Here is a 57,671-nt window from a genome sequence, read left to right on the forward strand (position 1 = left end):
GGTGCGCCTCCATAGGGCTCGATGCCGTAGGTGATGCCGAGCAGCAGGATGGTGGCTCCAAAGGCGAAGGTGATGTTTCCAGCCCAGTCGATCGTTTGATGCTGGCGGATCGTGGCGACTTCGCGCAGCATCATGTAGGCCCAGATGGTTCCCGCGATGCCGACGGGGACGCTGACCAGGAAGACCAGTCGCCAGTCAAAGTAGGCCAGGATGCCTCCCAGAATGAGTCCGATGATCGAGCCGAGAATGGCGGCAATCTGATTGATGCCTAAGGCCAGTCCTCGCTGGTTGGCCGGAAAGGCGTCGGTGATGATCGCCGAACTGTTCGAGAGCAAGAAGCCTGCTCCAATGCCCTGTACCAGCCGGAAGATGATCAGTTCGAGTGCGCCTGTGTTGCCGGTGCCAGGCGTGAGCCAGAGCAGAATGCTTCCTACGGTGAAGATGGCAAAGCCGAGATTGTAGAAGCGCACACGTCCAAACATATCGGAGATGCGTCCGAAAGTCACCAGAAGCGTCGCCGTAACGACCATGTAGCCCATGAGCATCCAGAGGAAATAGTTGGTTTCTCCGGGCGCCAGCGGGTTGATGTGGATGCCGTTGAAGATGGCTGGTAACGAAATAAGTACGATACTGGCATCGATACTGGCCATCAGCACACCCAGCGTCGTATTGGTCAGAGCCACCCACTTGTAGTGCGGACCGATCGGCCTGTCTTTGCGCGAGAGACGTGCCTCTGACTGTCCTTCAACTTTTGGTGATGAGGTTTCCATGCGTCATTTTCCCTTTGTCTTGTCAGTCTTCCTGACAAACTTTCTGCGATTGATAGAGAGATTGAATGGTTTCTATTAGAATGATATTCTAGAATTGTATTCTAGTCAAGGGTATGCTAAAATAAATTTAAAGATAAGCTTGAGCGATTGCACAATCTGGATGGTCGTTGCACTCTCTGGCGCGTGGTTGCTGCCGATGATAAATGAGAAAAAAAGATGAAGCGAGAAATTTATGAATAGTGCTTCGATACGCAATACGGCGACAGAGGTACGTCGGCGTGCGATCTTACAGGCGGCTCTTGATGCCTATTCGAGCAAGGGCCTTGCCGCGATGACGATGGAAGATATTCGGGTGATCTCGGGGGCCAGTACGGGAAGTATCTATCATCATTTCGAGAACAAAGAAAAGCTGGCGCTGGCCCTCTATCTTGAAGGGCGGAAAGATCTCTATCATCATCTCCATGCAGCTGTGCAGATAAATCATCCGCAAGAAGGCATAAGTGCCCTCATTTATGCCTACATCAGTTGGTATGAGCGTAATCCAGAACTGGGACAATATCTCTTACAGGCAGGAAACGCAGAATATCTGGCCGATCAAGTCAAATCGCTGCGACAGAGCCCCGACTCCTTTGCGATCCAGCTCCAGCAATGGCTGTCCCCTTTTATCGATGCGGGCTTGATCAAGCACCTCCCCGAGCAGGTTTATTTTCCTCTGATCGTGGGACCCAGCAAAGAATTTGTACGTCGCTGGCTGCTGACCGATAGGAATCCGGAAGAGCTACAGGCAGCTTGCGAGATATTCGCAAAGATGGCCTGGATGGCGATCGCAGCGTCCTGACGGCGATTTGTTATTAGTCGTGCTGTATGATGGGAATCTGGATTTCTGTAACGTAACGATCCGGTGTCATAGACTCCGCATGTTGCAGGCGTAACAGGCGTGGTGGCCCGCTGATCTGATGGTCGTTATCTTGTATCCAGCGATGTAAGGCGGCATGCGCTTGACCGATCTTGAGGTCGTTTCCCAGATGGATTGTGCTGGCTATGAGTGAGGCTGGCAATGTGCGGATGCTGATCTGCTCGTTGGCTGCTAACGCGGCGTCCACAGGAATAGCTGTTTCTACATCGATTGCCATCGCATCGCCGTGCCATTCATAGCGTGAGTGTAAGAGGAGTATTGTGGGGTGAGCAGATTCGACATGTTGCTGTTCAAGATATCCTCGGATTGTTTCATAGGGTTTTCCCAGGTCACAACCCATGGGAATAAGTTCGCGGATTGAGGCAATGATCAGGGGTTCAACGTGTTTTAAGCGTATGTCGTATAAAGGCATAGATCCCTCCTGTTCTATGTGATGTAGTCGGACTGCAATACGGATGAGACGAGCTTGTTCTGTCGCGATCATGTGCTGTGTCTGCGCCTGTTTGAGGAGAAGCATTCCACGTAGCTGATCTGTTGAGATATTGTTTTCAATAAGTTGATTGATCTGTTCCAATGGGAACCCCAGGTCCTTGAGCACTATGATTTTGTTCAGCCGTGCAAGCTGATCAAGCGAATAGAAGCGATATCCTGTTTCCTGGTCCAATTTGTTTGGTTTGAGCAGATTACAGTGGTCGTAGTAACGCAACGTGGCAATAGAGACTTGCCCCACGCGAGCAAACTCACCTATTTTGAGTAGCATGGCTCCTCTCATGTGAAATTCTCCTTCTCTGCAAGCATACACTCTCAGCTAAGAAGAGAGTCAAGCTCCAGATATGCCTTATAAAAGAACGTGGTATGATATTATAGTTCTATAGGTAACCGATAAATAATGCGACATCTAGCATGGAGGTTCTATGAATAGAATACGGGATTTTCTTTGGAAATATCTGGGTATGACTCTGGATCGGGAGACGCTTGTGGTGATAGGCATTGTTGTGCTTAGCTGTATTGCAACAGCCGTCTTTGGCATTTTATCGGAGATCATGAATAACTCCGCCTTTCGTATTCTGGCCTTTGTGGCTGCGATCCCCGCTATCATTATCACTATTGGTAGCACTAATAGTGTGATGCAGTGGTCCTTGTCGGATAAAGAGGGACGTCGAGAGGCTGAGGAAAAGATGGCTCTCAAGCAGCTTCAAAGGAGGGTACGTAGCAAGCACTTCCAACGCTACAATCGAGATATTGAACATGAATGAAATTCGTGCTGTTTATGATGATAAATCGATAACTGTCTATCAAGCCTATCAAAAAGCGATTGCTCTGCCGGCGCTGGAAAATAATCGCTTTGTGCCTCCTTTTTCGTTGCAGAGGATGAGTTGGATCAAGCCCTCTTTCCTGTGGCTGATGGAGAGAAGCAATTGGGGCTTGAAATCTGGCCAGGAGATGATCCTGGCTATTCGCATGACACGTCAGGGATGGGAGGAGGCACTTTCGCAGGCTGTCCTGACGTCTTATAGTCCTCAGGTATATCGCCATCATGATGCCTGGGCCGCTGCGTTTGAGAAGGCTGTTGTGCATGTTCAGTGGGACCCTGAACGGACGCTGCGTGGCAAGAGCCTGCCAATGAACAGTATCCAGGTGGGTCTGAGTCGCCACATCATTGAGAAGTATGTCAACGAGTGGACGCTGGAGATTCAGGATGTCACTCCTCTGGTACGGAAGATGTATGGGCTGTTGCAGCAAGGTCAGGAGGCCAAAGCGAGATCGTTCCTTCCCAGGGAACGCGTCTATCCACTCGATCAAGCTCTGGCCAGGAATCTTGGTATGAAGTAGTCATGTGGTTCGGGATTGCGGTTAGTTAAATGTCCGGAGGGGTGAGCCATTCGCGGGGCCTGATGCGGGTCCCGTTTTTGCGCCAGCGCAGGATCAATTTGGGCGCATCATCGAGGTAACGATCGGAGATCCAGGGGGTGTAGGGGATGACGGTGAGTTCGGCGAGCGCGAGCAGGACACGATCATAGTTGACACGCCAGCCCGCGAAATCTCTCCACGCCTGATCTTGATCTGCTTTCATGGGGACTCCGGCTTGCGCTAGCTCAGCCCAGGCGCCATCAAATTCGGCTCGCGTGATGCTGATCGGGTCGTCGGGGGCGGGCATGGGATTAAAGTTGATGTCAAAGATGTTGGCGATTGAGCGTAGAGCGAGATATCCAGCATGGATGCAGAGAGCAGCCTGGGAGTCGCGGGGAATATCCAGGCATGCAAGCGTTAATGCGGCTCCGTCGAGTACGGTACCGGCCGCTCCAACCCAGGAGCGATGGGGCTGTGGCGAGCGTAAGAAGATTAATGGGGTCAATGAGGTATGACTCTCTTCGATATCGATAAACCAGATCTCCCAACGGCTCCAGATCTCTCCCAGGCTTTCGAGGCGTTGGAGCGCGGAGTAGCGCTTGATCATCTTGATCGGTGAGGGGGGCGAGCCCGCACGCGTCTCAAGCATGGTGACGATCGCCTCACGACGCGAAAAGCTGGAGTAGATGGCTGGCAGATAGGAGATTAACATGGCAATGAGAATCAGTCCAATGCTGGCTTCTGAGCAGATTAAGAATGTGCTGGGCCAGTTGTCGGGGATGTCAAAGCCGAGCGTTAGTAGCGCGGAGCCGCTACTGACAAAGGCACTGTACCAGCTCTCCAGGTTGATAGACCATAACATGAAAATATAGCCGATCTGAATGCAGATAAGCCACATGACAAGCAGTCCGATGAGTACGATTGGTCCATATAACTCCAGGACGCGATCACGCTTTTCGTAGGAGGTGGTGCTTCTAAGGCGGAGGTCGAAAATTCCACGCACCAGGATAAAGACTGAGCGGTTGATCATGTCAGGCGCACGGCGTGGGAGTACCAGGGTACGGATGGCCGAGAGTAAGTTAATGATCACTATCGCTGCTCCTAACAAGAAGAGCAGGATACGCATGACGACGAATAGAACAGATAGCATCAAAACAACTCCAGGAAATAGCTATGAGGTAGCATAATCATTTAGGAGAATTATACATCGTTAGCCAATCCTCTCTGAACTCATCCTCTGATTTTCCCTCTTGACCTCGAGTGCACTCTAGGATGTATGCTTTTGTCAGTCCCTAATAGTCAGGAGAGAAGAAATGGATGATGGTTTAACTATCCAGCAAGTTGCGCAAAGAACGGGTCTCAGTATCCATACATTGCGCTATTACGAGCAGTCAGGGCTTCTCCTCTCTGTTCAGCGTTTGCCCAATGGGCATAGGCGCTACGATGAGAGCGATCTGCGATGGATTGATCTCCTGAAATGTTTACGCGCCAGCGCGATGCCGATTAGCGAAATACAACGCTTCACGGAGATGACACAGGAAGGAGCATCGACGGCACATGAGAGGGTTGCGCTTCTGGAGGCTCACCGTGTGAGGGTCGTGGCACAATTAGAGGAGATCCAGCACGCTCTGGTGCGTCTGGATACCAAAATCGATTACTTGCACTCTATTGAAAATGAGGAGGAGCACGATACAGAAAAGGTGAGCGTAAAAATTAAGGCTCTCCTGAACGAGTTGGATATAAGTGGTTTACAGATAGAAAGAGGATAAAATAGTATGACATTGCAATCTAATGCGAAAACCCTTCCCGGCGGAACGTTTACCATGGCCGAAGATCTGACAGTCACACGTATGGGGTATGGGGCGATGCAGTTGGCTGGCCCGCATGTGTTCGGCCCACCGGCCGACCGGGCTGCTGCCGTGGCTGTGCTGCGAGAGGTGGTAGCGATGGGCATCAATCATATCGATACCAGCGACTTTTACGGTCCATATATCACAAATCAGATTATTAAGGAAGCTCTGCATCCCTATCCGCATGAGCTACACATCGTGACCAAAGTTGGATCGATGCGAGATGATAAGGGTGGCTGGCCCCCTGCGCGGGCTCCCCATCAACTACGCCAGGCCGTGCTTGATAATCTGGAGCACCTCGGCCTTGAGGCACTTGACGTCGTCAATCTACGCGTTGGAAGCCCCGAAAGGCCGGTGCCAGGCTCGATCGCTGAATCGTTCACTGTGCTCGCGCAGTTGCAGCAGGAGGGATTGATCAAACATCTCGGTATCAGCACAGTCACCGCCGAGCAGGTGGCCGAAGCACAGTCTATTGCGCCGATCGTGTGCGTGCAGAACCTCTACAATCTCGCTCACCGGGACGACGATGATCTGATCGACTCTCTCGCTGCGCAGAGGATTGCCTTCGTGCCTTACTTTCCGCTCGGTGGCTTCTCTCCATTGCAGTCCGAGACTCTGACGGCCGTTGCGACGCGTCTCGATGCTACCCCCATGGCTGTGGCGCTGGCGTGGTTGTTACAGCGTTCCCCAAATATCCTGCTGATCCCAGGCACCTCATCTGTTGCGCATCTGCGCGACAACGTTAAGGGGGCGGCGCTGACTCTTTCCGAGGATGATCTGAACGAGCTGAATAGCATTGCCTCGTGAGCATCGCTATCGCACATTTTCCCCAGAAGGCAAGCAGAAAGAGGTCGAGCGCAGCGAAGACCTTGTAGCGTCGCACGCTCGCGTGCGATGTCCCACTTGACGTACGATCAGGCAGGCCTACGTGGTGCGCCTAACTCTCGCTTTCTCGTACGAGTCACTGGGACATCGCACGCGAGCGTGCGACGCTACGGTACTTATAGCAATAGATCGAGACTATCATGGTCGCGGGCAGCGCTCATCAGGCATTGAAGCTTGGGCCACCAGTAGCTCCGCGCTGCGCCGTTGGTCTGATCCCAGATAGCTACTTGCAGGAAAAAGAGGATCATCCAGCGGTAGTCCTCGATCAGCTGATCCCAGGTGTAGCTCTCGACTCCGTGCGCGTGGAGCGTGGCCAGATAACGTCGTAAGAGCGTTTCTTCGCGGTTGTGCTCCTGGCGCGGCGCCGAGGGCCAGAAGGAGGCGCACATCATGACGAGATCATACGCGCCAATACCGGTGTAGGGCGATTGCCAATCCATCATGTAGACGATGCCCTGGCCCTCTCTGCGCGGCACCAGAAAATTGGTCAGATAGGCGTCGGTGTGCGTGACGGTTAAGTTCAGATGCGCGGGGAAGCGTTTGCAGAGATAACGCTCCCAGGCTCTGGGCAGCAGGCGGAGTATCTCATTGATGTCGTCCACGATCTGCTGCGGGAGCCAGTTGCCCTCCGCTTTCAGGCAGGATTGCCAGTTCTGTTTGCTCTCCTGGTAATATCTGTGAAAGTGCTCTTCATCTTGAAAATTGGGATCGTGCTCGATGGGGTATGTCCCCAACTGGGGATGATCCCACCAGGCGGCCTGAAAGGCTGCCAGTGTTTCGACGATGTGCTGCAATGTGCTGTCAGAAGGCATTCCTTCTAGCTGGATTTGCTGCTGACGCGTGACCGGGAGGTGATGCGTCGTGCTGAGGTCTTGAAGAAGTAGTAATGAGTTCCCTGTGGATGCATCATACTCGGCCGCAAAATGGGGGATGAGCATGGGCAGCTGTTCGGTGTAGCGGGCGGCGAGTTGATAGAATGCTACCTCCCGGCGACCATCTCCTTTGCCCCAGGGGGTCGGCATGTTTTGCTTGAGGACGAGTTCCGCTGGCAACGCAGGTCTCGCGTCCTCCGAATAGCGCACCAGCAAATGCTGGACATACGAGTTGAAGGCTTCATTTTCGGTTGTCTGTAATCCGATAATGCTCCCCTTCTGGAGGGCACCAGAAGCCTGGAGTATTAGCGTAAGTTCGTGAGGGGTCATCAAAATTATCCTTATCGTCTGCATGATCCCGGCTGGCTGGAGGCAATTTACCGGTATCTTATGCATCATTCTCTTTTGCATGGAGATTGCTCGCTGTTACCAAAGATGGTTTTCGTATGAACATCTCTTCTTTAAAGTATAGCAAAGACTATCTGTACATGCGAATCCCATACCCCCACCCCCTTGAGCGCAGTCATTGGCGCGTCCAGGTGCCGCAGTTGATGGATTGAAAGCCTTTATCGGTGGGCGCGATAGTGATCATCATGGGTATGGTCGTGTTCGCATTTTCGATGATATCCTGTAACGTCCCGCTAAAGCCTCTGGTCCTGGCGAAGTAGCAGCCACTGCGAGTGCTATTTGTGTATGTTCCCGGCTGGATGTCTGTGCCGACGATGTATATGCCGTCACCAAAAGAGGTCTGGCTGGTGGTGATGGCTGAGATGTCGGTGGTCCAGGTGCCGCAGTTGACGGATTGAAAGCCTTTGTCGGTGGGCGCGATGGTGATGATGGCCGGGACGTTGGTGTCGCTGTTGGCGATGATTTCGTCGGGCGTTCCGTTAACACCGCTGAGTCGGGCGTAGTAGCAGTTGGCGGCAGCCTTACGGGTGCGGTACGTTCCCGGCTGGATGTCTTTTCCTACCGTGTGCATTCCATCTCCGAAGGTGATGATTTTGATTGGCGCTTTGGAGGGCGATGCGGTGGGCGATGTCGCTTTGCCGGCTGTGATCGTCGGGGTGACCGTGGCAGTCGCTTTTATCCGTGCGTTGGCGATAATACCAAAGGTGGCTGCTGATACAATAATCAGTATCGCGGCGACGAGCAGGCAGCCAAGGCCGAGCTTGGCGATGTTCTTCTGACGCTTGTACCATGACCAGACTCCTCGACGTGGTTGGGGCGTTTGCCAGGGTGGCTGGTTGTCTGGTCGTGGGGTCGTTGGCGGTATGGGTTGCGTGGGCTGATTGGGGATGGCTGTCTGCTGGGAGAACTGCTGTGGACGCGGGGATAACAGCGAGGGGAAGCTTTGCTGCCCTGGCTGGTCGGGTCGATGCGCTGGCAATGAGGGTAATGATGGGAAGCCGTGCTGGCTCGGATATTTAGGACGAGCTGGTTGTGAGGGTAATGATGGGAAGCTGTGTCGGCTCGGCTGATAATCGGGCTGGTTCGGCTGCTGATTGGGTGGGCCTGGAGGAACATTAGGTTGACCCGGTTGCTGATTGGGCTGGCTTGGCGGCTGGACGTTTTTCCGATAGGGATTATTTTGATCGTTATACATAAATAGGTTCCTCCAGGCATATGCATACATAGAAGCATAGAAATTATTAGTAGTCAGGGTTTGACGAAAAGCAGATGTGGGCCTGCGTAGGGGATGTCGAAGATTGGTCCGTGTGCCACAAATCCATGGCGCTCGTAAAAGTTTTTGGCCTTGATGCGGCCATTGCACCAGATCTCTCCAGGGTGCGTGGCGGCGTGAGCAATCAACGCGCTCAGAATCTGACTTCCGACACTCATGCCACGTGCCTCCTCCAGGACAGCCATACCACGTACTCTCCAACTATAGGGGGCCGTTGTGTTTTCACGCGCATCGGGCACGATCGATCCCACTCCCAGTAGCTGATCATCCTGGAAGTAGCCGATGTGCAGGCTTTCAGCTGCATGGTCAAATGGATATTTGCAAGCTTCAATGGTCAGGGTGGGTCTGAGAATGCGGCGTCTGAGCGGATATGCTTTTTCAATTGGAATGGCGTGCAGGTGATTTTCTGGTACTGACATGCGATAGATCGACTTTCTAGTTCTTATAATTTGAGTTTCTTTCTCTTATATTACTACATTGTGAGTCGTTTTCCTTGACTTTGTGCCAATTTTAACGCATAGTCAAATATATGACTGGTAGTCATCTTTTTAAGGTGCTGTTTCGCTCATGGCGTAAACGTTGGGGGAGCTTGATTGTGCGTCGAGTGGTTCGCTCATGGCGTAAACGCTGAGGAGCTTGATCGTGCGTCGAGTGGGACATCGTGCCCAAGGGCACGACGCTACTTTTGGGTTGTGAGAGGTGCGCGATGCTTTTGCGGCGTTCTGTGATGATGAATGGCTTGTCGATATGGTATGAGGAGGTGCTGGGCGATGGTGAGCCGCTGGTGATGATCCATGGGCTTGCAGAGTCGTCGCGGGTGTGGTATCGCAATGTTCCAGCCCTCGCTGAACATTATCATGTGTATCTGGTTGATCTGCCAGGGTTTGGCTTGCTGAGCCATTTGCGCAGAGATTTTGATCTTCACGCATGTTCGTCCTGGCTCGATGACTGGATGCAGGCGGTGGGACTGGATTCCGCTCATGTGGTGGGACATTCTATGGGAGGCTATGTGGCGATGGCTCTGGCGGCGTTGCGTCGGGAGAAGGTACGGCATCTGGTGCTGGTCGATTCAATTGGCGCTCCTTTCGAGACAAGTAATTTCAGGCGAAATCAGTATCTGGCCTTTAAGGCGATCGGGCGGACGATGCCGTCCTTCTGGCCCTATATCGCTTATGACAGTCTGCGGGCTGGTCCTGCCGTGGTGCTCAAGGCGGCACGACAAATTCTCACACTTGATGCGGCTGAGGTAATTGCATCTGTTCGAGTGCCGACGTTGCTGATCTGGGGCGCTGAAGATGATCTGCTTCCACTCTCCATGAGTCGTCCGCTGCATGAGGGTCTGGTAGGATCGCGGTTGCTGATCCTCGCGCAAGCGAATCATTTCTGTATGTTTGAACAACCTCGTGCGTTTAATGATGCTTTGCTGCGCTTCTTGCAGGGGCAGGAGGTCGGTATAGCGGCGGTTGCTGTGGGCAATGATGCGCCTGGCAAGGCTGATCCAGTGGAGGATTTGTCTATGTTTCATGATGCTGCACGTAAGCAGGTTGTGGCTCTCCCAACAGATGAGCCGCAACCTCTCTCTTCTGAGGTTACGTCGCCCAAAGGCGATGTTGCGGTTCGTCATACACATATCGCGGTGCTGGGTACGGGCTTCTCTGGTCTGGGGATGGCGATCCGCTTGAAACAATCTGGCTACGAGGACTTTCTGGTGCTTGAGCAGGCGAGCGATATAGGTGGTACGTGGCGCGATAATACGTATCCAGGCTGCGCTTGCGATATTCCATCGCAGCTCTATTCTTTTTCCTTTGCACCTAATCCTGAGTGGAGTCATATGTATCCCAGTCAGGCAGAGATCCATGACTATCTACGCCACTGCGCCGATCGCTTTGAGATCTTGCCCCATATCCTGTGGCAGCATGCGGTGCTTGATGCTTCCTGGCACGAAGATGATCAGCGCTGGCATTTGACGACGTCTCAAGGGGAGTTGACCGCCGACATTTTTGTCTGTGGCAATGGGCCGCTGACCGAGCCGTCTTTCCCCGCTATCCCAGGTATCGAGCGCTTTGAGGGGACGATGTTTCATTCGTCTCGCTGGCTTCACGATTACGATCTGCGCGGCCAGCGCGTCGCGGTCGTGGGAACCGGCGCGTCCGCGATCCAATTTGTTCCACGGATACAGCCACTGGTCGAGCATCTGTTCCTTTTTCAACGCACTCCTCCCTGGATCATGCCGCGCCTGGATTATCCGATCCCCGCCAGCGAGCGGACAAAGTTTCGCTACTTTCCTTTACTCCAGCGCCTCAAGCGGCTCAAGATCTATATCAGAAATGAGCGCACGGTGATAGGTTTTATCTATAAACCTGAGTTGATGAAGAATGCGATAAAAATTGCGCAGGCACATCTGGCGCGACAAGTGCCCGATCCCGTTCTGCGAGCCAAATTAACTCCCCACTATGCCATGGGATGCAAGCGGATCTTAATCTCGAACGATTTCTATCCAGCAGTAAGCCGTCCTAACGTCGACGTGATCACAGATCATCTGCGCGAGGTGCGTCCTCACAGCGTTGTGACGATGGATGGGCAGGAGTATGAGGTCGATGCGTTGATCTGCGGTACGGGCTTCCACGTGAACGATACTCAGTTGCCCCAGCATATCTCTGGACGCGATGGGCGGACGCTCACGGAGGCATGGCAGACACAACCCAATGCGTATCTGGGTATGACTGTGGCGGGCTTCCCGAATTTCTTTTTAATGACGGGTCCAAATACAGGCCTGGGACACAATTCGCTCGTCTATATGATCGAGTCTCAGATTGCTTATGTCCTGGATGCTCTGCGTGTGATGGAGCAGCGTCAGGTACGCACGGTCGAGGTACGTCCGGCGGCGCAGGCCGCTTTTAAGGCAGAGATGGAGCGCCGGATGCCGGGGACGATCTGGGCTGCGGGCTGCATGAGCTGGTATCTGGATGCCAGTGGACATAATGCGACGATCTGGCCGGGCTTTACTTTTGAGTATCGCTATCGGACGCGCCGTTTTGACGCTTCGGCTTATGTCTTGCATGAGCTGGCGTCCCATTAGGCGCTACTTTAAAGGTGGATGGCGCTTTGAAAGCACGCGGTGAGAACTGTTGTGCTTTCATGATACACTGGAGGGGGTGTTTTCTGGTACGTGTCTGAAATTAAAGGTATTGGGAAGATGTCATCAAGACAGGCAAAAACTCAGGTGCGCCGCGCTGAACTGCTCAAGGTGGCGCGTCAGGTTCTGGCTGAAAAAGGGTTTGAGGCGACAACCGTCTCCGAGATTGTTTCACGAGCCGGTGTGGCTCAGGGGACGTTTTATCTGTATTTCCCCTCGAAGATCTCTCTGGTGAAGACGCTGGCTGATGAGGTTCAAGGCAATATCGAGCGGGCTCTGCGTGCCTCCTATGCCGAGTCGAGCGCTCTTGACGATATGATCGATAAGAGTGTCGCGTCCGCCTTTCGCATCATGGGCGAGTATCGGGATGTCCTGGCCCTGACTCACTCAGGTATCCACTGGCTTGAAGCCGAAGAGGGCAACTCTCACGTCTTCGCTCCCTATCATGCCCTGATCGCCGAAGCTATCCATCGAGCTCAGCAGGCGGGCGTCGTACGCTCCAGTATTAATCCTGAAGTCACAGCCATCCTGATCGTTGGGGCCATCTACTATGCTGCCGATCAGTGCTATGTCTATCACTCACCGATCGCTCCTGAAGTCTATATCGAGGAGGCCGCCCGCTTTGTACGCCAGTCTCTGGCTGTTTGAAATCTACAGGCAAGAGGATTAATCATCCGTCAGGGCAGCATTACGCAATTTGCCCTGGTAGGTCTCCTTCTTTACATAGATTCTTTTGAATATAACTGTAATAACTGGGATGAGAAGCCAGGAGAAAAAAATAATGGGGGGATTGGGGTTAGGAATGAAAAGCAGCAGAAGTGAAATGAGCAAAAATGTCGGAGTAACTGCTACTGCGGACAATCTAAAGCGAATTGAGCGGATATCGAACTTTTCCTGGATCATGAAATGGTGATGTAAAGCATAATACCAGAGATATAATGAGGCGTATCCACAAATGGCGATGACAAGAGTATAAAGAATCACAGCCAATTGATAATGTCCATATACCTCGATAACATTCGATGCGGCTGGAAAAAAGGCGACAAGGGCTAAAAATAAAAGATTGGCGACGAGGAAATGTCTGTTGACGGATTGAACTAAGCGTAGGAGATGTCGATGGCTCAGCCAGTTACGTGCAATGATGATAAATGTGATCGCATAGAAAATTATCTTGATGAGAAAATCGCCCGTAAAAGTCTGTACGAAATTGTTGGGGGTTAGATTTTCAGGAAGTCGAATATCCAATACCAGCAATGTGATGGCGATCGCGAAGACCCCATCGCTGAGCATCGCGATACGGTCTTCGTTGGCGGATCTGCCATCAGGCAACGGCTCTGTAGGATCAATCCTATTATCAGGCAATCCATTTGATCGGGTTTGCTTTTCTGTTCTCTCCACAAATCTCTCCTGGTAATCTATTTCAATGACGCAATTTTAACATAGCGCCAGAGGATTACGCTAGTAGGTAGCTGTGTGAGGCTATGCCTTTTCTTGCTCGAATATTTGTGTGAGAGCTGATTGCTTAAGCCTTCCTTTTCAAGAGGAAAAGGGAAATGATCGTTGAGGATGCTAGCAGCATCCTCGATATCTTATGAGGGCTCTTTTTCCGTTTTGCGTTCCAGCAGCACGGCAGGGACCTGGCGTGTGATTTTCTCCATAAGATCTGCGAGACTTGGGATTTTTTGTACCTGGAGGCGACCGAGGCGATCCGCCTCTGCGCTGTCCATGACGATGGCTCTGGCCTCGAAGGTTTCTGTGCCCAGTTCAACTGTGACGTCAGGATGCGCGACCAGGTTGTGATACCAACCTGGGTTGGTTGGCGCGCCCCTATTCCCGGCGAAAATGTAGATACGGCCTCCTTCGGACAAGTATGCCAGTGGGAGGGTGCGCGGTTTGCCGCTTTTGGCTCCTTTTGTGGTCAGCAGGAGCAGGGGGGCACCAGCCAATGGACCTCCAACCTTACCTTCGTTCGCCCGGAATTCTTCGATAATCTGACGATCCCAGTCGTTCATGTCTTGTATCTCAGTCATGTATATCTTCCTTGTGATAAAATGTTCTACGCCTCTAGCGCCTTGCAGCAAAGAGAATCCAGGAAAAATCTCTTTTTCGTCCGTTGTAACGACACATTGTTGCAAAGGCATCAGTCCGTTACACTGATAGTGTAGCTCTGACTGGAAGATAAGGCAAGCATCAAATCTTCTCTTTTGTTACGTATGCAACAAAAAGGAAAAAATGTTGCATCAAGCATGTTTTTAGATGTGTCTAGCTGTATTCATATGGAGGTATGTCGATGGAATCATATATCTGGTGGGCTCCTCGCGAACTGATCGGTATCGGTTTAGAGCAACTTCATCTGGTTGAGAACGACCAGGGAGTCGTCGCGGATAGTCTGATGCTGGGTATTGAGGAGGGCGTTCCTTTTCGTCTCGGATATATGGTGCGTGTAGATAGTAATTGGAATGTGCGAGAATGTCGCTTGCAGGTTGGGGGCGAGGGTGGTAAGCAGGTGCACCTGTTCGCTGATGGCAAAGGCCATTGGACCGATGAGGCTGGTGTTGCCAATTCATTTCTGGATGGATGTCTGGAGATCGATATTTCGCGCACTCCCTTCACTAATACGTTGCCCATTCGTCGTCTGGGACTCACTGAGGGTGAGAGTGCGGAGATTCTGGTGGTCTACATTTCTGTGCCTGATCTCAGTATTCGACCGGTGCGACAGCGCTATACGTGTCTCTCGGACATGGCCTCGGAGGGGATGTATCGCTATGAGGGCCTGGAGGGTAATTCATCGTTTGACTTGCCGGTAGATGCTCAGGGATTGGTAGTGGATTATCCGGGTATCTGGCAACGGGTGAGATGATAGTCCCGGAGATGCATCTTCTCTTGACAGACGATCGAGTTATACTTATACTTCATATAAGATAAATGACTGACTGTCAGTCATTTTTGTGCGGTTTGCGGCGCGATCTGCGCGAATTTTGAGCTGTGTTCAGGCTTTCGTCTCTCTGACTGTGCTGTGAGAGAGCGAAGATGGAAAAAGGAGTTTCCTATGAATACTCAAGATAGGGCACGTCAGGACCCCTTTGAAGGCTGGCAGAACTGGTCGAAGTTTCGGCTCTGGCGCCATACCCGACCTTTCTGGGGCTCTCTTTTAATGATGCTGGGTGCGGCTATCATGCTTGGAGACGCAGTCTTCTTCTTATCGCTTGCCTTCCTCGCGCAATCGCTCTGGGCAGCTATTCTGGTTGGAGGTCTGCTACTGGTGATGGGGTTGATTCCGCTTTTTTTGCCCGCCCATGCCGTGATTACGGGCTCGATTGGAATTGTCCTCTCGCTTGTCTCGCTGTTGGTCGCGTCCTTCGGTGGCTGCGGCATCGGTCTGCTGCTCGGCGTGATTGGGAGCGCGCTCTGTATCGCCTGGCGTCCCGTGGAACGCTCCCGATTGGTTCCTGCTGCCCTCTTACCAACTCCATCGGCCCAATCAGACTCTCCGGGCTGATCCCTTTCTTCCTGCGCTTGATTTTTTGTGTGATTTTAGCTTGGATATCGATAGTGCGATCTATGACACGTATACAAAGGAGCATACTGGTATGTCACTGAGCCTCGATACGCCGATGATTGGACAGACCAATCGCAAGGTTTTTTGGACGATTTTCCTGGTCGCTCTGCTGATCCTGGTTGTGATGGTGACGATGGTGTCGCAAGGCGCTGTAGCTGCCGCCGCTGCTATCCCGGTGCCATTTGTGGTGAAGGGACGGACCTTACAGGGGAGCAACTTCCATCTTTATCCGGGAGTGTCCGGCGCAGATAACTCGACGCCCGTCGGCGTTGTCCAGATGGATACGACTATCACTGACTTGCAGATCATTAAGAGCTTTAGCGTCCCCATTTTTGGCAATGTTACGCTGACTTTGAGTGCCGGTGCCAGTACTCCTGTGAATATCAAGGGGCTGACGGTCGATTCTACCGGAATGACCCTTGAGCAGGCACAATTCCAGAATATGTCGATTAATGCCGCCGGTAAGGAAGGCTTCGAGATTAGCTCAGGGAGCGCGACGTTTACCAATGCGACGATCAATACGCCGTATCTGTTGATCAATAGTATCACGCTGCCTGGCCTCTCAATCGCCTTGAGCCACTAGCCAGTGGCTTTGATCACCATTCATTGATTGATGCATAGATGATAGGTTGCAATCTGGCGAAGAGTTTTCCCCTGGTTACATTGCTCTTCGCTCTCCCCCCTTGAGGAAAACAGGTCGCTATGGATAGAAATAAGGTAGCAAGCACTTACTATAGAAAAATCTGTCTGGTCCTGGTCACAGCTTTTCTGGTTAGCAATGTTCTTTTTATGCTGCCCGCGTTCGCCAGCACCTCCGTCGAGGCATCACAGCAGGCGCTGAGTGGCAGTACGTCTGCTGAAAAGCTGTGCCTCCCTGTGCCGATACCCGTTCCTACTGTAAAACTTATCCCTATCCCGATCTGTACACCTACGCCCAAAGCGACAGCAACTCCAGGCGTCACTCCCACAGCCACAGCGACGCCAACTCCGATACCGACTACCATCTCTCTACCAGGCATCACTCCCACGGCAACCGTGACATTACCTCCTCTGCCAATACCGTCCGCTACGCCGATACACAGAGGAACTGTGACCCCAACGCCGACTGCGACAGCATCTCCAACACCTCCATCAACCCTGACCCCAACAGCGACACCGCCTCCAGGCTCAACTGGTCCACTACCACAACTGTCGGCCAGCGGGACCTTTACGCTCACCGCTTCAAAGATCGTGGGAACCAACGCTCGCTTGAGTCGGGCTGATCCTCTGCATCCGATCTTGAGTTTCTCAACTGTCAGCATCCAGGATATGAAACTTACCTACCTCTCCATCGTCCTCAGTGCCGGTGGAAGCGTCTTTGGGAGCGGCGCTGCCATCAAAACATCGGTGTTTCAGGAGTTTATTACTGCTCTGGGGAGCTTTACCAATAAAGCTGATCTGCTGATCCTGCTGGCCGGCGGTACGGTCAAGACTCTGACCATGACACATGTGAGGTTGCAGGTCGATCGCTCTATCGATATGCAGTCGATCACGATCAATGGTCTGACAGTCAGTTGAGAGGAAAGAAACGCTCTTGAAACGCTGTCAAAACGCCCTCTAATGTTCTACCACCTTACTTTCCAATCCTCTATACTCTTCTATAGGTTTTGTAATAGCACCTTTTCATTACTTGGTGTGGTAAGAACTGTAAAGTGTAGTTATAACGATGCTTGCATGTCTAAAATCTTCAAGCTACTCGCCTCAGTCTCTGGGTGGGAAATGAGAAAGCCCCGATTGAATAGCATGATGGTTGACAGTGATTTGTGTGTATCGTATAGTTTTAATTGCATTATTTGCTAGTAAATAGGTGTAATACCGATGGCTTTGAGGTCTATGGCGCGACTGCTATTGTGCATTTTTGTTGGTCCAAAGATAAGATAAGGATATTTTTTATGGTAAATAATGATTTAACTTTTGAGCAAGGCAATAATAAGCAGGCATTGGTGATCGGAGCGGGTATGGCCGGCCTGCTTGCTGCTCGCACGCTTTCTGATTATTATGAGGATGTTCTGGTTGTCGAGCGCGATGCTTTTCCTGACAGCCTGGAGACACGTGCAGGTACGCCGCAGGCGTTTCATGTGCATCGGATTCTGCCACGCGGCAAGATGATCCTGGAGGGCTTTTTCCCTGGCTATGTTGACGATTTAATTGCGGCTGGAGCCTATCCGGTACTGGGAAAGCTGGCGCGGATGGTGAATCCTAATGGAATGTATAGAGCCTATCAGCCAGAAAAAGATGCCTCCTGTAGCCGGGCGCTGCTTGAGTGGGAGGTGCGTCAACGCGTGCAGGCTTTATCGAATGTGCGCTTTCTGGCGAATAAAGAGGTGATTGGATTGCAGGTTACTCTCGATAATACGCGCGTTTCAGGTGTCTATCTGCGCGAGCGTGGACAGCTTGATGAGCGTACGGCGGTCTCAGCCGATCTGGTGGTCGATGCCAGTGGACGCTCGTCCAAACTGTCGCAGTGGCTTCAGGAGCTGGATTATGTCCTACCAGCCGAGGCACATGTCAGGGCGGATATCGGCTATAGTACGTCTTATTATAAGACCTCTCCCGAGACGATGGATGCCGTTGGAACTATGGTGATCGATGAGATTCCGGCTGAGGGAAGAAGTGGTGTGGGTATCTCGCCGATCGAACATGATACGTTGTGGGTGACGCTCTTTTCTACCGGCGGCAAGTATCCAGCGCTTGATGTGGAGGGCTTTGAGCAGGAAATCGCGCAGCTTCCCCGTCTCGGTGAAGAGCTTGCCGCTGCCTTGAAAAAGTCTGAAGCTTTGACTCCCCCTCGCGGCTATCGCGTGCCCGTTTCGGTACGTCATCACTACGAGCAGGCGGAGCGCTGGCCCGCTGGTCTGCTGGCTGTCGGAGATGCGTTCTGCCACTTTGATCCGATCTATGGACAGGGTATGACAGTGGCGGCCATCGAAGCGGAGGCGCTCGCAGTTTCTCTGGAAGCTCAAAGGAGCGATCCTCAGCCAGATTTCGAACGCAGAACATTACAGCGCCTGCACAATGCGCTTTCTCCAGCCTGGTGGCTCAGTGCGATCTCTGATCTGCGCAATCCCCGTACAACGTATGAGGGACCCGATAAACCTCAGGATGTGGCACTAATCCATCGCTATCTCGATCTGTACTATATCTATGCTCAGGAGCATCCGGTCGAGGACGAACTTGTCCTGAAATCCCCTCAGCCCACGCTCGTCAAATTTATCCTGCTCAACGGGTTGACTATTCCTCCTGCGGCGGTTTTTAATGCTCCTACGCTCTCCCTGCTCCTCGAGGCCGAAGCCGCTTCCGCAGGATCTCAGGAACTGCATGAGCTCGTCGCAACATATCAGTTGTCGCCCGCCGAGATCATTGAGAAGGTCGTTCCTGCTTTTGCATTCTCGTTCCCTGGTCCCGCGGGGAGCGGCGCTGCGTAGTCTGGTTGTAGGTATAAAGGGATACACCTCTTCGCTACTGTCTTAATTCATGGTGAAGAGGTGTATCCTTTTTTTGCTGGTTGTCAAGATTGGGTGTGTGCTCTGTGAGAGGGATGTCCCAGTCGATTTTGTAGTCATAGATCCAGCGGACGGATTTTGAGGTGCCGAAGATGGTGAGGAAAACGGCTGTCATTTGATCGCGCCACCATGTCTGTAGTGTGCCCGATGCGTGCTTGCCGGCGTCTCCGTTGATGCCCTGCGTGAGCATTTTTTTTACCCGCTCTTGACGGAGTTGTGCGTAGGTCTCAAAGGCTTGCTCTGTCTCTGGGATGTCGCGCAGGCATTTGGCCAGGATGGCGGCGTCCTCGAGGGCCATCGACGCTCCTTGTCCTGAGCTGGATGAGATGGCGTGGGCGGCGTCTCCCGCCAGCACGACTGATCCTTTGTGCCAGGTCGGTGGCTCTGGGAGGATGTAGGTTGGAAATTCAGGAATGATGGTTTCGGCCGCTTGAATGATCTCTCTGATATATGGTTGATCATCGCGGAACAGTTCAAGCAAGTGTTGTTTCTGTTTGTCGGGAGTGCCTTCTGTTGGCGCGTTCTTTGTCTCGTGCGCTGTCGTCTCGGCGGCGTAGGGGTAGTTGACAAACCAGTCGATCTCCTTGGAGGCGAGGATGTGATAGCCGAAAAATGCTCGCTTGCCGAAGATGAAGTGGAAGGTGTTGTCGGTTGGTGCCAGGTCTAAGCTGTAGGTGTAGCCGCCGCGATTCATTAATCCCGTGGCGACTGCTCCAGGATAGGTCGGGGGGATGAGCTGACGTGTGCGCGAGTGGACACCATCACAGCCGATCAGGAGATCTCCGCTGGCCTGTGTGCCATCCTGGAAGGTGGCAATCACGCCTCCTTGTTCTGTCTGCTCGATGGCTTGTAGCTTCTTGCCATGCATTATTTTGATACCCTGGCGCTCGGCTTCGTCGGAGAGGATCTGTCCCAGAGGGACACGCTTGATGAAGATGCTTTTTTCTCCTGCTCCCGCTAATGGCATCGCGGCAAGCTGTCTCCCTTTCCCATTCCACATCACGGCTCTGGTGATTGGAGAACCTTCTGCAAAGGTTGGCGTGTCAAGTGAGAGCATTTTGAGCACCGCCACGCCGTTGCTGGCGAGCGATAAAGCGTAACCCTCGGCTGTTGTCCGCGCTTCATAGATCTCTGACTCAATTCCTGCTCGCTTGAGAAAGAGTGCTAAGGTTGGGCCGGTGAGTCCGCATCCAACGATCAACGCTTTTTTATGACTGTTTGGCATCGTGATTTCCTTTCTTGATGTCTTCTTGCTCTTTCTATTCTTCCTGCTTTGATGACATATCGGCCTGTTTCTGTTCCCTGGCCTCTTCACTGCCCAGCAACGCCAGCTCTGGATGCGTGACCTTCCAGACCTGTTGTCCATCGCGCTGTTCGGTCAGTGTGCCATCGCCGATCTCGCGGATGAGGTGTGCAATAAAGGAGGTCTTTGCTTCGAGTATCGCTAACGTGTAGAGATTCTCTATGAGGAAGAGACGATCTACTCTGAGTCTGTTCGCTTCCTTAATCCCCTCCTCCTCGTGGCTGATCTGCTCCTGAAGGAAACTCGTGTGCTCCTGGAGCAGCTTCACAACATCCTGCGGCGTGAGATGTCCGATGAATGCCAGTCCAGCCGCAAATTGTGTGTATTCTGTCGCTGGCTGACGGATCAGTGAGCGTAGCCAGTCAAAGAATTCAGTCTGTCCAGACTCGGTTGTCCCGTAGATGGTCCGCTCCGGATAACGTCCCTCACGCTGCGTCTCCACAGCAATTATCCATCCTTCGCGCTGCAACGCCTCGATCGTCGAGTAGAGCGAGCTCTGGTTCAACTTGATTACTCCTGCTAGCCCGCGTTCACGCATCACAGAGGACATCTCGTAGGTGTGCATGGGACGCTCCGTCAGTAGCGATAAGACGGCCAGTGCTAAGAGGTTTGAGACTTTGCGCTTCGCCATATATCTATTCCTTGCCAAACTATTTCTGACTCGACTAGTTGATATGGGAATAATATCTCATGAAGCAATATTTGTCAATGGGATGGACAATTTATGGAGAGGAGGAGGATCTATGCTGCTTTATTTACCTTTGGTGTGCGGCCTTAACCGTGAGCTGAGCTTGCCATCAGGCAGTACAGTTAGGATATGATTATATACAAGTCTTACGATACCCAGATAAACATAAATAATTATGCGATGCTCTTGATAGCCAGATTTGCTATTAAGACAAAATATCTTGCCACACACCAAAATTTTAGGTATGTTCATATTATATAGTAATAGATAAAAATTTACTGCTTTGCTCTTTATATGGATGTACTGTAAGGGGCCTCTCGTAGGAGAAAATGATGGGTCAGCCTGTTAAAATTTTTTGTTGCGTAGCGGAAGAAGATCGGATTTTTTTTGAGAAGTTGCGTAATCAGTTAGCAGTGCAAGAGCGGCAAGGTCGACTTGTATTCTGGGAAAAAGCTCAAATTCCTTTGGGAGCGTGTGTGGATGAAGAAATTCAAACGCATTTAGCTAGCGCGGATCTTTTTCTACTACTGATAAGTCCAGAATTTTTAGTTGATGATTACTGCTATGAGGTAGCAATGAGAACGGCACTGGTGAGGCATGTGAACCAGGAAGCTGTTACAATCCCGGTGATTATACGTCCTGCTGACTGGAAAAATGTTCCTATACTAAATTCTATGCAAGTGGTACCAAGAAATGGAGAGCCGATAAGTGGACAGCTTGATCAAGGTAAAGCTCTCCGAGATATTGCTAATGAGGTTGAGAGGGCTATCCAGAGATTAAGGACACCCCCAGTGAAGCTGAGTGTAGATGCTCAATCGAGGCAACCACCTGACGTGGGGCATCAACCTATGTTTTTACAGAGAAACTCGCGCAAAAAGATTGGTATCTTACTCGCTCTGGTTGCAGTTATCCTTTTTAGTGTAGGGGCTGCCTTGATGTATTATTCTAACATATCAAATAATGCCAATCATTTTAGTGATATTGATATGCCAACGACATTAGTATCTGTACAGAGTACTCCAAAAGGAGCACAAAACGATGCTCTTAAGAGTCCAAAAAGTTCTTTAGCAATCCCTTGTAGCAATTGTAACTTACTAATAGGATGTAACAATTGTAACTATCCATTAGATGTAACATTGAATAATATTGATGTTGATTCAGGTACTCAGTCAACCCATTGGGATTTTCTGCTTCATAATAGGGGTAAAACTTCTTGTAAGTTCTTTATTGAATCTTTTGAGCTTCAGGATAAAAGCGGCACAACTCTTCTAGCGAAGGGACAGATGAGTACTACCTCTCGTAATTTTACACTGGGTATTGATCAAACAATACAGGAGAATGCTGATTTCCCTCTCTTACCAGTTTCTGGAGCACCGTATAAATTGAATCTGGAGATCCTGACTGATATAGTTGGATGCAGTAGTGTCCCTTTTAGTGATAACTACTATGATAATATAAGCTTTACAGTTGCTGGGTGAGACATATTCTCTTTATTGTATTATACAGACTTAAGTATGAGTGAAGTGTGATGTGACAGTATAGGTAATATTGTCTGATTTACTGGAAATAGGGCATAGCGAGATCAAGCGAATTGCAAGACCCGCCTTTACAAGGGGCGGTCTTCGTCCTGGATCTGGGCTTTGGGGAGGACGATGGTGATGCTTTCGTTGCCGTCGTCGGTGGTGGCGACTTCCAAAGTGGCGTTGATCTCTTTGAGCAGGCTGGTGATCAGGGCCTGGGAGAAGGTCATGTGGGCGACGTGAGCGTCCCGGGCTTCGATGCATTCGATGATGAGGTCGACGTGGACGAAGGTGTGTCGGGCGCTGATTTTGAGGGTCTGATGGGTGTGGACGATGATCTGCTTTAAGATGGAGGAGCAGATCTGGTGGAAGAGCTCGGCGTCGGTGGAGACGATGGTCCCTTCGGGGATGTGGTAGATGATGGGTTGGTCGGGGATGTCGAGCTCGTTGATGATGTCGCGGATGAGGGGGATGAGTTCAAGGGCTTCGAAGTTGATGTCTTTATGGGGCGCGGAGACGCTGAAGATGGTGTTGAGCAGGATGGAGAGGTCTTCGCTGGCTTTGTAGGCGTGTTTGATGAGCTGACCGCGCTGATCTTCCGGGAGCGTTTCGTGTTGCTGCTCGATCTGTTCGATGTCTGCATGAAGCTGCGTCAATGGGATGCGGAGCTGGCGGGTGACTTCGTCGATAAAGCGATCCTGCATGTGATCCAGGTCTTGCTGCCGCCTGTAGGTCTCCTGTAATTCGTTGGTCATGCGCGCATTCTCTAGTGCGACCAGAAATGAGTTGGCGAAGAGTTGGAGGGCGCGTCGCTCGTAGGTTGAGAAGAAATGTGGGCGCGCATAGGTGAGTAGTAATATGCCGATCTGGTTGTTGTCGCTCTGAAGTGGGAGCCAGGCATATGAGTAGAGAGGCGGCGCCGCGAATGGCGATGGGAGGATCTGCTCCGGCACATAGGTTTCAAAGAAGCAGGCATTCCAATCTTCTGCGGCCGTTAATGTCAGCGATGGGTTCGATACTATGCTGGGGACATTGCCCTCTGAGACGATACAGGTGTAGCGCTGCTTGCGTCCAGGCGCGGGCTGCTGCCTGAGCCAGACGTCGGCTCGGCCGGAGATGGCAAGCGAGACTGAGATGGCGTAGCGGCGTGCCGTTTGCTCGACTGTGCTGACCATGAAGCCGGTGCTTGCCAGGGAACTGGCTGTGTAAAGATTGTTGAGGAGTTCGTTGTATCGTTGTCCCTGTTCGGCGATCCTCGCCGACTCAAGCATGGGCAGGAAGCGATTGAAGAGGAGCTCAAGAATCATGAAATCTTCGCTGGCGTAGGTGCGGTGCTGCTCGCGCTCTCCCAGAACAAGAATGCCGATGAGCCTTTTGCTGATGTTGATCGGTACCAGAAGGACGGTGTCTCCTGGTTGCGAGCCTTCAGGCGATAGATAGCGTCCCAGTTTGAGACGGCGAAGGCTGTCGTGGGGAGCCATCTCCTGGAGGAAGAGCGGGCGCGGCGCATCGGTGAGCTGCTCGATGGCTGGATGGTTGATGTCTATCTCATCTATGCTGGCGAGTGGTTCAAGCTGTCCAAGGCGTCGATAAAGCATCTGCCCGAGCGTCTGGCGGAAAAGTGTGCTGAAGAGCTCGTGCGATCCGCTGTGGATGGCTGGCGTCAGGCGATAGACGGCTTGTACTTCGTCGAGCAAGTAGAGGTTAACTTGCGGGACGCTGAAGGCTTCAATAGCGGTGCTGGTGATGAGTTGGGCGATGTCGTCGACGCTGAGGAGCGAGCTGTAGAGCGATTGGTTGAAGATGGTGCGATAACGACGGATGTTCTGAAAGAAGAGGCGGTCGACAAATGGCTCAGCGTACTTCCAGGAGAGAATACTGCCGATCAGGGCGATCAGAGTGATGAGGCTGTATTGGGTGTTCAGGTGCAGATTGTGTGGTTCCGAGAGATAGGATAGTTCATTGCTCAGGAGCAGGCTGATGGAGAGCACGATCATACAGGCAACCACGCGGACGAGTATCACCAGACTGCGACGAATATAGGTTGTGAAGCTCAGGAGTTGATAGCGCAGCAGAGCAGTGCAGAGGGCGAGCAGGAAGATGATCAATGGGAGCGTTGTGAGCTCTCCCGGAAGCGGTAAGATGGAGCGGAAGGATGGGCTCCATTGCGGTATCAAGGTGAAGATCCAAAATGGAGCCGAGCCAAGTAGAAATCCACCCACCACCCATTTGAGCTGCTGGAGCTGTTGACGCTGCTGGTAGTGAAGGCAGTACCACCAGGCGTAGATCATGCGCGTCAGGGCGCAGAGGGAGATGCCGAGAAAACAGATGATGGTGCTGATGTGGAGGATTTTTTCGGTCTCGTTTGTGAGCTCATAGAGGAGGATGCAGAGAGCAGCACAACCTCCCAGCACGATGTTGAGTATCACTGAAGTTCTTCGATGCAGGGGCCAGCGAAAGGTAATGTGAACCGCTGGCGCGAGTTCAGGAAAGTAGAAGAAGAAGAGCGACATTGAGGTCAGGGCGCTAGTACTGCTGGTCGAGGCGAGAATGGAAAAAAAAAGCGTATTGTTGGCGGCCGATGTCTCAGAGGCAAAGGCGAAGGCCAATGAAGTGGTGAACCAGAAGAAGCAGCGCGTCAATGGCTTGTTGTGATGGGAGGTGTACAGCCAGATGAATGATCCCAGAAAAAGATAGATGCCAACGGTACAGGCTGAAAATCCGAAGATCACTAACTGAAACGTGGTGGCACCATTGGCGAAATAGTCGAGACAGTTGATGACCAGGATCACAAGCAAGGCAGCGCTAATGAGGCTGAGCAGCGTCCAGCGTTGCAGCGGCCTGGATGAGTTTGATATTTGCAATAGATTCGTCATGAACCGCGATGTACCTCGTCTTGAGATTTTTTTCTGGACGGTTGCTTCCGCATGGTAGCGGCGGATTATTTCCGAGGATTATTGTACAGTATAATCCCGACAATGTACACGTTTTGTCGGGATTATACTGTGGGTTGGTTGTGTTACCGAACACGATGGCACGACTACAATGGTTTAGATGCGTGCGAATTTGTAGCATTCAATGGAGGGAAGCGCCTTCCCATTCCAATCAAACAGGGTCATATTGTCCCAGCCATCGCCGCCACCGGGCTCCCAGCCAACACCAGGAATCCAATCGGGCTCCCAGTATATGACGCCTAATCCACGATCGTTGGGTACCTGCTGCACAATTGCGAGCAGGTTGCGCATGAAGCCAAGCTGTCCGGCAGGAGTCGCTGGATAGTCGGTCTGGAGCGAGGTGCCGGCTGGCACGCTGTTCGGCTCGCTATCACCATCGGCGAAAGTCCAGGGATAGGCGGTCTCTGCGATCACGATATCCTTGTTGTAGCGCGGACTGATATCGTTGAGGTTCGTCTGAAGCGCCGTCAGGGGACCGTGCCAGAAGGGATAGTAGGAGAGTCCGATCAGGTCGAAGTCGATATTGTAGGGCTGGAGATTGTCGAAGAAGTAACGTGTGCCCCCGTTATCGCCTCCACGATCGATGTGGATCATGATACGTGACTTTTTGCCAGAGCGTTGAGCATCACGTGCCCCTTGAATCCCCGCCTTGAGTAGTGTCGTGAAGCCAGACCAGTTCTGGGTCCCGTTCAGGTAGATCTCACCCAAAGGCCAGAGCATCCCGTTGGTGACCTCATTGCCGATCTGTACGATCTCGGGACGCGTTCCCTGACGATCAAGCTGTGTCAGCACGTCTTGCGTATAGTCATGGACAGTTTGGGCGAGGGTCGCGAGGTCCTGGCCTATCCAGCTCTGTGGGACGTTTTGCTTGCCGGGATCGGCCCAGAAGTCCGAATAATGAAAGTCAAGATGGAACTTGAGTCCTTCGTTTTTCAGTCTTCGGGCCATCTTTAGGACGTGCGGCAGATCGTTGTACGGCGCTGGAGGATTGACCCATAGGCGCAAGCGTACGTAGTTGGCTCCTTGCGATGCGAGGATGCGATCTGCTGGCAGCTTGATACCCCGATACGAAAACGTTTTTCCGGCATCTTCGAGCTGTTGCAGGATCGAGAGATCATGGCCCAGAATTCTGTCCGGTCGGGACCAGTAGCGTGTCGCCTGTAACGTCGCATTACTGGGAGTCGCCGCGAACGTTTTTTTAGTATCCATGAGAGTCAATGGGGCGAGGCCGGCAACCGTGAGAAGTCCAGCAGCGGTGCGGGTAAACGTGCGACGGCTGAGCACGTTTTTGGTCCTAGAGTCATCATTGAGCATAGCAAACCTCTTCTTTCTTTTTGATGGGTTTATCGGTAAACTCATCGAAGAAATAGTACCCTCGATTGGGAGTGTCTGTCAAGTATTTGTGCATAAATGATGGGGAAGTAGTGAATAAGTCTGGTCATAAATAGGATCAATATTGTCCCTTTTCGCTGTTATACTGGACTGAGTAGATATCAGGGTAGCTATAAAGAAGGAGTTATGTATGGCAATTCCAGTGCAAATAGTGATTGACTGTAGTGATCCAGAGCAACTGGGTACATTTTGGGCCGCCACATTACATTATCAAGCCGCAGAACCTCCCAGCGGATTTGCATCCTGGGAGGCGTTTTTGGAGGCGCAGCATATCCCGCAGGCTGAATGGAACAGTGCCTATGCGATCGTTGATCCTGAAAAAAAAGGACCACGCATCTACTTCCAACGGGTTCCTGAGCTAAAGACGCTCAAAAATCGTGTGCATATAGACATTAATGTGAGCGCAGAAGATCCTCAATCCGAAGCACGCGCGCTGGTTGAGGCGGCTGTGCAACGGATAACTGCTCTGGGCGCTCATGAACTCTACCGAGGTGATCAGTCTAATGGATACTGGGTCACGATGGCTGATCCAGAAGGCAATGAATTTTGTATCCAATAGCTGTCGTCTCATCTGTCTTTTACCCACCTCTTTCCAGGGCAGCAGAACAGAAATGCGAGCGATAGAATAACACCTTTTGTATCTTTTTTATGAATATACCGCAAATGTAGCACAGGGGTTTTACGCCCCTGTGAGGTGCCATAGCGCAAAAGATACTCTATTGATTATATTGCCAGGGAGGCTCTGTAAGCTGAACATGATACATAAGTGGCATGGGAACCTCACAGGGGCGTAAACCCCCTGTGCTACATTTGCGGTATATAAAGACATAATTGCAATTCATGCACAAAATTTTTGAAGAAAAGATTGTGATCGCTTACGTTCGCACCTATGGGTTTTACGCCCTCTGTGAGGTGCCATAGCGTCAAAGGCCCTCCATTGATTGTATTGCCAGAGATGCGCTGGGAGCCGAAAATGGGACATGAGTAGCATGGGTACCTCACAGGGGTTTTACGCCCCTGTGAGGTGCCATAGCGTCAAAGGCCCTCCATTGATTGTATTGCCAGAGATGCGCTGGGAGCCGAAAATGGGACATGAGTGGCATGGGTAACTCACAGGGGCGTAAAACCCCTGTGCTACATTTGAGTAATTAACGGGCAGAAAAGGAATAAATTGACACCTCTGACCCAAAAATCCTCCTCTCCGTGTCTGGCGGAAGGGAGGATTTTTGGGTCAGGGGGTGCATAGTTGAATTTTGGTGCTGCGTGGCTCCTCCTGTACGCTGACGGTCTCTGTGGTGTTGATGCTCTGGTATTGGGTGATGAGGTGGATGGTGTGGAATTGGTCGGTGCAGGTGACATAGACGTTTCCTCGGTTGCGGTCGCTGATGTGCTGGGCGCTGTTCGGGCTGCCTTGCAACTCGATGGTGCCGCTGACTCCTTCAAAGGTGATGGTCGCGAGCTTGCTATTGAAGTCGCTCTGTGTGAAGTTGGGGTTGCTGAATTTTTGCAGGGTGCGGATGAAGGCTGTGGTGGCGTCGTTGCTCAAGAGGACGTGTGGCGGCAGTAATGTGTAGCCAGGGATAGATTTGGCAAGGTAGGGCTCATTAAATCCTTGTTTTTCATAGAGGTTGACGAATGTATTGGTGAGCGTTGCTTGCGGGTTTGTTGGGAGCGGAGAGGCAAAGGTGGTTGAGTAGACGACACTGTAGATATAATGCGTCGCCGTTCCATCAAGGTCATAGAGTCCGTCGCCTCCGATGATGGTGATGGTGTTGGAGCGATCGCGCATGATGTTGTGGATAGCAAGCTGTACTGTATCGAGATCGGAATCGTAGCCGGGGAAGAAGAGATAGGTGGCATGATCGACGGTCAGTGCCTGGTTGACCGCGTCCCTGATTGATTGGCTGTTGCCGTTTTGATAGGTGATGATGTTGGATGATGACAGGCAGCTGAGGTGGTCTTCAAAGGTAAGCTGTAAGCTGTAGCTGTAGACATCAGTGCTGTCTGAGAAGATGGCGAGGTGGGCGGGTGGGTTGGTGGTGTGATTGAGATGCTGACAGAGAAATTGAGCCAGAATCTGACTCTGACTTTGATCGGGGGAGACAATGCGGTAGAAGTTGGCGACGTTGGAGAGGCTGTTGGATGAGGCTGATGGGGAGATGATGGGAATTGTTTTGAGTTGTGGCGAATTCTGCATCATCTGGATGGCATCCGAGGATTGCTGGCTGAAGGGAAATCCTATGATACCCCGAAAATGTGGGTCAGAGCGGGCAAACTGTGCCAGGCGATGGATGATCAGGGGCAGTGAATATTCATTGGGATGTGTACTGATGAGCTGGCTGTTCTTATTGGCAGTGTCAGAGGTGCCCAGATTCGCGATGGCCAGACAGAGTGGCGTCTGTGGATGCTGGCTGTTGTAGCTGTGTTGGGCAAGATAGGCTCCATGCAGGTCTTCGATACCAGTGTTTGCATCGGCTGTGGGGTCCTCGACGGTGCGGCTTAACATGCTTACAACTGCCAATGTGATGTGCTGTTGAGCGTTGCAAGCCGTGGCGTTATCCTTGAAAATCAACGTCTCGACCTGTTTTTCGGGCAGATTTAAACTGGTCTGATCAAAGTATCCATAGGAGTTATCTTCGATCAGGCCAATGTTGACTCCGTTGGGGAGCGCGACGATGCCCAGTCCCGAGTTGCAGGTTGACCAGGGGAGGATGGTCTGTTGCAGGCAGAGGTAGTCGTTGATGTTGCCGACGGTGCTGATGAGGAGGCTGTGGAGCGTGGTCAGGGCAAAGGTGGTGGCAAGGAGAATTGCGATGGCGATGTTGGTGATGGCTTTGCGATGTCGTCTGAGTCCCCGCGTGCTGGTAAATAGCGTCAGAAAGATCCAGGCGAAGGGCTTGATTAACCAGTTGAAGGGCTTTCCGATATATTCTATGATCTTGTTGGATACATTCTCAAGCGAACCAATCGTGAGAAGGGTCAATAGGCCGGTCAGGCTGGAGAAGACAATTGGATTAGAACTGAATAAGATTAAGAGAATAATAAAGAGCACAAAAACAAAAATTTGTTCGATTTTAAATCCACTCGTAGCACCAGTTGCTTCTCGCTTGTGCATGGGTAGAGAAGGTTCCTGTGGTGTCTCTGATAATGATGGTACCTGATCTGAGGTATCTGGGAGATCAGTGTGTGGTGTTGAGGAGTCGTTTGGGAACATATTGGGGGCTCCTTTTCTATCTATGGCTCCATAAATTATCGAGTAATGCGCTTTAAAAGATAAAGGAAAAGAGCTATGGTTTTGGATGGTTATGTGGTGCCCATCATAACATTTACTGTAGGAAAAATAAAGTATAATTCGCACTGATTTTTAGTGCAGTTGGAGGCCATTTCTTAGATTGTGTAATGGTGCTAACTTTTTGTCGCATGATGCGTATATGCAAAGTAATGCAATTCAATCTATACGGTTTCTAGGAGATAAAATGCATAAAGAACAAATCATCCGAGAAGCACTAGCTCTGCCTGCGACTGCCATTGAATATCACGTGAGTCAATATCTGGCGGAAAAGTTTCCTGAAAAAGCGTTGGTTGAAGGAAATGATGGACTGTTTAACGTCGAGCCCTATGCACAGGCGGGCCTCTGTACGTTGGAGATGCAGACATTTATCCATGATCAAGTGATGACTCATTGGTATGGACGCGAGCTTACCACGACTTTACCTGCTCACGCGCAGCGCATGATGTTGAATACAGCTAGCCATCTGTCGGGGTTGCCCATACCCAATGCCGATGAGCAGGAGATGAGCGATCAGGCGAAGAATGCCTGGCTTACAGTGACGTGGCGGGAATATAGTCTGGATATCCTGGTGATGCACTGGAATGAAAGTTTTAACAGAGTGTATGCCTATTGGATTATGTGCGATAGCCATACAGTAGCCAAAGATTTTATCCAGGAAGTTTGTCGCTGGAATGCCGAGTTGCGCGATGAGGTTCTGGTCTTTTCTGGCGGATGCTGGCAGAAGGATGCTCATCTCTTTCAGGCGATTCAAGGGGCCTCGTTTGATAATCTGGTCTTGCAGGGAAACCTCAAGCAGCAGATCTATCGCGATCTGGAGCAGTTTTTCGCCATGCGGCAGACCTATGAGGAATATGGTGTCCCCTGGAAACGTGGCGTGCTCTTTGTAGGCCCTCCAGGGAATGGAAAAACGCATACGGTGAAAGCTCTCATCAATGGATTGAAGCTGCCGTGTCTGTACGTCAAAAGTTTTCACACAGAGCGTGGAACCGACGAGGATTGTATCCATCTCGTCTTTGAGCGTGCGCGTAAAGCAGCTCCCTGTATTCTGGTGTTGGAGGATCTGGATTCGCTGCTCACTCCACAGAATCGCTCATTTTTCCTTAATGAGTTGGATGGCTTTGCGGCCAATGCTGGCATTGTGACATTGGCGACCACAAATTACCCGGAGAAGCTTGATGCCTCGATCCTGGATCGCCCCAGCCGCTTTGATAGAAAATATCCTTTCGAGGTACCAGGACAGCCCGAGCGCCTGGCCTATATTACGTTGTGGAATGAGACGCTCAAGCCCTCCTTGCGGATCTCGGAGGAAGGGGCTGTGCGTTTGAGCGAGTTGACCACCGACTTCTCCTTTGCCTATTTGAAGGAGTTGTTCCTGTCCTCGATGATGAGTTGGGTCAGCGCTAGCGAGCAGGGGAGTATGGAGCAGACGATGATCGCTCAGGTGAGCGTCTTGCATGAGCAGATGGTGAGTCAGCCCAGTGTCAGCGAAGATACTCCCGCTGAGTTGGATATGCCGTCCGCGCTGCGTGGCGCGATTGCTCGTATGCAGCGCGGACGATAAACCTGCGCGGTATCAGCTCTCCCTGCTAGAAGCGTAGGATGTCGTGCGGATTGCTGTGGAGGCCGAGTTGGAAGCGTCCAAAGGACTCTCTGGCGTTGTCGCTGTTGAGAGCGGTGTGAGCGGCGATGGCGTGGATGTCTCTCCAGAAGCGTTGCAGGGGATGGGTTTCGTAGTTGGCACGGCCTCCGCTACTTTGATACATGATGTCGACGGCTTCGACGCAGAGCTCTTTGATGCGTACGTAGTCGCGGCGGTTCTGGACGATGGTGGCTGTCTCGATGGGGCCGCCAGGACGAATAATGTCCAGGTTTTTCCTGATGAGCAGTTCGGAGTCGTCGATCAGACTGGAGATCTCGGTCAGGCGCATCATCTGATGGGTCAGGCTGGCGGCCTCCTCGGGACTCAGGGCGGCGAAGCGCTGCTGGATGGTGTCCTTCCAGATGGCATAGGCTCCTTGGGCGGTACCCAGAAGCGGGGCGACGAGGGCAAGCGCAAAGGCTGAAAGCATGGGCAGGTTGTAGCGTGGTCCCGGGTTAATGATCGATCCAGGTGTGCCGCGTCCCTGCTGCATGGTGGGCAGGAGGACTGTGTAGCTCTCAGGCACAATGGCGTTCTCGATCAGGATGTTTTGACTGCCCGAGGCTTTGAGTCCGGCGACGTGCCAGGTGTCCTGGATCTCGTATTGGTCGCGGGCCAGCAGGAAGGCTTTGGGTGGACCATCCATGGTGGTGGGCAGCGCGGTGACGATGGCCCATTCACAGTACTCAACTCCACTGGACCAGGCCCAGTTGCCGTTAAGTTGATATCCTCCGTCAACACGTGAGAAGCGTCCGACGGGGGAAAGCGAGGTAGCTATCTGGGCGTCGGGATTGTTGGCCCAGACGTCATGCTGCGCTTGCTCCGGAAAGAGCGCCAGGAACCATGGATGCACAATCACAAAGGCAGCACACCATCCAGCCGCTGTGTCTACGCTGGCGATCTCAAGCACAATGTCCACTAAGACGTCAAAGGAGAGCTCATAGCCTCCCCAGCGTCTGGGCAGCAGCACACGACCAAGCCCGGCGTTGAGCATGTCGCTGATGCTTTCATCAGGCTGGCGGCGTGCCTGCTCGGCGGCGGCTATGCGCTCTTTGATGGCTGGCAGGATGGCCTGTGTGTTGGCCAGGAGTTCTTCGCGCGTCATCATGTCAGGAAGATTTGCTCTTTTCGATGAGAGTGTCATGTCGGTCTGGAACCTTTCTGTGTGGGGCGACGGCAGATCATCTGCCACAATAGGATCAGGTTGGTGTTAGTTGTCACGCTTTTGGGTGTGGATGAGTCTGTTATGTTGCTGCACAATGGCGTCGATCGGGGTTTCGGTTGTCTTCCAGTTGATGGGTTCTCCATTGGATTGGCTGGACGCCTGGATAAATAGGGCGATGGCGTCGTTGGTGCGTCGCAGCAAACGAGCTTCCTGGTTGGTCCTCTGAAGACGCGCCAGGAGGTTGTTGAGCGATCCAGCGATGCTCCCTAAAGCGTTGTTCTCCGCCAGCGATGCGCGGGCGTTGAAATCACCGTTGGCGACACGCTGATGCACGTCGACGATCTGCTGGATGCTTTCCTCCAGGCGCCGCTTTTGTTCAGCTTCCACCTGCGATTGCTCCGAGAGGGTGCGCTCAAGCGCGGCAATGACGGTGGCTCGGTCCGCTCGCTCGCTGGCCCTGGTTGCTCGACGCACCCAGAGATAGGTGACAAGCGCAACGGCGACCTGTAGTACGATCGGGCGCACGAGCGCGTCCGCAATGGATGGCGAGTTCAGGTAGTGTTGCATGGCCGGGGTATGGGGCATCAAGAAGGTTTCGGCGGAGATAATGAAGGCGATGTGAAAGGTCATAGAGACAAAGACCCAGTTGGTGGGCAGGAGCGAGACAGCTAAGAGCTCTGGGATGACGAGCAAGTCAAGCATGGGCAGGAGAAAGACATCCAGTCCGCCCTGGTAAGAATAGATGTCAGCGATCAGCGAGGCGTCGATCGCGGTGACCAGTATGACGCCCGCAATAATTACAAAACCACGTCGATTGAGAAAGGCAGCAATAATAGACAGGCAGATGATAATAAGCATGTTGGGAGCTAAGGCGCGATTGACGAAGATGCCCACCGTGAGCAGCACCAGGACAAAGATGGCAAGCATGACTAAGAGCATGACAGCAATCATGCGCCCGCGGCGATAGGCGTCACGTTGCGCAAGCGTGGCGTTGGGGGCGGGCACAACAGGAGCTGCCAGACGATACCATCCGCGTAGCAAAAGATTATTACTTGAGGGATTGGTTGCGGTTGCCTCCTGTTCGATCAAATCTACCACGGAGATATCCGCTGGTAGAAGAGCATCCTGATCGGTAGAAAATTGATTATTCAAAAAAAAGCTCCTTTTAAAATGGTCAATATAAAATAGTTCGCATAAAATATGGCATTCTCTCAGAGAAACTATATATATGTGTTCCTCCAAGGATGATGTAGATGTTGGTGTGATACTTGTCAATATATTGTTGTGCTCATTGAAGATGAATTAGCCCCTTGCGATGCAGCTCACGTAACACGTTTAACAATTCTTCCCTCTCGCTGATGGAAAGCATGGCAGCAATCTCATAGGCGGTACGGGAGCCATCGACCAACATCAGGATCTTGCGTTCACTGCGCGAGAGCGCGTTGAATGCTTCGTTTGTTACCATGGTCCTTCTGGGTATAGATGATCCTTGCAGTGGCAGTGCATTCTGGATGCGTGGCAGCTCTTGAACGGGAGGCGCGGCCGGTGGCGGTGGTTGAGTCGGTGGCGCAGCTGGCGATGCCTGGATGGTAGGATTGCCTTCGTGCCATTGCCACTCAATAATGCCTGACTGGAGCAGCATCTGAAATGCTTGAGCGTCGTCTGCATAGATGTCGCTGGATTTTGTTAAGAGCAAACACGCTTTCACTTCACCACCGATCAGCGTCAGGTGGGCCTGCAAGGGTTCTTTGATATGGGCAATCTTGACATTTCTGGCGTAGAGCTGTCCCGATTGCTTTTTCCTCGAGAGCAGATGTAACAACGTTTTTAGATCGAGTGGGTAGGATTGCATAGTGTTCCTTGAGGATGATTTTTAAGCATCCTTGAGTCCTCTGCATGCGTCTATACGCAAAAAACTCACTCCCTTTCTTTCGTCTTAGATCTGTGGATGAATTACCTGATACACTTTTTTTGGAGATATCGTATCTCAATGGAGTATTAGTCATTCTAACATGGATATGTAACTACATCAATAGAAATACCCAAATTACTGATCGAGAGGGCGATGTCTATGCAAAGTTATGATGTCGAGGCCGGGCGTTTCGTACGTCGCTTCGTGACCTCGGGCACGAAGCGACGTTTGCGTATGATAGGCAGGCGTAGATTATAGATATCATTGGAATATACATGATGTTACTTCAGAATATACATGATGTTACTCCCTTTTTAGCATATTTCGATTATAGTTGAAGTGGATAAGATACATGAGAAATGTGCTGAGATATGTCATGGCACTTATCTCTTTAAAGGAGGGAATCTATGAAAGTTATCGGTCATGTACGCTATATGCGCTTTCCTTTGCTTGTTATTTTGCTCTTAGCTGTATTGTTCCCTATCTCTTCGGCGTTTGCTGCTGGTTCTCCCTGGTCCGGACCAGGGAAAAATCTGGCGGCTGGCCAGTTAAATCAGGTCAGTAAGGATCATCATACGCAGCAAAATCCTGCGTGGGTAAAGCAGAAAAAAGCTTATCAGATAGCCAGGCCAGGTTATCAAAATGCTCTGATTGCAGCTGTGCCGACCGCAAAAACTCTCAGCACCAGTTATTCCGATCAGATTTGGGAGCCGCCTACGGTCGGCACAGATGCCGCCGGCCACTCTTATACAGACTATTATATGGGGAGCATGTGTGGTCCTGGTGCAACGACAGTCGCGCTGGATTATTGGAATAATGTCAATACGCGTGCCGTAGGTGGCCACAACTATAGCGATCCTCATGTCACGACGTATTGGAATGATACCCATGAACGTGCATATATGATGTATATCGCTACTCAGGTTTATCCGCCCTACTATACCTCAGCAGGTGAGATGACCTATGGGACCTATTCTAATGCAGATTCAGCCAATCAGGATGTGTTGGATGCTTTGAATTGGGAGGCGTCCAATCATAATAGCTCAAGCTGGTACAACTACTTTTATCTGCTGGTTAATCCCAGTGGCTTGACGTTGACTACCTTAAAAAATAATGTTGCATCGGACATTGCCAATTATAGCGTTCCTCCAGTTGTCTCTGTGAATGATGCCTATTTGCCAGATTGGAATAATAGTCAGTATCGCGGTGGCAGTCATGATGTGGCCGTGATTGGCTATGATAATAATGCTGGCACCTTTACTTACGCGGAAACATGTACTTCGGGCGTCTGTGGAACGGCAGGTACAGGGCACTATACGATCTCCCAGCAGCAACTTCTCAATGCGATTGTGAATGATAATGGGAACGGAGCCCTGATCTGGTAGTGAGAGGATCAGTCTTCGCGTGATGAGAGTTTGTTGATTGCGCTTGTTCAGGTGGAAAGCTTCCCGTGAATCGTTTCATGGGGAGCTTTTCGTATGTATGGAGGCTGTTTGATGAGCCTTTCCTCGCAGCGAATGGGCTTGAAATCACCGCGAGGAAAGATGATCGCGTACTTTCTCAGTGTTAGCGGGCGAGCCAACTCACGATGGTACGAGTGACGAGGTCGGCGGCGTCATGTTGTACGAAGTGTCCAGCGTGGGGGATAGTGAGTAGGGTCCAGTCCTTTTCGATCCATTCCCAGGTGTTGTTCAGGCTGCTGGGGAGGAGATATTGATCTTGCAGTCCGTGGATCTGGAGGACCGAGGCTTGAATTTTGATGACCGGTTCGGGGAGTTCCTGATAGGGTGGACGAAGAAAGTTCTGTTTGTAGTAGTGGAGCATGGCTTCGAAGTCGGAACGCTGAAAAGCTTCAAGGTAGTGAGCACGTGCATCGGTATCCTGGACCCAGGCGCTGAGCCCTTCGGCTGTGAGTTGCGTGTGTGCTCCTTCTTGCTGGAAGTTGCGTGCGTAGGCGCTTCTGGCTTGCTGTTGTGGGTTGGTGGCGAGCTCATGGGCCATGCCTCTGGGGTGCGGGAAGTTGAGGATGATCAGGCGTTCGGTGTGTTCCGGGTAGTGGGTGGCGAATTGCCAGGAGATGGCACCTCCCCAGTCGTGTCCGATGATGATGGCTTTGTCTTGTCCCAGGTGTTTGATGACGGCTTTGATGTCTCCGAGCAGGTAAGGCATGGCGTAGTTTTCGCCTCCCTGGGGTCTATCGCTCAGGTTGTAGCCGCGCAGATCAAGCGCGACAACCTGATAGTTCTCTGCTAGTGCGACCATCTGGTTGCGCCAGGTGTACCAGAAATCAGGGAAGCCGTGGACCATGACGATTAATGGTCCTTCGCCAAGGCTGGCGTAGTGGATGCGGACTCCGTTGTTCTCGGCGTAGTCATGCGTGGCATATTGGTCGATGTCGTTGGGGGCGATCGATGGCCTGTCGTTTTGCATATATCTGATCCTCTCGTTGTATCTTCAATGTTACAATCCTATTGTCTTACTTTTGGAATTTTTCTGCAAGTGAAGTTCTTGCATTTGGTGATATACGCAAAAATGAGTATATGCGGTGGTCAGGTGTTAGCATAAATGATGATTTTTCTTGTGTTTCAATGCACTTATCTTGACAATCGTTGGCTTTAGATGTATAGTAAGCATTAAGGGATTGGTCTGCATTATTGCGTGATGGTATGCCTCGCGTGCCCACTACTACATATCCCGAATTTTGGCCCGTTGAACCTTTGATCCATTTAGTGTAGACCAGCTCATTTGAAGCTTGAGAGTTTTTGTTTTGGGGATGTAGCTCGGGAAAGGGGCTACGCGGTGGAGGCGGTTTAGTATGAGAAGACGTGGTGGTCACAAGCAAGTGCTGCGTCGGCGCTCGAGTGGGCGTGTGGTTGAGCAGTTGAATCCTCTGGGCGCTTTGGCTCAGGATGATGCTCTCTGGGGCTATGATGCTCCAGGGGTGGGGACGGAGGAGGATTTCTATTGGCGGCGCTTGAGCGATGATGCGTCGCTGAAAGATGTGATTCCGTCGACGTATCTGGAGTTGCATTATCAGTGCTATGAGGCCTGGAATGCGAATCCTCTGGCGGCGGCGATTATTGAGATGACAACGAGCTTTGTCCTCGGCAAAGGCGTGTCGGTCGAGGCGGCTAATCAGAAGGTGCAACGCCTGTTGCGCGGCTTCTGGAATGATCCGGCCAATCGTATGGATGAGCGTGTGTATGCGCTGTGTCAGGAATTGGCCCTCTATGGCGAGATCTTTGTGCGCTTCTTTGTCAATGCCTACGATGGGATGGTGAAGATTCGCTTGATTGATCCCTCACTGATCGATCTGATTGAGACTGATCCCGAAGATGTCGAGACTCCTCTGCGCTTCCATCGGCGTCCCGTTGCTCAGTCCGGTCTGATGACGACTCAGACATTTCTCCATGATGCTTCTTCTGCGGGCGCTCCTGGCTCTCTGGAAGAGGCGGGTACGTGGTTTCAGGCGGGCTCGGAGGTGGTGCAGTTTGCTATCAATAAGGTCTCGAATGCCAAGCGAGGTCGCTCGGATCTGGCAACTCTGCTCCCCTGGCTGCGGCGCTATAAGGATTGGTTGACGGAACGCGTCCGGATTAATAAGTATAAGTCGGCGTTTCTGTGGGATGTGCAGCTGACAGGGGCCGATAAGAAGAGTATCGATCGGAAGCGGATCGAGTATGGCTTTCCTCCGGAGCCGGGGAGCGTGATCCTGCATAACGAGGCGGAGAAGTGGACGGCGGTCCAGCCCGCTATCAATGCCAATGATGTCAGTGAGGACGGTCGCGCTCTGAAGTTGATGGTGGCCGTCGGCGCTGGTCTCCCCGAGCACTTTTTGAGCGATGGTTCTCAGGGCAATCATGCTACCGCCGCTGAGATGGGCTTGCCGGCTCTGCTGCGCTTCCAGCGTCGGCAAAATGTGATGAAGTATATCCTCAGGACTATTCTGGATCGCGTGATCCTCGAAGCACGGTGTGCCGGAACCCTCGGAAAGTCCCTCGATACCAGCTATGATGTCGTTTTTCCCGAAATCGATTGTGACGATCATCAGATCCTCGCCAGCGCCACATTGTCCCTCTCCAACGCCCTGATCCAGGCCAAAGCTCAGGGTTGGGTCAGCGACGAAACCGCGATGCGTCTCCTCTTTCAGATGGCCGGCGCAGAGGTCGATGTGTATGATGAACAGGCTCGCGTCGCTCGTCAGGCGGGGAGGTCGTGAGCTATGCCACTCGATAGCCGTAAAGCAATGCATATGCAAAATGTCCTGGCGCGTGCGCTCTCCGCACGGAAAAAAACGGTCGTCTTTGTTACTCAGAATGGGAGCAGCTATAGCTATAGCTCTGTCGATGTGATCTTTCGTCCGCAGGATGTGGTCGATGTAGAGGTGCTCGATAAAGATGCTCATCCACAACGGCAGCGCTGCGACGCTGTGATCGTAGCTACCATTTCAACTTCGTTTGTTGGCGTCGTTTGCGTGGCCGATACCCCCATCGCCACGGCCAGCGCCGTCCAGAATGCCCGGAAATATCAAGTCATCGAAGCGGTCCCGGTAGGCATGCTCCCAGGTGGGACAAGTATCCATGCCTATCTGCGGCATCTGGTGTAACATAGCCAAAAGTAGCGTCGTACGCTTGCGTACGATGTTCCAGTTCCTCGTATGAAAACACTCGCTCGTGAGGGGAACCGTGGCGTGCCGCAATCAAGTGTCTCATACGAGCAACAGGACATCGTACGCAAGCGTACGACGCTACTTTTGGTTGTTTGTGATTGTAAAGGAGCGATATATGTATTCGCAACATCAAGAGCTTTCGCAAGAGGCTATCCATCTTCCCGATAGTGTTCCTCCTGATGAGTCTTCGTGCTCGTTGCAGGATGTTGATCTCATAACTGCCGGTTTCGATCTGCTGCCAGGTTGGGTCGCGGATTTGTCTGTTTCGGATGGACAATCTCCAGTGCTGGCTCAGGGGCTGGCTGCCTGGGTGCAGTTTGACTATCCCGACGATCTCTCGCTCATGGATGGTTTGTCTTCCCTCGCGGCGGAATTGGAGCAGTAGCTATGCTCACTCCTTTATCCACTCCTCAGGTCCAGGATGAGCAGCATATTCTGGTGGCCGGGCAGATAATTGAGCAGGTTCCGTCTCCCGATGCCGATGGGCATGAGGTGCGTGTGACGATCATACGGGGCGGTCGCTCGAAGAATGGCTATGCCTACGATGATGCTGCTCTGTCGGCGATCGCGACGCTGATCGATGGCGCTCAGGCGTATGCCGATCACGCTCGCTTACCCGCCGATCAGAGTAATCGATCGGTGCGCGATGTCGTCGGTTTCTATCATGACATTTTGTATGTTCCGGCGCTCTCTGTCGAGGCTCCGGAGAGCGGACGCGTCGATGCGACGCTGCACATCTTTGAGGCCGCCGATTGGCTCTGGTCCATCATCAAAGAGGCGTGTCAGCTGGGGCGTCCGGAGTTGATCGGCCTTTCGATCGATATTATTGGGCAGTGGCAGCAGAATGATCAGCAGAATGCGAAGGATGTGATCGCGGTGCTTCAGGTCAATTCGTGCGACATTGTTACCAGACCCAGCGCGGGTGGCACGTTTCGACGCATCATCCACGACGATTCATCCGCATTGGAGGATGAACGCGCTTTGTCTACTATTGTCCCTACGATGAATACACTACAAGGAGATTACTCAGCTATGACACAGACACACATTTCTACTCCCGATACTGTTTCTGTTCCCCAGGGATCTCTATCCACAGGCGGTGAGGAGGCTCCCACGCCACGCGTGGAGGCTGGGCGTTTGTTGGAACAACAGCAACTCCTGGAGCAGCAGCGCCTGGAGATGGAGCGCTTGCTTGCCGATGCACGCCTCCAAAAATGCTCCCTGATCCTGGAGCGGCGCTTGCAGGAGAGCATTATGCCCGAGGCGGTCAAGAGTCAGGTGCGGCAGCGCTTTCAGGGACGTCTCTTTGAGGATGCGGAACTGGAGTCCGAGTTGAGCTCAACGCAGCAGCTGCTGGCTCGCCTGACGGCCGATGGAGTGATTCGCGGCCATGGCTCCGAGAAGGCGACTGTCGGGCAGATGATTACTGAGGCGGAGAAGGTCCAGGCGGCCTTCGATGCGATGTTTGATCTGGATATCGATCGCACAAGGCTGGGCAATATTCGTGGCTTTGTCAGCATCCACGAGGCGTATACACGCGTGACGGGCGACTCCTCGCTGTATGGCGGGATCAGCGGAAGTAGCCATCTTGGCACGATCCATGTGGCCGAAAGTGCTCCCATCAGTCGTATCTCGGAGGCCGATACGACGACCGCCAGCTTCTCCTATCTGCTCGGCACAAGCATGAATAAACGCTTGCTGAAGGATTATCAGGCGTGGCCGGCTGAATGGCAGAAATTTGTGACGATTGCTCCGATTCGCGACTTTAAGCAGCAGACGCGTATCCGCCTGGGTGCCTTCGGAAGCCTGCCGGTCGTGGCGGAGGATGCTCCCTATAGCGCGGTCACGCTGACCGATTCGGCCGCAACGTATGTCCCTCAGAAGCGTGGCAATCTGGTCACGATCTCGCGCGAAACGATCCTCAATGACGACCTGCACGCGATTCGACAGGTTCCTACCAAGCTGGCGGTGGCCGCAGCCTATACGTTGGCCGAGTTTGTCTATACCTTCCTCTCCAGCAATCCAGTGATCTATGATAGCTCAAACCTCTTCGGGACAGGCGCACCACATAATAATCTGGGCACGTCTGCGCTCTCGACCAGCGCCATGCAGAGCGGTATCACGGCGATGCGCGAACAGACAAATTATGCAGGCAAGCGGCTCGGATTGCGTCCGCGCTATCTGGTCGTGCCTCCCGAATTAGAGTGGACAAGTATGGTCGTGACCAAGTCGGCAGGTGTCCCAGGCTCTCCGAACAACGATATCAATCCTATGCTTGGCTATGTCACTCCCATCGTGGCCCCGCAACTGACAAGTACCACGCAGTGGTTCCTGATCGGCGATCCCAGGGAAGTGGATACGATCGAGGTCGGCTTCGTGGGCGGTCAGGTGAATCCGACGCTGTTTATCCAGGATCAGCCGATACTGGGCCTGAACTTTACGCAGGATGCGATCACGTACAAGATTCGTCATGAGTATGGTGGCGCGGTTGTCGATTATCGTGGCATCTATCGCGGCATCTGAACAATCTTATGGTCGTAAGTGGAGGTTGTCACATATTGGCACGTTGAATGGGAGGTAGCAAGTTGACGAATTTTATGAATGCTGATGGGTCGGGATTGATGGGCGGTCTGAATCCCGCTGGAAAAGGTCAGTCGTTACGCGTCGATGGCAATGGGAATCTCCTGACGGTTCCCGGCAGTAACGCGGCACAGGATGGCGGCGCAGGTATGGCGATGACGCCAGAAGTGTCCTACCTGTACAATAATGGCGCTCCGGGCAACAACAACTTTGATCGTCAGCGCGAATTACAGGGCAAGGGGATCATTTTCAATGCGATCAGCGCTGGCGCAACGGCCGGTTCGAGTAGTCTGACCCTCTCGGCGGTGACTGGTCTGGTGGCGGGCGCACCGATCCTGCTGGTGGGCGGTGGTGTGGTCGAGATTGTGTATGCCGCGACAGATTACGTCGCAGGCAGTAATCCCGTGACGTTGCAGACTGCTCAGGTCTATGCGAACCATACAGGCGCTTTCTGGGACATCTATGCTCCACAGGGGCCGCTGCTCAATGGGCTGCTGGCGACCGGGATTGAGCCGGTGGCGAATGTGATTATTGATCCCAATGCCGGCAATTATTATATCGGGCGCGCCGCCTCGCAGGATAATTGTTCGGGGTCCAATATCCCGCTGGCCAGTCCCGCTCTCTTCAATGGAAGCTCACTCGATCGAGCAGTGGGCATCAATGGCGTTCCCAGCATCCAGTCGTGGGTGCGTCAGCTCGCTCTGCAGGGGCATGCGTACAATGCTCATAATGGCCTGCAAACTTCGACGACCGGTACCAACGATTATCCTCTGAGCATTTTTAATCCAGGCACCAGCGGCAAAACCATCCTCATCTACTCGCTGCGCGTCATGGCAGGCACGGCGGCGACGAACTCGGTCACAGCTCGGCTCAAGTTTACTACCACTGATCCGGCTTATAGCAGCACGGCCACGGTCAGCAATCTGAAGGCTGGCGCGGCCGCCAGCACCATCGCGTCCAGTTGCACGTATGTCACGACCAACACCAGTTTGGCCTCCCCCTTCGCACAGATCGATATCGCTAATGGATCACTTGAGCTGCTGCAAAATGATCAGGTGATTGTGCTGCCGCCTGGGTCCTCCAATGGGATCACGCTCCTGCTGGAGACGTATGCCGCCGGCAGCTATAGTATTAGCGCCAAGTACGTCGAATTTTAGGCGAGCGCTTGCCGCTTGCCACTATTCTTATAGTCTAAGATAGGAAAGGAGAAAACTCCATGATAAATCAGCTTGAATTGGCCTTCGGCCGCTATAATGGCGGCCAGGTTGCTCCGATCGGCAGCTACCTGAATCCTCGTACCCTGGCAATCCAGCAATTGACCTCCGATGGCACGTTGGCTCAGGATGGTACCTGGGTCCGTGTCGATGCGTCTGGATCGCAGACGTTCGCCAATATTGCGGCCAGCGTCAATGCGGTCCTGGGCAGCAGTTATACGTCTGGGAGCTTTCACGCTCAGGGCGCCGGCGATCTGCTGGCTAATCCGGGGCAGGGCGCTAACGATGCGTGATGTTTTACGTGCGGTCCCCTACGAGAGAAACATCTCTCTGAAAAGAGCAAGCAACCGTGCTTAGTGCTATCAGTAACTCTCATATGCTCCTCATGGGGCTCCATTTAGACAGCCTTCCTTTCAGAGACGCACCCCAGCCGAGTCATACGAGTCACAGACAGCACGGCGGAGCCGCGCCGCTACGTGGGCGGGCATTGGCGCCTTGGGCAAAGGAGTTGTCGGCTCACTGAAATGGGAGGGGGTTGTGGCTCAGATTATTAAGCGTGCTTTGTTGATGTCGTTTAATCCGGTGACGTATACGGCTTCGGTATTGCTGCTGGAGGCGACTTCGACGGTGCTGGCAAATGTTCCGATGGCTTTCCATATGGATGGCTCTAGCGCTCTGACTAATGGCGCTCTCTGTACGGTGTTCTTTTTTGATGAGCATAATGCGACCGATGCTGTTGTGCTGGCTGTCTATAGCACGGGATCAAGTGTTCCGACGCCTCCTCCTGGTCGGGTGACTTTTGTGACTGGCTATCGGCAGATCAATGGCGATACGCTGACGGCCGGGTCTCTGGCGACTTATACGTTGAGCGGTGGAAGCTCTGGTATCCCGGCACAAGCTTCTGGTGTCCTCTTTAAAGCGTACTTCTCTAGTTCTACCGTGAATGCCTATCTCCAATTGGCTCCGCATGGTGCTAGCGATCTGGGAGCATATGCGACTCTCGGTAATATTCCAGTGGCCAGCGCGACTGTGAATGGTATGGGTATCCTGCCCCTCGATAGCAGCGGCCGCGCCGATATCAAAGCGTTTGTTGGCACTTGTAGTCTGACCCTCTACACCTATGGATATATTGAATGAGTAGAAACATTGTACATGTTGCAGGGACGCCGGAGCAGCGCATTGAGCATTGGATTTCTCAACTTGAAGAGCAGGCACAGCTCTTGTTGAGCGATATTAACCTGGCTCTCAAGATGATGAGTCAGATCCAACACTTCCTCGTGATGCAGCAGAAGAGCCGCGAACACGTCGCTGAGCGCAGCCACTCCAACATTATGCTGGAGAATCTGATGCGACAGATGCGCGGCGAAGGCGATGAGAATCCGCTTGAGCTTCCTATAGCCGAAGATGACGCGCCTGAGGAGGCTATTCAGGAGTCCTGTGAATGGTGAGGTCGCTGAGTTCTACTTTGATCAGTGCTGTTGGAGCAGCTACGCGTGTTCCGGCGATCAGTGTGAGTATCGAGGATCATATTCAGCACTATCAAGCCTATCAGTCGCCGGGCGCGGCCGATGGTTGGCACGATGCCTGCGTTGCCAGCGATGGAAGTATTGTGCGCGTGCGCTTGAGTCGTGGGACGAATATCTTCGCTCAATCGTTTCAATGGCAACGCGTTACCAATCCGGCCAGCGCGAGTCAGTGGACGGCGTGGACTACCTTCGCGAGCGCGTCCTCGACCTGCTTTCAGGATAGGGGATGTGCTGTCTCGAATAATAATGGAACCCTGCGGGCTTTTGCTCAGCAGGGGAGCGGGGGCAGCGCCCTCTGGACGTGGAGCAGTAGCGATAATGGACAGACCTGGAGCGCGTCTCCCACTGTCGTGCTGACACCTCCGAGTAGCGCGAACATCCTGGGCATCGGGAGCGCAGGGAATAACGATGTCTTCTTTCTCTATCAATTGATCGCCGGAACGTATACTGGCTGCGCCTTTTTCAGTGGCGGCAGTTGGGGCACACTGCATACGACGACGCTGGCTCCTCCCAGCTACGGCGGTGGCCTGACTGCTTATTGGGATGGCTCGGTTTATTGGATCGTTACTAGCGATACGGCGACTCTCTATGAATTTACCTATAATCCCGGGAGCACGAGCTGGCTGGCCTATCAGCCGATTGCTCCCGCTAGCAGTAGCAGCATCGGACGCCTGGCTCCACGTCTGCAATATGATGCCGGTAGCGGGCTTTATACGCTGATCTGTATAGAGTCCGATAACGGATTGGTTACCGGAGCGGTCTATAGCTATCCTCGCGTGCGACAGAGTAGCGATCTGCAACATTGGTCGCAGGGAACAATTGTGCACAGTATCGCCGCACAATATGGTGCCACCATCGTCTCGACCGCCAGCGCTAATCTGATGATTAGCATGGCAAACGTCTTACGAGCTCCGAGTTACAATCAAGCCAACACCAATCAATATCTGGATGTTAGCGCTGCCGTACTTTCCTATAGCCTGGAAGAGCACGATGCACGGCCTGCCGCGCTGGAGATGGTGATTGATAATAATCAGGGTCTGTTCTCGTCTTTGATCAGTCAGGCGACGGCGACGCAGCCGATTGGCCCGCATTGCTCGGTCGTGTTGAGCGAGGGCTATTGTACTGGATCTCCTCCTACGACGGTCGAGACGGTGAAGGTTGGGACATATCGCATCACGTCGATACAGATCCAGCGCACGCCACAGCGGCATCGGCTGCGTCTGCTCTGTCATGATGCGACCAGTCAGCTGGATCTGGTCAATCGCTTCCAGATGACGTATGTACTGCAACAGCTTGGCTGGCTCTTACGCGAAATCTGTGCTCGCGCCACCCTCTTCTCGCTCAGCTTGCCAGCCAGCAGCCAGATTACTCAGGCTGTGCCCTCCTTTGTTATGCAGGCCGGGCAGTCCTTCCGACGCGCCCTCGATGAGCTCTGTAGCATCTATGAGCTGCATTTCTTCCTCGATCAGGATGAAAGGATGCAGTTTCGTGAGCTCTCCTCCTCCGATCCCTCAACCTGGTCGTATCAGCCCGAGCTTGAATTGATCACTTTTGGCGGCGATGAGCAGCCGGGCAATCATGTGATTGTGACAGGAAAGCCTCCAGGGAGCTCTTCGGCTCTTACGACCGCCGAGTCCTACGATGATAGCAATATGCAGTGGATCGGCCAGGAGCGCTTGATCCAACATGTGGACCAGAAGTTGCTTACCACTGCTCAATGTGCCAGTAAAGCCAGTTTCCTCCTCGCACAGGCGCAACGTACCCGGGTACAACATCAGATCCAGGTTCCAGTGAATCCCGCACATCAACTGCTTGACGTAATCAGCGTCTCCGACTATAGCGTCCCCGTTGGCTCAGGACAGAGCAGCTCCGGGCGTATCGTCGAGAGTACCGTCGTCTATAATGCTCAGCAGGCGGATTATACCTCCGTCCTGCGGCTAGAAGGAGTGTAGTCTTATGGCATCAACGCAGGAATTAATCCACTTTCCGATGAAATCACAGCGCACCGAAGATCCCCATCAGGTCAATGAGGAGTACGATTGCGTCGCGACCAGCCTGGCCGCCTGTATCCAGTTCCTGACCGGTACCCCGACAACGGGTAGCGAACTCAAAAATGTGGTCTATGGAACAGGCTATGTGGGCGCGACCGTGATCAACGATTATATCCTGGAAGTCGCCAGGCGCGGCGTACTCCTGCGGACGATTAGCGGTACGCCACACGAACTGCTCCAGACGATCCGCACCGAGCTGGCTCTGGGACATCCGGTGGTGGCCTCCGAGATAGATCCCTATGTCGATGCCAGCCTCGGTTGGTCGCATATGATCGCTTTCTATGCGTGCTCGGCGACAAATCTGACTGCGATGGACCCGTATATCGCTCAGCCCGTCACCAAGAATGATGCCGCCTGGGTGGATGTCCTCAAGTATAACGAGGTCTGGCCGCTCTCGCGCAAGCAAACTCCTCCGGCACAGCGCGTTCCTCGCGGCTGGAAAGATGATGGCACGACTCTGACCGCTCCCAATGGCATTAAGGTGCTTCACGATTTTCGCTCCTATGTGCTGACTCACGATTGGCAGTCTGCTGATCTGCCTCTGGAGCTTCAGAAGCATGTCACGCAACTTGAGGTCAGCAATCCCGCGCTGGGCGGTGGCGATTGCCAGCATTTTCGGATGACGACGCTTGAAGCAACAACGTCACGCGGCGTTTTTGAGGCCTGGATCGGGCAGGAGTTGCTGGCTCTGCAACGTCTGTGCTCGCAATTGACCGCCGAGCGCGATGCTCTCAAACATCAATTGAACATTTCAAAATGAGCTCTTCTCTGGTTGTAAGATTTGAAAGGGGTGTTTCTATGTTCCTTTATCAGAATGTGCTTGCCGATGTGCTTTTAAATGCATTCCCGTTTTTGTGCGTGCTGGCGATCTGGTGCCTGAAGTTTTTTGAGCATCTACTGCCGACGAAGCAGCAGGAGATGCTTGAGCACTGTGTACAGATGGCTGTGGCGATGGCTGAGCAGTCCTATGACGATTATGGTCCGCTGGAGAAGAAGCAGTTTGCTCTGCGGGCTTCAATCGATCTCTTTCATGCGTTTCATTTGCCAGTGCCGCAGCCAGCGGCGTTGAATACTGCCATTGAGGCATCGGTTTTTGCGATACGGCAGGCGCAGGCGCAGATGAAAGCGACACCTGATCTAGCGCTGACTGGAGGCACGATACGTATGCCAGTTGTGTCGCCTGTTCCTGATGCCGACAGCAGGGGCTGAGCCAGACTCGATCTTAGTCAGGATATGCAGTGGTTTGGCGTGCCTGGTCTGTGGGCTACGCACGCCGTTGAGAGGAGGGGGTTATGCTTTTGTCCGATCTTGAAAATCTGGTGCGGTTGGATCTGTTTGATCCGGCTGGCAGTAATCAGCGCTGGAGTCAGGCAGATATCGATCGTGCGATCGATAAGGCCGTTGATCGCTACTCCGAATATTATCCCAATATCGCCTATGCCGATATGCCTACTGAGCCCTTCCAGCGTACCTATCCCTATCCACCGAGCTGGAACGCGAGCTATCCAATCCTGTGGATCGAGCGCATTCTCTATCCACTTCAGGTCTATGGCTCGGCCTTTGCTGCTCCCGGCGGTAGTATGGTGGCAGCCGCAGCCGCGGGCTCCGGTTTGAATGTTGGGAGCTATCAATACGCGGTCACCTTCTTGTCGCAGGGTGGAGAGACGACTACCGCCCCGTTGACAACTGTCACGACAAGTAGTGGCAATCAGAAGGTGAATCTGAGCGCTATCCCGCCTGGTCCTACACAGACCATGCTCCCGGGGAACGTCCCGGCAGGCAATAGCGTTATCGGGCGCGCACTCTATCGGACGGCGGTCGGTAGCACGACTCTTTTTCTGCTGGCGACGTTATCCGATAATGCGACGACGACGTATGTCGATACCCTTCCCGATAGCTCTCTGGCTGGTCAGCCACAGCCTCCACTTGTCAACACGTCGGGCGTGATGTGCTGGCCTCCACGCGAGCGCTTCTTTAGCGAGTTCTCCAATATGTTCGATTCGTCGGCGGCTCTGGCCTCGGGAGGCAATCTGGGCTCTCGCGGAGCCGTGGGCGGTAGCGCTGGCCTGACTGGCTCTCAGCAGCCAGCTTTGACGCTCCATCTGGCCACGGCTGAGCTCCCCCGCGATACCTCTTCGCTGATACGCGTCTTCTATGCGACGAAGCAGCAGTTGGATGCCTCCGGTTCGACGATCCCTGAGGTCCATCGCGATATCATTGTGCAGGGCGCGGCGGCGTTCGCAATGGAGGCGTATCAGGTGCCAACTAACGACAATTTCGATTTTCAGGATGGCTTTCTGCATGATCGTCTCGATGATACCCGCATCCCGACCTCCTGGGCTACCTCCGCTCATAGTCGCATGGAGCAGTTTTTGACGCGCCTCCAGGAGATTAAGCAGCAGCGCGATTATGCCTCCGCGTCGCGCGTGCACTGGGGCGAGATTGCTCTCTCGTGGGGACGCGTCTAGCGAACGTTTGGACATTTGAATAGTCGGCCAGCCGCAACGCTCTGGCGGCGAAAGGAGTTTTTTATGGATTTGTTGGGAACGATCAATTTCGTTTTGATTCTGACCGGGATTGTTGGGGGGATCATTGCGTATCGGAGCGGCGTCGAGCGGAGCGCCAATGAGGTGCAGGAGCGCGTGATTGCGGCCCTTGATGCTGAGCTGAGTAGTCTGCGGGCGAAGATCGATGATTTGAAGGCAGAGAATACACGCCTGTCCCTGATTATCGATACGATCTGCGTGGCCCTGCGCCGTCGCGGCCTGGCTGTCTCGATCGATGGCGATATCGTCTCGATTAGCGATCAGCAGGGACAGAGTACGATGACGCGTATTCAGGAGGAGCAGGTGCTCTGATGGCAACGATTGGTGTCGATTGCGAAATTATCCTGGATGGAAATGGCTACTTCGTCAAGCCTGATAGCTATCAAGTGCAACAGCCGCGTATCCGCCAGGCGACTGTCCGAGCAGATGGGGCCGAGTCCTATGTGGATCTCGGCCCCGGCAAGCGGCACTGGAGTATGGTGATCCTGTGTGTCAACGAGCTCACGCGCTATGATGGCTCTCTCTCCAGCAGCAGCGGACAGCAGTATCGCGATGCCTTGCGGGCCAGCTATCTGAGCAGCGCAGGCACGACGATCCTTTTGAAAGATCCCATCAATGGCAGTATCAGCGTCCATTTCGATGCTTATAGCGAACGCATTAACGATCTGCATAGTCAGATCACGTCCTTGATGACTGGTGGAAGCCTGGCGGCATCCTATGAGGTCAGCATAGAATTGGTGGAGGCGTAGCCGTATGCACTCCGATATGTATCCCGAGCAGATGCACTCCGATATCGGCTGGTTCGCCCGTCATATCCTTGGCAAGCCGCTCTATCCCTATCAGGAACAGGTCGGCAACGCCATCCTGGGCTCGATTCGCGAGGGGCGCGGCGATACTTTTACCGTTATGTTTGCGCGGCAGATGGGTAAGAATCAGTTGAGTGCCGTCCTCGAAGCTTATCTGCTCTTTGCCTATCCGCAAGGCAGCATCGTCAAAGCCGCTCCAACCTATAAGCCGCAGATCGTTAACTCACGCATGCGACTCCTCAGCATGCTCGAAGCTCCACTGCTACGCGAGCGTGTCTGGAAATCCTTTGGCTATATCATCGGACTTGCTCCGGATACAAGCCTCGTCGAAGCTCAGAGCGGTCCCCGCATTATGTTCTTCTCCGCCGGACCAGAGTCATCGATCGTCGGAGCCACCGCCAGCTTGCTGCTGGAGATAGACGAGGCTCAGGATGTCCAGATCGCTAAATATGATGTGGAACTGAAGCCGATGGCCGCAACGGCAAATTCAACCACGGTGATGTATGTCACCGCCTGGTCGGATAATACTCTGCTGGCCTGTATGCGTGCCCATAATCTTGAACTTCAGCAGCTCGATGGGATCCAGCGCCACTTTGAGTACGATTGGCAGGAGTTGGCCGCACTCAATCCTCGCTATCGATCCTTTGTTGAGAGCGAGATGCGTCGGCTCGGCGAGGATCATGTCTCCATTCGGACACAGTATCGCCTCTTGCCGATCAGCGGCGCAGGCTTCCTGCTCAACGAGCTGCAACAGCATCTCATACGTGGCACTCATTGCTGGCTCGATGGTCCCGATGACACGTCCGTGGGCTTTTATGTCGCTGGCCTCGATGTCGGTGGCGAAGAGCGTCCCAGGCCCGGCGATGAGGTTCATGCTTCAAATAAGCGCGATAGTACCGTCCTCACTATCGGACGTGTCAGCTACAACGAGCTCGATCTGCCGGCGGTCGAGATCGTCCATCAGGCCTGGTGGACCGGCATGCGCTATAACGATCAATATGCTTCTGTGAGTTCCCTGATGCAGCTCTGGAATATCCGTAAGCTCGTTGTCGATAGTACCGGTCTTGGCGAAGCTCTTGCCAGTTTGCTCATCGATAAATTTGGTTCCGAGCGTGTCGTTGGCTATAAGTTCAGTCGGACAAGCAAGAGCCATCTGACCTATCAACTGCTCAGCCTCATCAACTCCGCCCGCTTGAAACTCTATCACCAGGAGGACGCTCCAGCGCTCGTCTTCGATGAGTGCTGGAAGCAGCTACGGCTCGCTCGCTATCGCATCCCCGGCGAGCATGTTATGGATATGTATGTCGATCCTGCCGAAGGACACGACGATTTCTTGATGAGCGTCGCGCTCTGCTCCGAGGCGCTGCGCGATCTCCTTCCGCCTCCCGTTGAGAGTCTGGTCGTGCGCCCCCGCAGGCTCTATCGCGATGATGGGCGCTTTTAACGACGTGATAATGGCTTTCTTCCCTTGAAAAATATTCATGTATGATATGCTCTTACTGTGCGTGTCCTGGATAATATCCTTTTGGCAGAAGAGCATGGATGTATCTTACATTCCTCCACAAGAAGGTCAGGGTCTCAAATGCTCTCTATGCCACTCAAGATGCTTTAGAAAGCCTGTAAATAGACAGTTATTACCAACGCATCACGTCATTGCTTGGAGACGGCGTGCGGGTTCTAAATGCTTCTCTTATACCGTGTAGCTGTTCTTCACCCTGCATGCATTGATCATGCAATGTTTGTCTTTGCGTATCTTGCTGCTGCCAGCTAACTATTTTATTGGATGTCGCTGTATACAATTGATTTTGATAGTTTTCAATTATTTTAGTATCCCTTGAATCATAATCCTGCTCAGCCTTATTCCAGGCACGTGTCATCTCTTCAGATGACTTATTGCTGTTTGCTATCTTGTCAGATTTGGTCTCATATTTTTCCCGTGATTTTTTGAGCTTTTCGTCCCGTCGATCTGCTAAATTACTTTTATATGCTTCCCAAACAGTTTCTCTGTTAGCTATCAATCTATCTAAACTTTCAAGACGGCTTACTCTGTCTATTTGATTATCTACTAACTCTGAGATTGAGGGAGCTGAACTTTGGTCACTGTCAGATGAGCGCCCTCTATCATTTCTAAACCTTCCTCTATTATTATTTTCTATAGGACGTCCATGCCTACGATCGCTCATGGTTTATATACTCTCTTTCTTTGTCTTTTGACCAATAATGACGTAAAGTTCCTGACGATTCTGTTCGCCGTTCTTTCAAAAAAATTCGCTGCACTGATAAAGTTGAGTAAAAATAGCTTTATTGATTCTCAGATAATTGTAAAATCTTCCCCCTTTATCGACACTCTGTTATACCAAATAATAGCTACTCAGATTAGTACATTAGCACATTAGTACATTAGTGCATTAGTACATTAGTACATAAATCTCTTTCCTGGGATACATTCTTTGTTTCATACACGCTTTTTGTATGCTCGCATGGCAAAGATGTAAGCTACAACCAGAATGCCGAACAGCATGGTCGAAGGCGCAATCGGCATTCTGCTCGCGCTCGGCTTCTGGTGGGGACTTATCGTACTGGCTATCACTATCTTTGTCCTCGCATGGAGAATTCTCGACGAGGAGAAGCTCCTGGAAAAAGATTTGATCGGGTATAAAGAATATGAGCAGCAGGTACGCTATCGCCTGGTGCCGTATCTTTGGTAAGTCAGAAGCACGGACGCAGTACTGGTGGCTCAATACACATCAACCTAAGCGTTGAAGGTGCAGACAACCAGCTAGCTTGATCGTATGGCGAGGAAGCGGGCGCCGTAAAACGTGGATCCTACCTGTCGAGTAGCCATAAATAACGCATGCTCCGCTGGAGCACCACCATCCATGAAAATTTATTTTCAGGAGAATTTCCTGGAAAAACAGCTTCCTATCAGGTATACTTTCTCTCAAACGTGTAAATTGCGTGCCTCATCGCGAGATTGACGAATCATTGGAATGCGGAAGACGGACACACCTATCAGGCGAGGGTAGCTGAGCCTATGCAGACGAGTGAGACACAAACAGAACAGGCCTCTTCCTCAAACGAAGAGCAAAAGCTTTCATCTTCGGTTCCTACAGAACAGGCTCCTCTTGCACGATCTCGGAAGAAGGCAGGGTCGCAACCAGCCACAGCGGACAAATGCACGTTTTCTGGGGACGTGCAAATTTCGCTCAAGCGTTTTGAGGAGAGCGGTGTCCCAGGGGGGAACGGGAAACTGACTGGAATGTAGTTGGAGGAGAGAGCAAGTGACACCAATTTTAGCCACGAAACTGTATATCCCTCCGCTACGACCGAACGTAGTCAGCCGACCCCGCCTGATCGAGCGGCTCAACGAGGGGCAGCACCACAAACTGACCCTTCTCTCAGCCCCCGCTGGCTTTGGGAAAACTACGCTGGTCAGTGAATGGATCGAGGGACTCGAGCGACCGGTTGCCTGGCTGTCCCTGGACGAAGGGGATAATGACCCTGTACGCTTTCTGACGTACCTCGTCTCGGCTGTGCAGACCATTGTCGCCAATATTGGGAAAGGGGTGTTGGGGGGACTTCAATCCCCTCAACCACCGTCACTCGAAGCGATGCTGACGACCTTGCTCAATGAGGTCACCACCATCCCGAACCATTTCGCCCTCGTCCTTGACGACTACCATGCGATTGATGCCAAATCAGTTGACCAGGCCCTCGCCTTTCTGCTCGCTCATCTGCCCCCAAACATGCATCTGGTCATCGCTACGAGGGAAGACCCTCACCTACCCCTGGCCCGTCTGCGTGCCCGGGACCACTTGACCGAGGTACGTGCCGTCGATTTGCGTTTTACCCCCTCCGAAGCCGCCGCATTTCTCAATCAGGTCATGGGCCTTACCCTCTCAGCCCAGGACATCGCCGCCCTGGAAAGGCGCACCGAAGGCTGGATTGCCGGTCTGCAATTGGCTGCACTTTCACTACAGGGACATGAAGATGCCACCAGTTTCATCACCTCCTTCACCGGCAGCGACCATTTCGTCTTGGACTACTTGATGGAAGAAGTCCTCGGGCAGCAGGACGCACGCGTCCAGACGTTCTTGCTGCGCACGTCCATCCTCGATCGAATGTCGGGACTATTGTGTGATGCAGTGGTGCTCGGCTCCACAATGAGCGGGCAAGCCACCCTGGAATACCTCGAACGCGCTAATCTGTTTCTCATCCCCCTGGACAACGAGCGGCGCTGGTACCGCTATCACCATCTCTTTGCCGATTTGCTCAGGCTGCGTCTCCATCAGAGCATTTCCTCCTCTCCAGCACTTGCGCAAAGCCAGGTGAACGAGTTGCACCTCCGGGCAAGTAGCTGGTATGAAGACCAGGGCCTCACGATGGAAGCCTTTCATCATGCGACTGCCGCCAATGATGTGGAGCGTGCCGAGTGCCTGATGGAAGGAAATGGCTTTCCCTTGCATTTTCCTGGCGCGGTGACCACTGTCCTGAACTGGTTGGACTCGCTGCCAAAGACGGTTCTGGATGCCAGGCCCTCGTTGTGGGTGAGGTATGCCACGTTGCTGCTGGTGAGTTCCGAGACGACCGGTGTGGAAGAGAAACTCCAGGCGGCTGAATCCGCACTGCAAGGCACCAATCTAGATGTCAGAACCCGCGACCTGATCGGGCAAATCGCCGCTGCCAGGGCGATGTTGGCTCTCACTCCATACCAGCCAGAAACGGTGCTGGCCCAGTCACGCCGTGCCTTGGAGTATCTGGACCCCGAGAATCTGTTTTCCCTCGCGACTGCTCAATGGACGCTGGGGGTCGCCTACCAACTCCAGGGAGATCGTGCTGCGGCGAGAGGGGCCTATACCGAAGTCATCAAGAACAGCCAGACCCCCGAGGGTATTTTCACCACCATCCTGGCGACGATGTGCCTGGGCATGATCCAGGAAACTGACAACCAGCTCCATCTTTCGGTCCAGACCTACCAGCGCGTGCTGCAATTAGCAGGGGATCAGCCACTTCCTCATCTCTGCGAAGCGCATCTGGGCCTGGCCCGGGTCCTCTACGAATGGAACGATCTGGAGGCCGCCGAGCAGCACAGGCGACAGAGTCTCCACCTGTCGCGGCAGTGTGGTCAGGCAGTTGAGTACTCCATTGCCTGCGAGGTCTTTCTGGCCCGCCTCTTTCTGGCCCGGGGAGAGGTGTCCGACGCTGCTGCTTTGCTTGCTCAGGCCAGTCAGTCCGCACAGCAGCACAACGTTGTGGCTCGCATGCCTGAGATCACCTCCGCACAAGTGCTCACCTTCCTGCGCCAGGGGAGTCTTTCAGCGGCAGCCCATCTGGCTCAAGCACACCAACTCCCTCTGAGCCAGGCCCGGGTCCATCTGGCTCAGGGCGACCCATCTACAGCACTGGCGGTGCTCTCTGCATGGCGACAGCAAGTGGAGGCAAAGGGTTGGAAGGATGAACAGCTCAAGGTGATGGTCCTCCAGGCGATCGCGGCTCGCGCTCATGGCGAAAAGGATCAGGCGGTGCTCCTGCTCGTTGACGCACTGGCGATGGCCGAGCCTGCCGGTTTCATCCGTCTCTTTCTCGACGAAGGCCTCCCCATGACTTCCCTCTTGTTCGAAGCGATGACTCTGGGGAGAATGCCCGAGTATCTCAGGAAATTGTTGACTGCATATGAGGCCGAGCAGCAGAGTGAAAACAGCTTGTCTCTGCCTCCTGCACAGCTCCTTCTTGAACCCTTGAGCCAACGCGAGTTGGAAGTCCTCCGTCTCGTGGCTGCCGGACTCTCCAATCAGGAGATTAGCGAGCGGCTTTTTCTGGTTCTGGGGACCGTGAAAGGCCATACTCATAAGATCTTTGGCAAGCTCGGGGCTCAGCGGCGCACCGAAGCGATCGCACGAGCCCGTGATCTGGGGCTGCTCTAAGCCGATCTAGTGTCGTTTTCCCCACATGGAACTGTTCGGCCTGGCAATGCGATCCGTCAGTTTCGCACCGCCAGGCGTATTCGTACCCACAACACTTCCCCAAACATACCTTTGGTATTGCTCTGTTCCTCTCGCAGCGAAGAGAGAACATAACTCCAAACATACCTTTAGATGCTTTCTGTTCCTGCTCCGAAGAAGCTATACTCCCTGCAAGAAGATATCTGAAGCACGTGGAACAGGCAGAGATGACCGCCACACGAGGGACAGAGACATGTCAAACGAGAGCAACTCAAGCAATGAAAAGGAGGCGGAGCCTCTGATCTATCAGATCAGAGTTCAGGGTCACCTGGATCGCAAGTGGGCCGACTGGTTTTCTGGCCTGAGCATCACATTGCTTGACAACGGCGAGACCCTGTTCACCGGCCCAGTGCTCGATCAGGCCGCATTGCATGGCTTGCTGAGAAAAGTACGTGATGTTGGCCTGCCATTGGTCGCGATCATTCGCATTGAGCCCGAGCAGGTAGATGGACTGGATGTCAGACCTTGACACCTCACACTCTTATCCAACAAGGAGATCAACACATGAAAGCCATCGACATCAACACAGAGGAGAAACCCTTGAATTCCTACAGAAAGACGGCAAGAATTGCAGGAATCTTGTTTCTTGCCGGGACGGTGACGGCTCTCCCTATGTCTTTCACCGAAGCGATTCTGAATGCTCCAAACTATCTCACGGGCATTGCTGCAAACAGCACCCAGGTGCTCATCGGAGCGCTTTTTCTTTTTCTCGCGGCGGTGTTCTCTGGGTGTATTGCCATTTCGCTGTATCCCGTCTTGAAGAAACAGAATGAAGCTCTGGCTCTGGGAGCGGTTGGTTTCAGGCTGCTTGAGCCCGTCTTCTATCTCGTAAATGTCATTGGTATCCTCTCGCTAGTGACGTTAAGCCAGAACTTTGTCAGAGCAGGAGCGCCAGAGGCTTCTGTCTATCAAATCGTAGGCATGCTCATCCAGGCCGCGCGAGCGTATGCAAGCTATGTGTTTGGGGTCGGCGCTTTTAGCCTGGGTGCGCTGATGTATTATGTCATCTTCTATCAATCACGACTCATTCCTCGCTGGCTATCAGGTTGGGGTTTGATTGCAGCTACGCTCTCGCTCGCAGCGGCTATCCTCGTGATGTTCGGCGTAAAACCTCTTTCGCCCTTCTTCACCGTACTGATTCTTCCCATCTTCTTCAACGAAATCGTTCTAGAAGGCTGGCTCATTTTCAAGGGCTTCAATCCGTCGGCCATCGCTTCACTGCCTGAAAAATAGTAGTAACGAGATAAAATGAGCGTCTTCAAAGAAGAAAGGATGATCAAATGAAAGCCATCATATGTACCCAATATGGATCACCCGAGGTTCTTCAGCTCCAGGAGGTTGCCAAACCTG

The 57,671-nt window shown here is 52.7% G+C and carries 54 protein-coding genes (2 of these 54 running past the window's edge); 36 read left to right on the forward strand and 18 right to left on the reverse strand.

Going from position 1 to position 57,671, the window contains the following annotated elements; all coding sequences use genetic code 11:
- Positions 1-770, reverse strand: partial view of an MFS transporter gene (locus AC27N8_RS35205; RefSeq protein ID WP_487074400.1) — the 5' end (the start) only. It extends 1,018 nt beyond the left edge of the window; only the first 770 of its 1,788 coding nucleotides appear in the window; the start codon lies at positions 768-770; its stop codon lies beyond the left edge, outside the window.
- A 232-nt stretch (positions 771-1,002) separates the two neighbouring features.
- Between AC27N8_RS35205 and AC27N8_RS35210 the strand changes: the two genes are divergently transcribed.
- On the forward strand, positions 1,003-1,608 hold the full coding sequence (locus tag AC27N8_RS35210) for a TetR/AcrR family transcriptional regulator (protein WP_487074402.1): 606 nt from the start codon (positions 1,003-1,005) through the stop codon (positions 1,606-1,608).
- Positions 1,609-1,621: 13 nt separating this feature from the next.
- On the opposite strand, the gene AC27N8_RS35215 is transcribed toward AC27N8_RS35210, so the two are convergent.
- Positions 1,622-2,458: a MerR family transcriptional regulator gene (locus AC27N8_RS35215; RefSeq protein WP_487074404.1), complete on the reverse strand. Its 837-nt coding sequence runs from the start codon at positions 2,456-2,458 to the stop codon at positions 1,622-1,624.
- Positions 2,459-2,600: 142 nt separating this feature from the next.
- Between AC27N8_RS35215 and AC27N8_RS35220 the strand changes: the two genes are divergently transcribed.
- Complete coding sequence (locus AC27N8_RS35220) at positions 2,601-2,942, forward strand: hypothetical protein (protein ID WP_487074406.1); 342 nt, start codon at positions 2,601-2,603, stop codon at positions 2,940-2,942.
- Positions 2,935-3,519 (forward strand): DUF4291 domain-containing protein, encoded by a 585-nt coding sequence (locus tag AC27N8_RS35225; protein WP_487074408.1) that lies wholly within the window; start codon positions 2,935-2,937, stop codon positions 3,517-3,519. Before AC27N8_RS35220 ends, AC27N8_RS35225 begins: the two co-directional genes overlap by 8 nt.
- Positions 3,520-3,544: 25 nt before the next feature.
- Here the strand turns inward: AC27N8_RS35225 and AC27N8_RS35230 are convergent, their stop codons facing one another.
- The gene (locus tag AC27N8_RS35230) at positions 3,545-4,687 is read right to left on the reverse strand and encodes a hypothetical protein (RefSeq protein WP_487074410.1); all 1,143 of its coding nucleotides are present in this window, start codon (positions 4,685-4,687) and stop codon (positions 3,545-3,547) included.
- 163 nt (positions 4,688-4,850) lie between these two features.
- Here AC27N8_RS35230 and AC27N8_RS35235 point away from each other — a divergent pair, with 163 nt between their 5' ends.
- Positions 4,851-5,306 (forward strand): MerR family transcriptional regulator, encoded by a 456-nt coding sequence (locus tag AC27N8_RS35235; RefSeq protein WP_487074412.1) that lies wholly within the window; start codon positions 4,851-4,853, stop codon positions 5,304-5,306.
- A 6-nt stretch (positions 5,307-5,312) separates the two neighbouring features.
- Positions 5,313-6,194 (forward strand): aldo/keto reductase family oxidoreductase, encoded by an 882-nt coding sequence (locus AC27N8_RS35240; RefSeq protein WP_487074414.1) that lies wholly within the window; start codon positions 5,313-5,315, stop codon positions 6,192-6,194.
- Positions 6,195-6,388: 194 nt separating this feature from the next.
- Here AC27N8_RS35240 and AC27N8_RS35245 read toward each other — a convergent pair whose 3' ends face one another.
- The 3 genes from AC27N8_RS35245 to AC27N8_RS35255 all read right to left on the reverse strand — a co-directional run bounded on the left by AC27N8_RS35245 (position 6,389) and on the right by AC27N8_RS35255 (position 9,244).
- Positions 6,389-7,474, reverse strand: a complete 1,086-nt coding sequence (locus AC27N8_RS35245) for a phosphotransferase (RefSeq protein WP_487074416.1) — start codon at positions 7,472-7,474, stop codon at positions 6,389-6,391.
- Positions 7,475-7,667: 193 nt separating this feature from the next.
- Positions 7,668-8,747, reverse strand: coding sequence for an Rv1352/Rv1906c domain-containing protein (locus AC27N8_RS35250; RefSeq protein WP_487074418.1), 1,080 nt, complete (start codon positions 8,745-8,747; stop codon positions 7,668-7,670).
- A 53-nt stretch (positions 8,748-8,800) separates the two neighbouring features.
- Complete coding sequence (locus AC27N8_RS35255; RefSeq protein WP_487074420.1) at positions 8,801-9,244, reverse strand: GNAT family N-acetyltransferase; 444 nt, start codon at positions 9,242-9,244, stop codon at positions 8,801-8,803.
- A gap of 287 nt (positions 9,245-9,531) precedes the next feature.
- Between AC27N8_RS35255 and AC27N8_RS35260 the strand changes: the two genes are divergently transcribed.
- Together AC27N8_RS35260 and AC27N8_RS35265 are read left to right on the forward strand one after the other, a co-directional pair.
- The gene (locus tag AC27N8_RS35260) at positions 9,532-11,904 is read left to right on the forward strand and encodes an alpha/beta fold hydrolase (protein WP_487074422.1); all 2,373 of its coding nucleotides are present in this window, start codon (positions 9,532-9,534) and stop codon (positions 11,902-11,904) included.
- A gap of 117 nt (positions 11,905-12,021) precedes the next feature.
- Positions 12,022-12,609, forward strand: coding sequence for a TetR/AcrR family transcriptional regulator (locus AC27N8_RS35265; protein WP_487074424.1), 588 nt, complete (start codon positions 12,022-12,024; stop codon positions 12,607-12,609).
- An 18-nt stretch (positions 12,610-12,627) separates the two neighbouring features.
- On the opposite strand, the gene AC27N8_RS35270 is transcribed toward AC27N8_RS35265, so the two are convergent.
- Both AC27N8_RS35270 and AC27N8_RS35275 read right to left on the reverse strand, forming a co-directional pair.
- Positions 12,628-13,359 (reverse strand): TMEM175 family protein, encoded by a 732-nt coding sequence (locus tag AC27N8_RS35270; RefSeq protein ID WP_487074426.1) that lies wholly within the window; start codon positions 13,357-13,359, stop codon positions 12,628-12,630.
- 191 nt (positions 13,360-13,550) lie between these two features.
- Positions 13,551-13,991 (reverse strand): nitroreductase/quinone reductase family protein, encoded by a 441-nt coding sequence (locus AC27N8_RS35275; RefSeq protein ID WP_487074428.1) that lies wholly within the window; start codon positions 13,989-13,991, stop codon positions 13,551-13,553.
- A 260-nt stretch (positions 13,992-14,251) separates the two neighbouring features.
- Between AC27N8_RS35275 and AC27N8_RS35280 the strand changes: the two genes are divergently transcribed.
- From AC27N8_RS35280 to AC27N8_RS35300, 5 genes are all read left to right on the forward strand, one after another.
- Complete coding sequence (locus tag AC27N8_RS35280; protein WP_487074430.1) at positions 14,252-14,821, forward strand: putative glycolipid-binding domain-containing protein; 570 nt, start codon at positions 14,252-14,254, stop codon at positions 14,819-14,821.
- Positions 14,822-15,010: 189 nt separating this feature from the next.
- Positions 15,011-15,460, forward strand: coding sequence for a DUF6114 domain-containing protein (locus AC27N8_RS35285; RefSeq protein WP_487074432.1), 450 nt, complete (start codon positions 15,011-15,013; stop codon positions 15,458-15,460).
- 91 nt (positions 15,461-15,551) lie between these two features.
- Entirely contained in the window at positions 15,552-16,103 is a 552-nt protein-coding gene (locus AC27N8_RS35290) for a DUF6230 family protein (RefSeq protein ID WP_487074434.1), read from the forward strand.
- A 119-nt stretch (positions 16,104-16,222) separates the two neighbouring features.
- Complete coding sequence (locus AC27N8_RS35295; protein ID WP_487074436.1) at positions 16,223-17,077, forward strand: hypothetical protein; 855 nt, start codon at positions 16,223-16,225, stop codon at positions 17,075-17,077.
- Positions 17,078-17,451: 374 nt separating this feature from the next.
- Complete coding sequence (locus tag AC27N8_RS35300; protein WP_487074438.1) at positions 17,452-18,984, forward strand: FAD-dependent oxidoreductase; 1,533 nt, start codon at positions 17,452-17,454, stop codon at positions 18,982-18,984.
- A gap of 34 nt (positions 18,985-19,018) precedes the next feature.
- On the opposite strand, the gene AC27N8_RS35305 is transcribed toward AC27N8_RS35300, so the two are convergent.
- Positions 19,019-20,287 (reverse strand): FAD-dependent oxidoreductase, encoded by a 1,269-nt coding sequence (locus AC27N8_RS35305; RefSeq protein ID WP_487074440.1) that lies wholly within the window; start codon positions 20,285-20,287, stop codon positions 19,019-19,021.
- Positions 20,288-20,321: 34 nt separating this feature from the next.
- Complete coding sequence (locus tag AC27N8_RS35310; RefSeq protein WP_487074442.1) at positions 20,322-20,996, reverse strand: PadR family transcriptional regulator; 675 nt, start codon at positions 20,994-20,996, stop codon at positions 20,322-20,324.
- A gap of 386 nt (positions 20,997-21,382) precedes the next feature.
- Here AC27N8_RS35310 and AC27N8_RS35315 point away from each other — a divergent pair, with 386 nt between their 5' ends.
- Complete coding sequence (locus AC27N8_RS35315; protein WP_487074444.1) at positions 21,383-22,531, forward strand: toll/interleukin-1 receptor domain-containing protein; 1,149 nt, start codon at positions 21,383-21,385, stop codon at positions 22,529-22,531.
- Positions 22,532-22,659: 128 nt separating this feature from the next.
- On the opposite strand, the gene AC27N8_RS35320 is transcribed toward AC27N8_RS35315, so the two are convergent.
- Both AC27N8_RS35320 and AC27N8_RS35325 read right to left on the reverse strand, forming a co-directional pair.
- Positions 22,660-25,449: a sensor histidine kinase gene (locus AC27N8_RS35320; RefSeq protein ID WP_487074446.1), complete on the reverse strand. Its 2,790-nt coding sequence runs from the start codon at positions 25,447-25,449 to the stop codon at positions 22,660-22,662.
- A gap of 174 nt (positions 25,450-25,623) precedes the next feature.
- Positions 25,624-26,841, reverse strand: a complete 1,218-nt coding sequence (locus AC27N8_RS35325; RefSeq protein WP_487074448.1) for a glycoside hydrolase family 53 protein — start codon at positions 26,839-26,841, stop codon at positions 25,624-25,626.
- A 208-nt stretch (positions 26,842-27,049) separates the two neighbouring features.
- Here AC27N8_RS35325 and AC27N8_RS35330 point away from each other — a divergent pair, with 208 nt between their 5' ends.
- Entirely contained in the window at positions 27,050-27,478 is a 429-nt protein-coding gene (locus AC27N8_RS35330; RefSeq protein WP_487074450.1) for a VOC family protein, read from the forward strand.
- A gap of 672 nt (positions 27,479-28,150) precedes the next feature.
- Here the strand turns inward: AC27N8_RS35330 and AC27N8_RS35335 are convergent.
- Entirely contained in the window at positions 28,151-30,133 is a 1,983-nt protein-coding gene (locus AC27N8_RS35335) for a type 1 periplasmic-binding domain-containing protein (RefSeq protein WP_487074452.1), read from the reverse strand.
- Positions 30,134-30,395: 262 nt separating this feature from the next.
- Between AC27N8_RS35335 and AC27N8_RS35340 the strand changes: the two genes are divergently transcribed.
- Positions 30,396-31,772 carry an AAA family ATPase gene (locus tag AC27N8_RS35340; RefSeq protein WP_487074454.1) on the forward strand — a complete coding sequence of 459 codons (1,377 nt, stop codon included), beginning with the start codon at positions 30,396-30,398 and terminating at the stop codon, positions 31,770-31,772.
- Positions 31,773-31,797: 25 nt separating this feature from the next.
- Here AC27N8_RS35340 and AC27N8_RS35345 read toward each other — a convergent pair whose 3' ends face one another.
- The 3 genes from AC27N8_RS35345 to AC27N8_RS35355 all read right to left on the reverse strand — a co-directional run bounded on the left by AC27N8_RS35345 (position 31,798) and on the right by AC27N8_RS35355 (position 34,867).
- Positions 31,798-32,958, reverse strand: a complete 1,161-nt coding sequence (locus AC27N8_RS35345; RefSeq protein WP_487074456.1) for an acyl-CoA dehydrogenase family protein — start codon at positions 32,956-32,958, stop codon at positions 31,798-31,800.
- 102 nt (positions 32,959-33,060) lie between these two features.
- Positions 33,061-34,167, reverse strand: coding sequence for a methyl-accepting chemotaxis protein (locus AC27N8_RS35350; protein ID WP_487074458.1), 1,107 nt, complete (start codon positions 34,165-34,167; stop codon positions 33,061-33,063).
- Positions 34,168-34,303: 136 nt separating this feature from the next.
- Entirely contained in the window at positions 34,304-34,867 is a 564-nt protein-coding gene (locus tag AC27N8_RS35355; RefSeq protein WP_487074460.1) for a hypothetical protein, read from the reverse strand.
- Between the two features lie 467 nt (positions 34,868-35,334).
- Here AC27N8_RS35355 and AC27N8_RS35360 point away from each other — a divergent pair, with 467 nt between their 5' ends.
- A complete protein-coding gene (locus tag AC27N8_RS35360; RefSeq protein WP_487074462.1) occupies positions 35,335-36,312 on the forward strand; it encodes a hypothetical protein in 978 nt (325 codons plus the stop codon).
- Positions 36,313-36,493: 181 nt separating this feature from the next.
- Here the strand turns inward: AC27N8_RS35360 and AC27N8_RS35365 are convergent, their stop codons facing one another.
- Positions 36,494-37,357 carry an alpha/beta fold hydrolase gene (locus AC27N8_RS35365; RefSeq protein WP_487074464.1) on the reverse strand — a complete coding sequence of 288 codons (864 nt, stop codon included), beginning with the start codon at positions 37,355-37,357 and terminating at the stop codon, positions 36,494-36,496.
- 385 nt (positions 37,358-37,742) lie between these two features.
- On the opposite strand from AC27N8_RS35365, the gene AC27N8_RS35370 reads away from it, so the two are divergent.
- The 15 genes from AC27N8_RS35370 to AC27N8_RS35440 all read left to right on the forward strand — a co-directional run bounded on the left by AC27N8_RS35370 (position 37,743) and on the right by AC27N8_RS35440 (position 51,763).
- Positions 37,743-39,146: a hypothetical protein gene (locus AC27N8_RS35370; protein ID WP_487074466.1), complete on the forward strand. Its 1,404-nt coding sequence runs from the start codon at positions 37,743-37,745 to the stop codon at positions 39,144-39,146.
- Between the two features lie 3 nt (positions 39,147-39,149).
- Positions 39,150-39,533, forward strand: coding sequence for a hypothetical protein (locus tag AC27N8_RS35375; protein WP_487074468.1), 384 nt, complete (start codon positions 39,150-39,152; stop codon positions 39,531-39,533).
- A gap of 178 nt (positions 39,534-39,711) precedes the next feature.
- The gene (locus AC27N8_RS35380; RefSeq protein ID WP_487074470.1) at positions 39,712-39,981 is read left to right on the forward strand and encodes a hypothetical protein; all 270 of its coding nucleotides are present in this window, start codon (positions 39,712-39,714) and stop codon (positions 39,979-39,981) included.
- A 2-nt stretch (positions 39,982-39,983) separates the two neighbouring features.
- Positions 39,984-42,119, forward strand: a complete 2,136-nt coding sequence (locus AC27N8_RS35385; protein ID WP_487074472.1) for a phage major capsid protein — start codon at positions 39,984-39,986, stop codon at positions 42,117-42,119.
- A 62-nt stretch (positions 42,120-42,181) separates the two neighbouring features.
- The gene (locus AC27N8_RS35390; RefSeq protein WP_487074474.1) at positions 42,182-43,333 is read left to right on the forward strand and encodes a hypothetical protein; all 1,152 of its coding nucleotides are present in this window, start codon (positions 42,182-42,184) and stop codon (positions 43,331-43,333) included.
- A gap of 59 nt (positions 43,334-43,392) precedes the next feature.
- A complete protein-coding gene (locus tag AC27N8_RS35395) occupies positions 43,393-43,683 on the forward strand; it encodes a hypothetical protein (protein ID WP_487074476.1) in 291 nt (96 codons plus the stop codon).
- A 244-nt stretch (positions 43,684-43,927) separates the two neighbouring features.
- Complete coding sequence (locus tag AC27N8_RS35400) at positions 43,928-44,527, forward strand: hypothetical protein (protein ID WP_487074478.1); 600 nt, start codon at positions 43,928-43,930, stop codon at positions 44,525-44,527.
- Complete coding sequence (locus AC27N8_RS35405; RefSeq protein ID WP_487074480.1) at positions 44,524-44,838, forward strand: hypothetical protein; 315 nt, start codon at positions 44,524-44,526, stop codon at positions 44,836-44,838. The genes AC27N8_RS35400 and AC27N8_RS35405 overlap by 4 nt, the downstream gene beginning before the upstream one ends.
- Positions 44,832-46,868, forward strand: coding sequence for a PLL family lectin (locus tag AC27N8_RS35410; protein ID WP_487074482.1), 2,037 nt, complete (start codon positions 44,832-44,834; stop codon positions 46,866-46,868). The genes AC27N8_RS35405 and AC27N8_RS35410 overlap by 7 nt, the downstream gene beginning before the upstream one ends.
- A gap of 4 nt (positions 46,869-46,872) precedes the next feature.
- Positions 46,873-47,727, forward strand: coding sequence for a cysteine peptidase family C39 domain-containing protein (locus AC27N8_RS35415; protein WP_487074484.1), 855 nt, complete (start codon positions 46,873-46,875; stop codon positions 47,725-47,727).
- A 38-nt stretch (positions 47,728-47,765) separates the two neighbouring features.
- Positions 47,766-48,176 (forward strand): hypothetical protein, encoded by a 411-nt coding sequence (locus tag AC27N8_RS35420; protein ID WP_487074486.1) that lies wholly within the window; start codon positions 47,766-47,768, stop codon positions 48,174-48,176.
- 83 nt (positions 48,177-48,259) lie between these two features.
- The gene (locus AC27N8_RS35425; protein ID WP_487074488.1) at positions 48,260-49,435 is read left to right on the forward strand and encodes a hypothetical protein; all 1,176 of its coding nucleotides are present in this window, start codon (positions 48,260-48,262) and stop codon (positions 49,433-49,435) included.
- 63 nt (positions 49,436-49,498) lie between these two features.
- Positions 49,499-49,825 (forward strand): hypothetical protein, encoded by a 327-nt coding sequence (locus tag AC27N8_RS35430; RefSeq protein ID WP_487074490.1) that lies wholly within the window; start codon positions 49,499-49,501, stop codon positions 49,823-49,825.
- Entirely contained in the window at positions 49,825-50,262 is a 438-nt protein-coding gene (locus AC27N8_RS35435; RefSeq protein ID WP_487074492.1) for a hypothetical protein, read from the forward strand. Before AC27N8_RS35430 ends, AC27N8_RS35435 begins: the two co-directional genes overlap by 1 nt.
- A gap of 4 nt (positions 50,263-50,266) precedes the next feature.
- Entirely contained in the window at positions 50,267-51,763 is a 1,497-nt protein-coding gene (locus tag AC27N8_RS35440; protein ID WP_487074494.1) for a hypothetical protein, read from the forward strand.
- A gap of 190 nt (positions 51,764-51,953) precedes the next feature.
- Here the strand turns inward: AC27N8_RS35440 and AC27N8_RS35445 are convergent, their stop codons facing one another.
- Positions 51,954-52,502, reverse strand: a complete 549-nt coding sequence (locus AC27N8_RS35445) for a hypothetical protein (protein ID WP_487074496.1) — start codon at positions 52,500-52,502, stop codon at positions 51,954-51,956.
- Between the two features lie 324 nt (positions 52,503-52,826).
- Here AC27N8_RS35445 and AC27N8_RS35450 point away from each other — a divergent pair, with 324 nt between their 5' ends.
- The 5 genes from AC27N8_RS35450 to AC27N8_RS35470 form a co-directional block, all read left to right on the forward strand.
- Positions 52,827-53,027 (forward strand): hypothetical protein, encoded by a 201-nt coding sequence (locus AC27N8_RS35450; protein WP_487074498.1) that lies wholly within the window; start codon positions 52,827-52,829, stop codon positions 53,025-53,027.
- A gap of 573 nt (positions 53,028-53,600) precedes the next feature.
- Positions 53,601-56,243: a winged helix-turn-helix domain-containing protein gene (locus tag AC27N8_RS35455; protein WP_487074500.1), complete on the forward strand. Its 2,643-nt coding sequence runs from the start codon at positions 53,601-53,603 to the stop codon at positions 56,241-56,243.
- 271 nt (positions 56,244-56,514) lie between these two features.
- The gene (locus tag AC27N8_RS35460; protein ID WP_487074502.1) at positions 56,515-56,790 is read left to right on the forward strand and encodes a hypothetical protein; all 276 of its coding nucleotides are present in this window, start codon (positions 56,515-56,517) and stop codon (positions 56,788-56,790) included.
- A gap of 35 nt (positions 56,791-56,825) precedes the next feature.
- Positions 56,826-57,554, forward strand: a complete 729-nt coding sequence (locus AC27N8_RS35465) for a DUF4386 domain-containing protein (RefSeq protein ID WP_487074504.1) — start codon at positions 56,826-56,828, stop codon at positions 57,552-57,554.
- A gap of 47 nt (positions 57,555-57,601) precedes the next feature.
- On the forward strand, positions 57,602-57,671 hold the 5' end (the start) of the coding sequence (locus AC27N8_RS35470) for an NAD(P)-dependent alcohol dehydrogenase (RefSeq protein WP_487074506.1). It continues 902 nt past the right edge of the window; 70 of the gene's 972 nt are visible here — the first part of the coding sequence; it begins with the start codon at positions 57,602-57,604; its stop codon lies beyond the right edge, outside the window.

This window comes from Dictyobacter sp. Z7_2, assembly GCF_057551105.1.

Coding starts and splice junctions, on each gene's coding strand:
- AC27N8_RS35315 (WP_487074444.1), top strand. CDS start 21,383: ATGATGGGTCAGCCTGTTAAAATTTTTTGTTGCGTAGCGGAAGAAGAT.
- AC27N8_RS35440 (WP_487074494.1), top strand. CDS start 50,267: ATGCACTCCGATATGTATCCCGAGCAGATGCACTCCGATATCGGCTGG.
- AC27N8_RS35295 (WP_487074436.1), top strand. CDS start 16,223: ATGGATAGAAATAAGGTAGCAAGCACTTACTATAGAAAAATCTGTCTG.
- AC27N8_RS35435 (WP_487074492.1), top strand. CDS start 49,825: ATGGCAACGATTGGTGTCGATTGCGAAATTATCCTGGATGGAAATGGC.
- AC27N8_RS35445 (WP_487074496.1), bottom strand. CDS start 52,502: ATGAGCGATCGTAGGCATGGACGTCCTATAGAAAATAATAATAGAGGA.
- AC27N8_RS35265 (WP_487074424.1), top strand. CDS start 12,022: ATGTCATCAAGACAGGCAAAAACTCAGGTGCGCCGCGCTGAACTGCTC.
- AC27N8_RS35225 (WP_487074408.1), top strand. CDS start 2,935: ATGAATGAAATTCGTGCTGTTTATGATGATAAATCGATAACTGTCTAT.
- AC27N8_RS35345 (WP_487074456.1), bottom strand. CDS start 32,958: ATGATGACGCGCGAAGAACTCCTGGCCAACACACAGGCCATCCTGCCA.
- AC27N8_RS35310 (WP_487074442.1), bottom strand. CDS start 20,996: ATGGCGAAGCGCAAAGTCTCAAACCTCTTAGCACTGGCCGTCTTATCG.
- AC27N8_RS35405 (WP_487074480.1), top strand. CDS start 44,524: ATGAGTAGAAACATTGTACATGTTGCAGGGACGCCGGAGCAGCGCATT.
- AC27N8_RS35325 (WP_487074448.1), bottom strand. CDS start 26,841: ATGCTCAATGATGACTCTAGGACCAAAAACGTGCTCAGCCGTCGCACG.
- AC27N8_RS35215 (WP_487074404.1), bottom strand. CDS start 2,458: ATGAGAGGAGCCATGCTACTCAAAATAGGTGAGTTTGCTCGCGTGGGG.
- AC27N8_RS35330 (WP_487074450.1), top strand. CDS start 27,050: ATGGCAATTCCAGTGCAAATAGTGATTGACTGTAGTGATCCAGAGCAA.
- AC27N8_RS35250 (WP_487074418.1), bottom strand. CDS start 8,747: ATGTATAACGATCAAAATAATCCCTATCGGAAAAACGTCCAGCCGCCA.
- AC27N8_RS35260 (WP_487074422.1), top strand. CDS start 9,532: ATGCTTTTGCGGCGTTCTGTGATGATGAATGGCTTGTCGATATGGTAT.
- AC27N8_RS35235 (WP_487074412.1), top strand. CDS start 4,851: ATGGATGATGGTTTAACTATCCAGCAAGTTGCGCAAAGAACGGGTCTC.
- AC27N8_RS35285 (WP_487074432.1), top strand. CDS start 15,011: ATGAATACTCAAGATAGGGCACGTCAGGACCCCTTTGAAGGCTGGCAG.
- AC27N8_RS35415 (WP_487074484.1), top strand. CDS start 46,873: ATGGCATCAACGCAGGAATTAATCCACTTTCCGATGAAATCACAGCGC.
- AC27N8_RS35245 (WP_487074416.1), bottom strand. CDS start 7,474: ATGACCCCTCACGAACTTACGCTAATACTCCAGGCTTCTGGTGCCCTC.
- AC27N8_RS35385 (WP_487074472.1), top strand. CDS start 39,984: ATGCTCACTCCTTTATCCACTCCTCAGGTCCAGGATGAGCAGCATATT.
- AC27N8_RS35210 (WP_487074402.1), top strand. CDS start 1,003: ATGAATAGTGCTTCGATACGCAATACGGCGACAGAGGTACGTCGGCGT.
- AC27N8_RS35450 (WP_487074498.1), top strand. CDS start 52,827: ATGCCGAACAGCATGGTCGAAGGCGCAATCGGCATTCTGCTCGCGCTC.
- AC27N8_RS35370 (WP_487074466.1), top strand. CDS start 37,743: ATGAGAAGACGTGGTGGTCACAAGCAAGTGCTGCGTCGGCGCTCGAGT.
- AC27N8_RS35410 (WP_487074482.1), top strand. CDS start 44,832: ATGGTGAGGTCGCTGAGTTCTACTTTGATCAGTGCTGTTGGAGCAGCT.
- AC27N8_RS35360 (WP_487074462.1), top strand. CDS start 35,335: ATGAAAGTTATCGGTCATGTACGCTATATGCGCTTTCCTTTGCTTGTT.
- AC27N8_RS35340 (WP_487074454.1), top strand. CDS start 30,396: ATGCATAAAGAACAAATCATCCGAGAAGCACTAGCTCTGCCTGCGACT.
- AC27N8_RS35290 (WP_487074434.1), top strand. CDS start 15,552: ATGTCACTGAGCCTCGATACGCCGATGATTGGACAGACCAATCGCAAG.
- AC27N8_RS35230 (WP_487074410.1), bottom strand. CDS start 4,687: ATGCTATCTGTTCTATTCGTCGTCATGCGTATCCTGCTCTTCTTGTTA.
- AC27N8_RS35275 (WP_487074428.1), bottom strand. CDS start 13,991: ATGACTGAGATACAAGACATGAACGACTGGGATCGTCAGATTATCGAA.
- AC27N8_RS35420 (WP_487074486.1), top strand. CDS start 47,766: ATGTTCCTTTATCAGAATGTGCTTGCCGATGTGCTTTTAAATGCATTC.
- AC27N8_RS35280 (WP_487074430.1), top strand. CDS start 14,252: ATGGAATCATATATCTGGTGGGCTCCTCGCGAACTGATCGGTATCGGT.
- AC27N8_RS35425 (WP_487074488.1), top strand. CDS start 48,260: ATGCTTTTGTCCGATCTTGAAAATCTGGTGCGGTTGGATCTGTTTGAT.
- AC27N8_RS35320 (WP_487074446.1), bottom strand. CDS start 25,449: ATGACGAATCTATTGCAAATATCAAACTCATCCAGGCCGCTGCAACGC.
- AC27N8_RS35465 (WP_487074504.1), top strand. CDS start 56,826: ATGAAAGCCATCGACATCAACACAGAGGAGAAACCCTTGAATTCCTAC.
- AC27N8_RS35355 (WP_487074460.1), bottom strand. CDS start 34,867: ATGCAATCCTACCCACTCGATCTAAAAACGTTGTTACATCTGCTCTCG.
- AC27N8_RS35430 (WP_487074490.1), top strand. CDS start 49,499: ATGGATTTGTTGGGAACGATCAATTTCGTTTTGATTCTGACCGGGATT.
- AC27N8_RS35335 (WP_487074452.1), bottom strand. CDS start 30,133: ATGTTCCCAAACGACTCCTCAACACCACACACTGATCTCCCAGATACC.
- AC27N8_RS35220 (WP_487074406.1), top strand. CDS start 2,601: ATGAATAGAATACGGGATTTTCTTTGGAAATATCTGGGTATGACTCTG.
- AC27N8_RS35380 (WP_487074470.1), top strand. CDS start 39,712: ATGTATTCGCAACATCAAGAGCTTTCGCAAGAGGCTATCCATCTTCCC.
- AC27N8_RS35300 (WP_487074438.1), top strand. CDS start 17,452: ATGGTAAATAATGATTTAACTTTTGAGCAAGGCAATAATAAGCAGGCA.
- AC27N8_RS35240 (WP_487074414.1), top strand. CDS start 5,313: ATGACATTGCAATCTAATGCGAAAACCCTTCCCGGCGGAACGTTTACC.
- AC27N8_RS35255 (WP_487074420.1), bottom strand. CDS start 9,244: ATGTCAGTACCAGAAAATCACCTGCACGCCATTCCAATTGAAAAAGCA.
- AC27N8_RS35375 (WP_487074468.1), top strand. CDS start 39,150: ATGCCACTCGATAGCCGTAAAGCAATGCATATGCAAAATGTCCTGGCG.
- AC27N8_RS35305 (WP_487074440.1), bottom strand. CDS start 20,287: ATGCCAAACAGTCATAAAAAAGCGTTGATCGTTGGATGCGGACTCACC.
- AC27N8_RS35365 (WP_487074464.1), bottom strand. CDS start 37,357: ATGCAAAACGACAGGCCATCGATCGCCCCCAACGACATCGACCAATAT.
- AC27N8_RS35460 (WP_487074502.1), top strand. CDS start 56,515: ATGTCAAACGAGAGCAACTCAAGCAATGAAAAGGAGGCGGAGCCTCTG.
- AC27N8_RS35395 (WP_487074476.1), top strand. CDS start 43,393: ATGATAAATCAGCTTGAATTGGCCTTCGGCCGCTATAATGGCGGCCAG.